The 56,884-nt window shown below is 74.1% G+C and carries 47 protein-coding genes and 1 tRNA gene; 27 read left to right on the forward strand and 21 right to left on the reverse strand.

Translation table 11 applies throughout. From position 1 onward, the window contains the following. The coding region (locus AB0E83_RS19320) for a PQQ-binding-like beta-propeller repeat protein (RefSeq protein ID WP_362112794.1) at window positions 1-1,288 on the forward strand (1,288 nt) is incomplete at its 5' end. Here the strand turns inward: AB0E83_RS19320 and AB0E83_RS19325 are convergent. Further along, window positions 1,285-1,902, reverse strand: coding sequence for a hypothetical protein (locus AB0E83_RS19325; RefSeq protein ID WP_362112797.1), 618 nt, complete (start codon window positions 1,900-1,902; stop codon window positions 1,285-1,287). The two genes, AB0E83_RS19320 and AB0E83_RS19325, sit on opposite strands and share 4 nt — an antisense overlap. Before the next feature lie 114 nt (window positions 1,903-2,016). Here AB0E83_RS19325 and AB0E83_RS19330 point away from each other — a divergent pair, with 114 nt between their 5' ends. Continuing rightward, window positions 2,017-2,607, forward strand: coding sequence for a hypothetical protein (locus AB0E83_RS19330; protein WP_362112800.1), 591 nt, complete (start codon window positions 2,017-2,019; stop codon window positions 2,605-2,607). Window positions 2,608-2,636: 29 nt separating this feature from the next. Here the strand turns inward: AB0E83_RS19330 and AB0E83_RS19335 are convergent, their stop codons facing one another. Genes AB0E83_RS19335 through AB0E83_RS19345 form a run of 3 tightly spaced genes read right to left on the reverse strand, consistent with a single transcriptional unit; the run spans window position 2,637 to window position 4,988 of the window. Beyond that, on the reverse strand, window positions 2,637-3,413 hold the full coding sequence (locus tag AB0E83_RS19335; RefSeq protein WP_362112803.1) for an enoyl-CoA hydratase/isomerase family protein: 777 nt from the start codon (window positions 3,411-3,413) through the stop codon (window positions 2,637-2,639). Beyond that, a complete protein-coding gene (locus AB0E83_RS19340) occupies window positions 3,410-3,841 on the reverse strand; it encodes an OB-fold domain-containing protein (RefSeq protein WP_362112806.1) in 432 nt (143 codons plus the stop codon). The genes AB0E83_RS19335 and AB0E83_RS19340 overlap by 4 nt, the downstream gene beginning before the upstream one ends. Window positions 3,842-3,845: 4 nt before the next feature. Beyond that, window positions 3,846-4,988, reverse strand: coding sequence for a lipid-transfer protein (locus AB0E83_RS19345; protein ID WP_362112809.1), 1,143 nt, complete (start codon window positions 4,986-4,988; stop codon window positions 3,846-3,848). 92 nt (window positions 4,989-5,080) lie between these two features. Between AB0E83_RS19345 and AB0E83_RS19350 the strand changes: the two genes are divergently transcribed. Further along, window positions 5,081-6,631, forward strand: coding sequence for a FadD3 family acyl-CoA ligase (locus tag AB0E83_RS19350; protein ID WP_362112812.1), 1,551 nt, complete (start codon window positions 5,081-5,083; stop codon window positions 6,629-6,631). 141 nt (window positions 6,632-6,772) lie between these two features. After that, entirely contained in the window at window positions 6,773-7,450 is a 678-nt protein-coding gene (locus AB0E83_RS19355; RefSeq protein ID WP_362112815.1) for a hypothetical protein, read from the forward strand. 3 nt (window positions 7,451-7,453) lie between these two features. On the opposite strand, the gene AB0E83_RS19360 is transcribed toward AB0E83_RS19355, so the two are convergent. Beyond that, window positions 7,454-8,857 carry a DUF2079 domain-containing protein gene (locus AB0E83_RS19360; RefSeq protein WP_362112818.1) on the reverse strand — a complete coding sequence of 468 codons (1,404 nt, stop codon included), beginning with the start codon at window positions 8,855-8,857 and terminating at the stop codon, window positions 7,454-7,456. 96 nt (window positions 8,858-8,953) lie between these two features. Between AB0E83_RS19360 and AB0E83_RS19365 the strand changes: the two genes are divergently transcribed. Further along, window positions 8,954-9,628 carry a response regulator transcription factor gene (locus AB0E83_RS19365; protein ID WP_362112821.1) on the forward strand — a complete coding sequence of 225 codons (675 nt, stop codon included), beginning with the start codon at window positions 8,954-8,956 and terminating at the stop codon, window positions 9,626-9,628. After that, a complete protein-coding gene (locus AB0E83_RS19370; RefSeq protein ID WP_362112824.1) occupies window positions 9,621-11,105 on the forward strand; it encodes a HAMP domain-containing sensor histidine kinase in 1,485 nt (494 codons plus the stop codon). The genes AB0E83_RS19365 and AB0E83_RS19370 overlap by 8 nt, the downstream gene beginning before the upstream one ends. Window positions 11,106-11,173: 68 nt before the next feature. Here AB0E83_RS19370 and AB0E83_RS19375 read toward each other — a convergent pair whose 3' ends face one another. The 3 genes from AB0E83_RS19375 to AB0E83_RS19385 form a co-directional block, all read right to left on the reverse strand. Beyond that, window positions 11,174-11,332 (reverse strand): hypothetical protein, encoded by a 159-nt coding sequence (locus AB0E83_RS19375; protein ID WP_362112827.1) that lies wholly within the window; start codon window positions 11,330-11,332, stop codon window positions 11,174-11,176. A gap of 314 nt (window positions 11,333-11,646) precedes the next feature. Next, the gene (locus tag AB0E83_RS19380; RefSeq protein WP_362112830.1) at window positions 11,647-11,841 is read right to left on the reverse strand and encodes a hypothetical protein; all 195 of its coding nucleotides are present in this window, start codon (window positions 11,839-11,841) and stop codon (window positions 11,647-11,649) included. A gap of 222 nt (window positions 11,842-12,063) precedes the next feature. Then, window positions 12,064-15,192 carry a BTAD domain-containing putative transcriptional regulator gene (locus tag AB0E83_RS19385; RefSeq protein ID WP_362112833.1) on the reverse strand — a complete coding sequence of 1,043 codons (3,129 nt, stop codon included), beginning with the start codon at window positions 15,190-15,192 and terminating at the stop codon, window positions 12,064-12,066. A gap of 155 nt (window positions 15,193-15,347) precedes the next feature. On the opposite strand from AB0E83_RS19385, the gene AB0E83_RS19390 reads away from it, so the two are divergent. From AB0E83_RS19390 to AB0E83_RS19425, 8 genes are all read left to right on the forward strand, one after another. Next, a complete protein-coding gene (locus AB0E83_RS19390) occupies window positions 15,348-16,574 on the forward strand; it encodes an amidohydrolase family protein (RefSeq protein ID WP_362112836.1) in 1,227 nt (408 codons plus the stop codon). A gap of 207 nt (window positions 16,575-16,781) precedes the next feature. Then, window positions 16,782-18,107: a hypothetical protein gene (locus tag AB0E83_RS19395; RefSeq protein ID WP_362112839.1), complete on the forward strand. Its 1,326-nt coding sequence runs from the start codon at window positions 16,782-16,784 to the stop codon at window positions 18,105-18,107. 214 nt (window positions 18,108-18,321) lie between these two features. Continuing rightward, a complete protein-coding gene (locus AB0E83_RS19400) occupies window positions 18,322-19,239 on the forward strand; it encodes a TIGR03619 family F420-dependent LLM class oxidoreductase (protein ID WP_362112842.1) in 918 nt (305 codons plus the stop codon). 11 nt (window positions 19,240-19,250) lie between these two features. Next, the gene (locus AB0E83_RS19405; protein WP_362112845.1) at window positions 19,251-20,024 is read left to right on the forward strand and encodes an SDR family NAD(P)-dependent oxidoreductase; all 774 of its coding nucleotides are present in this window, start codon (window positions 19,251-19,253) and stop codon (window positions 20,022-20,024) included. 90 nt (window positions 20,025-20,114) lie between these two features. Continuing rightward, a complete protein-coding gene (locus AB0E83_RS19410) occupies window positions 20,115-21,239 on the forward strand; it encodes an LLM class flavin-dependent oxidoreductase (protein WP_362112848.1) in 1,125 nt (374 codons plus the stop codon). A 138-nt stretch (window positions 21,240-21,377) separates the two neighbouring features. Continuing rightward, window positions 21,378-23,105 (forward strand): D-aminoacylase, encoded by a 1,728-nt coding sequence (locus tag AB0E83_RS19415; RefSeq protein WP_362112851.1) that lies wholly within the window; start codon window positions 21,378-21,380, stop codon window positions 23,103-23,105. Then, window positions 23,102-24,559 carry an aldehyde dehydrogenase family protein gene (locus tag AB0E83_RS19420; protein WP_362112854.1) on the forward strand — a complete coding sequence of 486 codons (1,458 nt, stop codon included), beginning with the start codon at window positions 23,102-23,104 and terminating at the stop codon, window positions 24,557-24,559. The genes AB0E83_RS19415 and AB0E83_RS19420 overlap by 4 nt, the downstream gene beginning before the upstream one ends. 293 nt (window positions 24,560-24,852) lie before the next feature. Then, window positions 24,853-26,418, forward strand: coding sequence for an APC family permease (locus tag AB0E83_RS19425; protein ID WP_362112856.1), 1,566 nt, complete (start codon window positions 24,853-24,855; stop codon window positions 26,416-26,418). Window positions 26,419-26,532: 114 nt separating this feature from the next. On the opposite strand, the gene AB0E83_RS19430 is transcribed toward AB0E83_RS19425, so the two are convergent. From AB0E83_RS19430 to AB0E83_RS19440, 3 genes are read right to left on the reverse strand one after another with little or no spacing between them, the layout of a single operon-like run. Beyond that, entirely contained in the window at window positions 26,533-26,748 is a 216-nt protein-coding gene (locus tag AB0E83_RS19430) for a hypothetical protein (protein ID WP_362112859.1), read from the reverse strand. 31 nt (window positions 26,749-26,779) lie between these two features. Next, on the reverse strand, window positions 26,780-27,574 hold the full coding sequence (locus tag AB0E83_RS19435) for a GNAT family N-acetyltransferase (RefSeq protein ID WP_362112862.1): 795 nt from the start codon (window positions 27,572-27,574) through the stop codon (window positions 26,780-26,782). A gap of 13 nt (window positions 27,575-27,587) precedes the next feature. Then, window positions 27,588-28,076 (reverse strand): nuclear transport factor 2 family protein, encoded by a 489-nt coding sequence (locus AB0E83_RS19440; RefSeq protein WP_362112865.1) that lies wholly within the window; start codon window positions 28,074-28,076, stop codon window positions 27,588-27,590. A gap of 146 nt (window positions 28,077-28,222) precedes the next feature. Between AB0E83_RS19440 and AB0E83_RS19445 the strand changes: the two genes are divergently transcribed. The 3 genes from AB0E83_RS19445 (at window position 28,223) to AB0E83_RS19455 (ending at window position 33,179) form a co-directional block, all read left to right on the forward strand. Continuing rightward, a complete protein-coding gene (locus AB0E83_RS19445; RefSeq protein WP_362112868.1) occupies window positions 28,223-29,056 on the forward strand; it encodes a TIGR03619 family F420-dependent LLM class oxidoreductase in 834 nt (277 codons plus the stop codon). Window positions 29,057-29,271: 215 nt separating this feature from the next. Further along, on the forward strand, window positions 29,272-31,902 hold the full coding sequence (locus AB0E83_RS19450) for a bifunctional FO biosynthesis protein CofGH (RefSeq protein ID WP_362112870.1): 2,631 nt from the start codon (window positions 29,272-29,274) through the stop codon (window positions 31,900-31,902). Window positions 31,903-32,084: 182 nt separating this feature from the next. Next, entirely contained in the window at window positions 32,085-33,179 is a 1,095-nt protein-coding gene (locus tag AB0E83_RS19455) for an ADP-ribosylglycohydrolase family protein (protein WP_362112873.1), read from the forward strand. Between the two features lie 427 nt (window positions 33,180-33,606). On the opposite strand, the gene AB0E83_RS19460 is transcribed toward AB0E83_RS19455, so the two are convergent. Beyond that, on the reverse strand, window positions 33,607-34,392 hold the full coding sequence (locus tag AB0E83_RS19460; RefSeq protein WP_362112876.1) for an SDR family oxidoreductase: 786 nt from the start codon (window positions 34,390-34,392) through the stop codon (window positions 33,607-33,609). A gap of 89 nt (window positions 34,393-34,481) precedes the next feature. Here AB0E83_RS19460 and AB0E83_RS19465 point away from each other — a divergent pair, with 89 nt between their 5' ends. Then, window positions 34,482-35,315 (forward strand): hypothetical protein, encoded by an 834-nt coding sequence (locus AB0E83_RS19465; RefSeq protein WP_362112879.1) that lies wholly within the window; start codon window positions 34,482-34,484, stop codon window positions 35,313-35,315. A gap of 147 nt (window positions 35,316-35,462) precedes the next feature. Here AB0E83_RS19465 and AB0E83_RS19470 read toward each other — a convergent pair whose 3' ends face one another. From AB0E83_RS19470 to AB0E83_RS19480, 3 genes are all read right to left on the reverse strand, one after another. Then, entirely contained in the window at window positions 35,463-35,663 is a 201-nt protein-coding gene (locus tag AB0E83_RS19470; protein ID WP_282693000.1) for a DUF397 domain-containing protein, read from the reverse strand. A 222-nt stretch (window positions 35,664-35,885) separates the two neighbouring features. Continuing rightward, window positions 35,886-36,746 (reverse strand): helix-turn-helix transcriptional regulator, encoded by an 861-nt coding sequence (locus tag AB0E83_RS19475; RefSeq protein ID WP_362112881.1) that lies wholly within the window; start codon window positions 36,744-36,746, stop codon window positions 35,886-35,888. Between the two features lie 316 nt (window positions 36,747-37,062). Beyond that, window positions 37,063-37,761: a GPP34 family phosphoprotein gene (locus AB0E83_RS19480; RefSeq protein ID WP_362112884.1), complete on the reverse strand. Its 699-nt coding sequence runs from the start codon at window positions 37,759-37,761 to the stop codon at window positions 37,063-37,065. A 315-nt stretch (window positions 37,762-38,076) separates the two neighbouring features. Between AB0E83_RS19480 and AB0E83_RS19485 the strand changes: the two genes are divergently transcribed. From AB0E83_RS19485 to lepB, 3 genes are all read left to right on the forward strand, one after another. Next, window positions 38,077-40,305, forward strand: a complete 2,229-nt coding sequence (locus tag AB0E83_RS19485; protein ID WP_362112887.1) for a serine hydrolase — start codon at window positions 38,077-38,079, stop codon at window positions 40,303-40,305. A gap of 484 nt (window positions 40,306-40,789) precedes the next feature. After that, window positions 40,790-42,559 carry an MFS transporter gene (locus tag AB0E83_RS19490; protein WP_362112890.1) on the forward strand — a complete coding sequence of 590 codons (1,770 nt, stop codon included), beginning with the start codon at window positions 40,790-40,792 and terminating at the stop codon, window positions 42,557-42,559. An 88-nt stretch (window positions 42,560-42,647) separates the two neighbouring features. Then, on the forward strand, window positions 42,648-43,439 hold the full coding sequence (lepB, locus tag AB0E83_RS19495; RefSeq protein WP_362112893.1) for a signal peptidase I: 792 nt from the start codon (window positions 42,648-42,650) through the stop codon (window positions 43,437-43,439). Window positions 43,440-43,597: 158 nt separating this feature from the next. Here the strand turns inward: lepB and AB0E83_RS19500 are convergent. Both AB0E83_RS19500 and AB0E83_RS19505 read right to left on the reverse strand, forming a co-directional pair. Then, window positions 43,598-43,670: transfer RNA gene (locus AB0E83_RS19500), tRNA-Arg, on the reverse strand. 269 nt (window positions 43,671-43,939) lie between these two features. Then, the gene (locus tag AB0E83_RS19505) at window positions 43,940-44,326 is read right to left on the reverse strand and encodes a helix-turn-helix domain-containing protein (protein ID WP_362112896.1); all 387 of its coding nucleotides are present in this window, start codon (window positions 44,324-44,326) and stop codon (window positions 43,940-43,942) included. Between the two features lie 288 nt (window positions 44,327-44,614). Between AB0E83_RS19505 and AB0E83_RS19510 the strand changes: the two genes are divergently transcribed. Beyond that, window positions 44,615-45,460 (forward strand): NAD(P)H-binding protein, encoded by an 846-nt coding sequence (locus AB0E83_RS19510; protein ID WP_362112899.1) that lies wholly within the window; start codon window positions 44,615-44,617, stop codon window positions 45,458-45,460. A gap of 122 nt (window positions 45,461-45,582) precedes the next feature. Beyond that, on the forward strand, window positions 45,583-47,382 hold the full coding sequence (locus tag AB0E83_RS19515) for a class I adenylate-forming enzyme family protein (protein WP_362112902.1): 1,800 nt from the start codon (window positions 45,583-45,585) through the stop codon (window positions 47,380-47,382). Here AB0E83_RS19515 and AB0E83_RS19520 read toward each other — a convergent pair. Continuing rightward, window positions 47,369-48,640: a M6 family metalloprotease domain-containing protein gene (locus tag AB0E83_RS19520; RefSeq protein ID WP_362112905.1), complete on the reverse strand. Its 1,272-nt coding sequence runs from the start codon at window positions 48,638-48,640 to the stop codon at window positions 47,369-47,371. The genes AB0E83_RS19515 and AB0E83_RS19520 overlap by 14 nt on opposite strands. A gap of 440 nt (window positions 48,641-49,080) precedes the next feature. Between AB0E83_RS19520 and AB0E83_RS19525 the strand changes: the two genes are divergently transcribed. Both AB0E83_RS19525 and AB0E83_RS19530 read left to right on the forward strand, forming a co-directional pair. Further along, complete coding sequence (locus AB0E83_RS19525) at window positions 49,081-49,725, forward strand: TetR/AcrR family transcriptional regulator (protein ID WP_362112929.1); 645 nt, start codon at window positions 49,081-49,083, stop codon at window positions 49,723-49,725. Window positions 49,726-49,921: 196 nt separating this feature from the next. Next, window positions 49,922-51,463, forward strand: a complete 1,542-nt coding sequence (locus AB0E83_RS19530; protein WP_362112908.1) for an MFS transporter — start codon at window positions 49,922-49,924, stop codon at window positions 51,461-51,463. 40 nt (window positions 51,464-51,503) lie between these two features. Here the strand turns inward: AB0E83_RS19530 and AB0E83_RS19535 are convergent, their stop codons facing one another. Beyond that, window positions 51,504-52,025 carry a MarR family transcriptional regulator gene (locus tag AB0E83_RS19535; protein ID WP_362112911.1) on the reverse strand — a complete coding sequence of 174 codons (522 nt, stop codon included), beginning with the start codon at window positions 52,023-52,025 and terminating at the stop codon, window positions 51,504-51,506. Between the two features lie 149 nt (window positions 52,026-52,174). On the opposite strand from AB0E83_RS19535, the gene AB0E83_RS19540 reads away from it, so the two are divergent. Then, entirely contained in the window at window positions 52,175-52,963 is a 789-nt protein-coding gene (locus tag AB0E83_RS19540; protein ID WP_362112914.1) for a class III extradiol ring-cleavage dioxygenase, read from the forward strand. 136 nt (window positions 52,964-53,099) lie between these two features. Here AB0E83_RS19540 and AB0E83_RS19545 read toward each other — a convergent pair whose 3' ends face one another. Further along, the gene (locus AB0E83_RS19545; RefSeq protein WP_362112917.1) at window positions 53,100-54,110 is read right to left on the reverse strand and encodes a questin oxidase family protein; all 1,011 of its coding nucleotides are present in this window, start codon (window positions 54,108-54,110) and stop codon (window positions 53,100-53,102) included. Window positions 54,111-54,502: 392 nt separating this feature from the next. Between AB0E83_RS19545 and AB0E83_RS19550 the strand changes: the two genes are divergently transcribed. After that, window positions 54,503-55,504, forward strand: a complete 1,002-nt coding sequence (locus tag AB0E83_RS19550) for a sigma-70 family RNA polymerase sigma factor (RefSeq protein WP_362112920.1) — start codon at window positions 54,503-54,505, stop codon at window positions 55,502-55,504. 384 nt (window positions 55,505-55,888) lie between these two features. On the opposite strand, the gene AB0E83_RS19555 is transcribed toward AB0E83_RS19550, so the two are convergent. Continuing rightward, complete coding sequence (locus AB0E83_RS19555) at window positions 55,889-56,845, reverse strand: YafY family protein (protein WP_362112923.1); 957 nt, start codon at window positions 56,843-56,845, stop codon at window positions 55,889-55,891. Window positions 56,846-56,884 lie beyond the last annotated feature (39 nt).

Here is a 56,884-nt window from a genome sequence, read left to right on the forward strand (position 1 = left end):
GCGGGTCGCCGACACCCGGGCGGCCCTCGCCCTCGGGCAGGCCGCCGACCCGCACGCCACCGGCTGGCTCCGGCCGCCGGGCGGCGAGGCGGCCCCGGCCCCCGCCCCCGTACCGCAGCAGCAGTCCCCGCAGCCCGATCCGGCCCCGGGCCCGTGGCGGCCGTGGCGCTTCCGCATGTCCAACGACGTGTGGGGGACGCCGGTCGTCGACGGCGACCTGCTGTACGTGACCTCCTTCGAGGTGCACGCGCTGGACACCGGCTCGGGCCGGCGCCAGTTCAAGACCCGGGACGTGGCCTGGTCGATGGCGGTGGCCGGCGGCCGCATCCACGCCTCCGACGGGCCGACCCTCTACGCGCTGGACGCCACCGACGGCGGGGAGCGCTGGCGGCTGCGCACGGACGCCTGGGTGTACTCCCTCCAGGTGGACCGGGGCACCGTCGTCACCGGCACCCGGGGCGGCGGCGTGCAGGGCTGGGAGGCGTCCAACGGCGCCAAGCTGTGGGAGATCACCGGCTGCCAGACCGACTTCGAGACCCCGGAGGCGGGCCCGGCCGTGCACGGCGACACCGTGTACGTCTGGCGGGACGCCCGGCTGGTGGCCCTCGACGCCCGGACGGGCACCGAGCGCTGGTCGTACCCGATCGGCGACGCCGCCTCCTGCGGGCACGTGCCGGTGCGGGTCGCCCCGGCCGAGGACGGCTGCGTGTACGTCTCCGCCGGCACCCGCGTCCTGTCGATCGACATCGCCGCCGGGCACGTCCGCTGGCACTTCGAGGCGCCCGCCGTCTTCCTCTCGCCGCCCGCCTTCGCGCCCGGCCCGGCCGTCACCGGCGGCGGCGTGTACCTCGCCGACCACCTCGGCACGGTGTACGCGCTCGACGCCACCACCGGCCAGGACCGCTGGCGGATCGCGACCGAGCCGCGCCAGTCGTCCGAGCCGGTGCTCGTCGCGGACGGCAACGTGCACGTCGGCAGCGGCAGCGCGCTCTACACCCTGGACGCGGTCACCGGCACCCCCAGGTGGCGGTTCGCGGCCGGCGGCGAGCTGGTCGGCACCCCCGTCGTCGCCGACGGGCGGGTCCACTTCGGCTCCGCCGACCACGTCCTGTACACCCTGGACGCGACCGGCGGGCAGCTCCGCTGGAAGCTCGCCACCGGCGGCGAGATCACCGGCTCGCCGGTGGCGAAGGGCGGGGTCGTGTACGCGTGCAGCAAGGACCGCTGCGTCTACGCGCTCGACGCGGCGAAGGGCACCGCGACCGGCCGGGGCGCCGCGGCCCGCTAACCCCTCGGGGGCTCGTCCCGGTCCCGGTCGCGGTCGCGCGGTGGCTCGGCCGGGACGTCGAAGCGGCCGGGGGCGGCGTACGGCATGGACCGGGTCTCGGTGTCGTACGGCGACCGTCCGGGCGGCGGGGCCTCCCCGGGCGGCGGTTCGTCGGGCGCCGGGTGCGCGGGCGGCGGCGCGGCCGGCTCCAGGCGGTGGCGGCGGGGCCGGCCGGACATGACGAGGGCGCCGAGCAGGAGCAGCACCCCGCCGCCGAAGGCGAGGCCGACGCCGACGCCGAGGCCGCGTCCGTCGCCGGAGACCACCAGGCCCTCCTCGGCCTGCCCGACCCGCACCGCCCACAGGACGGTGAAGCCGAGGACGACCAGCCCGGCGAGGGCGACGAGCGGCCGGGAGCGCAGCACCACCCCGAGCAGGGCGAGGAGGGCGGCGAAGGCGAAGGGCAGCAGGATCGAGCCGATGACCTCGGCCTTGGCGTCGGTGACGCCGGTGAAGAGGTCGTCGATCGGATAGTCGCGCCCGGGACGGCCGTCGTACCAGGCACGGAAGGGGCTCCAGACGGCGGCCGTCGCTCCGGCGAGGGCCAGGACCGAGCCGACGGCGTTGCGGATCATCGATCGGCCTCCTTGCGCGCGGCGTCGCGGTCGGGCTCTCTCGCTCCCGACGCTACGCCGGGTGGCGGGGGCCCGCCATGCGGGGCGCGGCCCCCGCTAGGGTGTGGCGCGCACATGACGACGACGGACGGGGAGACGGCGATGACACGGACCCGGCTGAAGATGGCGGCCACCCTGACGGTGGTGGTGCTGGCGCTGACCGGCTTCCAGACGAGCAGCAGCGGCGGCGGCAAGGGCGGCAGCGGCAAGAGCAAGTCCAGGAGCGGCGACGGGGGCGGCTGCTCCAGCGACAAGAAGGACAACGACGACTACGCGGGCTCCGGTGGCGGCGACTCCAGCGGTGGCAGCGGCAGCGGCAGCGGCGGCAGCGAGTACACCGCCGAGCCCGCGCCCAGCACCACCACCGCCACCGCGAAGGTGGTCGTCGTCGACTGCGTGAAGCCCGCGCAGAAGAAGCGCAAGGGCAGGCCGGCCCGCAAGGCGGACACCACGGCGACCCTGCGGATCACCTCGGACGCCCTGACCGAGACCACCTTCCAGGTGACGCTGGAGTTCAAGGGCACCGCGGGTTCGGCGGTGGACTCGGCGGTCGTGGACGTGACCGTCAAGCCGTACGAGACGAAGACCTTCGACGTGCGGATGAAGAACCCGAAGGCCGTCGACCGCGTGCGGAACTGCTGGGTGTACGACGTCCGCGAGGCGTAGCCGCGCCCGACGGGCGCGCGGGGCGGCGGCTACCGCGTCCGGTACCCCGTCCGCCGTCCGGTGAACAGCTCCGCCTGCCGGTCCGCCGGCAGGTTGCCGAGGGCGATGAGGTGCGGGGCCTGGGCGAGGGCCTGGGACCTGACGGCCTCCTTGGCCGTCCACAGGGCCCGTACGGTGCCCTGCACGGCCTCCGTCGGGTACCCGGCGATGACGGCCGCCGCCTCCCGCGCGGCGGCGAGCGCCCCGCCGGGCCCGGTCACCTCGCTGACCAGGCCGATCTCGTACGCCCGCCGGGCGGAGATCCGTTCGGCGGAGCCCATCAGGGCCATCCGGGCGACCTCCCCGAACGGCATCCGCTGCGCCATGTGGACGGTCTCGAAGGCGCTGACCATGCCGTAGGTGGTGTGCGGGTCGAAGAAGGTCGCCGTCTCGCCGGCGATGAGGAACTCCGCCTCGCCGAGCAGGTAGAAGGCGCCGCCGCAGGCCATCCCCTCCACCGCGGCGATCACCGGTTTCCACAGGTCGTTGGCCTTGGGGCCGATCGCGATCAGCGGGTCGTCGAGGGTGTACGGGGACGAGGGCTGCGGCACCCGGCCGGCGTCGTCGCGGTCGACGCCGGTGCAGAAGGCCCGGCCGCCGGCGCCGGTGAGGACGATCGCCCGGATGTCGTCCTCGTACCGGAACCCCCGCCAGACGGCGGCGAGTTCGTCCGCCATGGCGAGGGTGAGGGCGTTGAGCCGCTCGGGCCGGTCGAGGGTGACGACGGCGACGCCGGTCGTCCCGTCCCGCTCCAGGGAGATCGTCATCCGCGCTCCAGGAGCCAGCGGGGGACGGCGATGCCGTCGATCTCGGTGAAGGCGACGCGGACGGGGGCGCCGATCCGCAGGCGGGCGGGGTCGAGGGAGTTCAGGGGGGCGTCGGGGGCGGTGACGACGTTGCCGGCGAGGCGGACGCGGGGGGCGTCGGCGAGTTCGACGAGGACCGCGTTGTAGGGGGCCTGGTCGGCGTAGTCGGGGAGCAGCGGCGGGTGGGGGAGCACGTACGACCAGATCCGGCCGCGGCCGGACATGAGCCGCCACTCGGTGGCGAAGGACCGGCAGTGCGGGCAGCAGGGGCGGGGCGGGAAGCGGAGTTCGCCGCAGCCCTCTTCGGCGCACGCCTGGATCCGGAGTTCGCCGCGGGCGGTGAACTCCCAGAAGAGGGCGCCGTCTTCGTCGATGACGGGGTTCAGCATCGGGTCAGCTCCTGAGGAGTAGGGCCGAGGTGGGCACGCCCTCGCCGGCGGTGACGAGGCAGGTGGCGGCGCCGGGCACCTGGGCGGTGGAGGTGCCGCGGAGCTGCTTCACGCCCTCGTTGATGAGGTTGAAGCCGTGCACGTACGCCTCGGAGAGGCCGCCGCCGCCGGTGTTGAGGGGAAGCCGGCCGCCGAGTTCGAGGGCGCCGCCCTCGGTGAAGGCGCCGCCCTCGCCGCGCCCGCAGAAGCCGTACCCCTCCAGGGAGAGCGGGATCAGCGGGGTGAAGGCGTCGTAGATCTGGGCGACGTCGACGTCCTGGGGGCCGAAGTCGGCGGTCTTCCACAGGTGGCGGGCGGCGGTCCAGGCGGGGCCGGTGAGCGGGTCGTCGTTCCAGTAGTTGACCATGCCGTGGTGCTGGGCGGGCAGGCCCTGGGCGGCGGAGTGGACGTAGACGGGCCGCTGCCGGCAGTCGCGGGCCCGTTCGGCGGAGACGACGACGCAGGCGAGGGCGCCGTCGGTCTCCAGGCAGTTGTCGAAGAGGCAGAGGGGTTCGCTGATCCAGCGGGAGGTCATGTACATCTCGCGGGTCAGCGGGCGCTCGTACATGATCGCGGCCGGGTTCTGGTTGGCGCGGTTGCGGCAGGCGAGGGCGACGTTGAAGAGGTGGTCGCGGGTGGCGCCGTACTCGTGCATGTAGCGGCGGGCGAGCATGCCGATCTCGTCGGCGGGGCGGAGCAGCCCGAAGGGGCGGGTCCACTGACCGGGGGTGGGCAGCTGGACGGCGGTGTTCTTCCAGGGGCGGGGGCCGGAGCCGCGCTTGCGGGAGCGCCAGGCGACGCCGACGCTCGCCTGGCCCGCGGCGATGGCGGCGGCGAGGTGGCCGACGGTGGCGCAGGAACCGCCGCCGCCGTAGCCGACCTTGGAGAAGAAGGTGACGTCGCCGGCGCCGATGGCCTTGGCGACCTCGACCTCGTCGGTCTCCTCCATCGTGTAGGAGGCGAAGGCGTCGACCTCCCCGGGGGCGATGCCGGCGTCGTCGAGGGCGGCCAGGATCGCCCGGCAGGCGAGGGCCTTCTCGGTCTCGGGGAGCTGTTTCGCGAAGGGCGTCTGACCGATCCCGACGATGGCTGTGGCGTCCTTGAGCACCGGACCTCCTCATGGGGCAGCACTGCTGACAGCGCGTCAGGCTACAACTAATCTGACGGATAGTCAGCTACAGCGAGGCTGGGGGTACGGACATGCGTGGCGAACTGGAGTGGGGCACGATCCCGGGACTCGTACGGGCGGCGGGGGAGCGGTACGGCGGACGGGAGGCGGTCGCCGAGGGCCGCGTCCGCGTCTCCTACGCCGAACTCGCCGCCCGCGTCGAGCGGTCCGCCGCCGCCTGCCTGGCGGCCGGCGTACGGGCCGGGGACCGGGTCGCGGTCTGGGCGCCCAACAGCCTCGACTGGATCACCGCCGCCCTCGGCGCCGTCACCGCGGGCGCCGTCCTCGTCCCGCTCAACACCCGCTTCAAGGGCGCCGAGGCCGCCGACGTCCTGGCCCGCTCCCGCGCCCGGCTCCTCTTCGTCACCGGCACCTTCCTCGGCACCTCGTACGTCGCCTCCCTGCGCCGCGCCGGGGTGCCCCTGCCGCACCTGGAGCGGGTCGTCGTGCTCGGCGACACCGCGCCCGACGAGGCCGGGTGGACCACCTGGAAGGCGTTCCTCGCCGAGGGCGACCGGGTGCCGGCCGCGCGCGTCCGGGCCCGCGCCGACGCGATCGACCCCGACGCCCCCTCCGACATCGTCTACACCTCCGGCACCACCGGCCGCCCCAAGGGCGCCGTCATCAGCCACGCCCAGACCCTGCGCTGCTACGCGGAGTGGGCCTCCCTCGCCGGTCTCGCCGAGGGCGACCGCTACCTCGTCGTGAACCCGTTCTTCCACACCTTCGGCTACAAGGCGGGCGTCCTGGCCTGCCTGATGCGCGGGGCGGTGATCGTGCCGCAGCCGGTCTTCACCGTCGACACCGTCCTCGCCAACATCGCCGCCGAGCGGATCAGCGTGCTGCCCGGCCCGCCCACCCTCCACCAGTCGCTCCTCGACCACCCGGCCCGCGCCGCCCACGACCTGTCCACCCTCCGCCTGGTCGTCACCGGCGCCGCCGTCGTCCCGCTGCTCCTCGTCGAGCGCCTCCGCGCCGAGCTGGGCGTCGGCACCGTCCTCACCGCGTACGGCCTCTCCGAGGCGAGCGGCCTGGTCACCATGTGCCGCCGCGACGACCCCGACGAGATCGTCGCCACCACCTCCGGCCGGCCCGTCCCCGGCACCGAGGTCCGGCTCTCCGACTCGGGCGAGGTGCTGGTGCGGGGCCACAACGTGATGCGCGGCTACTTCGAGGACCCGGAGGCGACCGCCGCCGCGATCGACCCGGACGGCTGGCTGCGCACCGGCGACGTCGGCGTCCTCGACGGGGCGGGCAACCTGCGGATCACCGACCGGCTCAAGGACATGTTCATCGTCGGCGGCTTCAACGCCTACCCCGCCGAGATCGAGCAACTCCTGGGCCTGCACCCGGACGTCGCCGACGTCGCCGTCGTCGGCGTCCCCGACGCCCGGCTCGGCGAGGTCGGCAAGGCGTTCGCGGTGCGGCGCCCCGGCTCCCTCCTGACCGCCGACGACCTGATCGCCTGGGCGCGCCGGGAGATGGCCAACTACAAGGTGCCCCGGCAGGTCGAGTTCGTCCCGGAGCTGCCGAGGAACGCGAGCGGGAAGGTGGTCAAGGGGGAGCTGCGGAAACGGGGTTGAGGCGGCGGGCGTCCGGCGCGCGGCTTCCGGAAGATTGGAATCCCTTTATGGAAGAAGGAGCGGCGAGGCAACCGACCGCTCGCGTGTACACGTCATAGAGGCACGCGACCTCCCGTCCCCCTCCGATCCGAGGAGCACCAGGTGTCCACGCAGGAGATCCCCCTCACCCTCACCCCGCAGCAGGCCGCCACCGGCGTCGTCATCCCCGTGACCCTGCCGACCGGCGCCACCCGGCTCCACGTCCCGCCCTGCCGCCACGGCGACCTCGTCCCGGTCCAGCTCGCCGGCGGCACCGTCCTCCTCCGCATCACCGTCGCCGGCGGCCAGACCCCGCAGCGGCGGAAGTCCGGCGTCGCCGGCTGCCTCGTCCCGCTCCTCGTCATCGGCGCGATCATCGGAGGCTCGTACCTCCTGGGCGCCAACGACGACGACGCGCCCGAGGCCCGCCCCACCGTCCCCACCTTCTCGATCTCGCCCTTCCCCAGCCTCGACCTCCCCACCCCGGACACCGACCCCACCGCGGAGCCCACCCCCACCGAGGAGGAGCCCGACCCGTACGACAAGGGCACCTGCCTCAACGGCACCCTGCCGGACTCGGAGACCGCGCAGTCCGTCAGCGGCGTCGAGGAGGTCCCCTGCTCGGCCTCGGACGCCCACTACAAGGTCATCCAGACCTTCCCCTTCACCTCCGACATGAACCGGTGCAACGCCAACCCCAAGACGCAGTACGCCTTCTCGCACCGCTACACGATGAACGGCACCACCATCAGCGAGTACGTCTACTGCCTGGTCGGACTCGGCTCCTACGCGCGCAACTAGGCCCTACTCCCGCCGCAGCAGGACGATCCCGGCCTCCTCCCGCACCACCCGCCAGGACGGGTCCCCGGACACCGCGCGCAGGACGCCGTCCGTCGCCCCGGCCGGGAAGCCGTCCGCCCGGTCCAGGACCAGCCACTCCACCGCCGGCGCCCGGTCCGGCAGCCCCGGCACGGCGAGCCGCACCACCGTCCGGTCCGTGAGGTGCGGGGCGAGCGAGTTGCTCGCCGCCACCCGCACCCCGTCCGGCACCAGCCCGACCGCCGCCCGCGCCGCCGCCTCCCGCGGACCCTCCCGCCAGAAACCGGGCGCGGCGAGCTGGGCGGTCGGCTGGAGGGGCAGGAGGAGGAGCACCGCCCCGAGGGGGACCGCGAGCGGCAGCCGCGCCCCGCGCCGCAGCGCGTCGACGAGCGCCGCGAAGGCGACGGGCACGAGCACCGCCGAGTAGTGCAGCCCCGGCTCCCAGTGCGACGGCACCGACGAGGCGAACCGCCAGCCCAGCGTCGGCAGCAGCAGCCACGCCAGCGGACTGCGCACCACCAGCCCGCCGGTGACGGCGAGCAGCGCGAGGACCGTCAGCACCTTCACGGACCAGCCGTCCAGGAGCCCGTACGCGCCCCCGACCCGCTCCGCGTACAGGTACCGCCCGTCCGGCGCGAACCCCGGGATCACCACCTTGAGCACCAACAGCGCGGCGAGCGCCGACCCGCCGGCGAGGAGGAGGCCGGTGCGCCGCTCCCGCCGGTCCCGCGCCCGGTGGGCGATCAGCAGCCCGAGGACGGCCGCCGTCGCCCCCAGGTCCTCCTTCACCAGCAGCAGCCCCGCCGCCCACCGGGCCGCCGCCCCCGCCCGCCCGTCCAGGTACGCCCGGCAGGCCAGCGCCAGCGGCGGCAGCGCGAACGCCACCTCGTGGAAGTCGAAGCCGACCAGCGCCTGCACGCCCCACGCCAGCCCGCAGGCCGCACCGACCACGACCCCGGCCCACGGCCGCCCCGGCAGGTGCCGCTGCGCCGTCCGCCCCGTCACGTACACCGCCGCGGCGACCAGCGCCGTCTGCGCCACGAGCAGCACCTCCACGCGCGGCACCAGCCGGTACACCGGCCCGAGGAGCGCGAGCACCGGATGGAAGTGGTCCCCGAGCAGCGGCAGCGCCTCGCCCGCGAAACCGGCCGGGGCGGTCGCCGTCCGGATCTCCGACGCGGGCAGCCGCCCCTCCGCCCACGACCGCACCGCCTGCCCGAAGATCCCCAGGTCGTAGCCGGTCGTCCGGAACCGGGCGTGGTTCCGCAGCGCGAAGGCGGTGTGCAGGACGAAGAGGACGGCGGCGACGAGCGCGGGCCCGGTCCGGGACGCGGCGGCGAGGCGGGGCGCGACGGCCGCGGGCTTCTCCGGGGCGGTGATCATGAGCATGGGCCGCAGCCTGGGCGGGACCGCCTGAAGGGCCCCTGAAGCTCCCTGAGGATTTCCTCAGGGACCGCCGGCCCCCGGCGGGCGATACTCGGGGCCATGCGCATCCTGGTGATCGAGGACGAGGAACGGATAGCCGCCTCGCTGCGCCGCGGCCTCACCGCCGTCGGCTACACCGTCGACGTCGCCCACGACGGCGTCACCGGACTCCACCTCGCCCGCGAACACCGGTACGCGGCCGTCCTGTTGGACCTGATGCTGCCCGGCCTCAGCGGGTACCAGGTCTGCGCCCGGCTGCGCGCCGAGGGCAACGAGGTGCCGGTGCTGATGCTGACCGCGAAGAACGGCGAGTACGACGAGGCCGAGGGCCTGGACACCGGCGCCGACGACTACCTCGCCAAGCCCTTCTCGTACGTCGTCCTGGAGGCCCGGCTGCGGGCCCTCGTCCGCCGCGGCGGCGCCCGCGTCCCCGCCCTCCTGGAGGCCGGCGACCTGTGGCTCGACCCGGCCCGCCGCACCTGCGGGCGGGGGAGCGAGCGGATCGAGCTCACCCCGAAGGAGTTCGCCGTCCTGCACTGCCTGCTGGGCAGGCTCGACGAGGTGGTGCCCGTCGTCGACGTCCTCGACGAGGTGTGGTCGGCGGACTTCACCGGCGACCCGAACATCGTGCACGTCTACATCAGCGCCGTCCGCAGGAAGATCGACGCCCCCTTCGGCCGGGAGACGATCGAGACGGTGAGGGGCGCCGGCTACCGGGTGAGCGGCCGTGCGTGACGCCGCGCGCCCCGTGTGGGCGAGCCGGCCCGTCTGGGCGTCCGGCCTCGCCGCCGCGCTCGTCGTCGGCTGCGCCGTCGCCTGGCTCCAGTACGCCGACCGGGCCGCCGGCCCGCGCTCCACCTGGCCCGCCGTCTTCGTCAACGACGACCGGGTCGGCCCGCAGATCGCGTGGATCACCACGTGGGGCACCTGGCTGGGCGCCCTGTACGTGGCCGCCGTCTGCCTCCTGGCGGGGAAGGGCGGCCCGTGGTGGGTACGGCTCCGGGGCGCGGCCGTCGCCGCCGCGGTCACCGCCGCCCTGTACGCCACGTACGGCACCTGGCTCGTCAAGGAGAACGAGTTCGGCAAGGTCGACGTCGCCGAGAAGGCGTTCCGCTGGGCCATCGCCTGCGTCGGCCCCTCCGCCGGCCTCGTCACGGCGGCGGCGGTCGCGGCGGCGATCGGCCGGGGCGGCGCCCGGATCTCCTTCCGGGGCCGGGTGGCGCTGACGGCCGGGGGAGCGGCGGGAGCGCTCTTCCTCGCGGCCGTCCACACCTTCCAGACCCTGGAGGAGGCCCAGGAGTCGCTGGACGCGGTCTACTGGATCGCCCTCACCACCGGCGTCCCGCTGACGGCCCTGCTGACCGGCCGCCTCGTGCACGTCATGGTCGCGCGGGCGCTGCGCCCGGTGGAGGCGATCCGCCGCGAACTCGCCGACATCACGGGCCAGTCGCTCGACCGCCGCGTCCCCGTCCCGCCGACGGAGGACGTCCTCGCGGACCTGGCCCGCACGACGAACGCGACCCTGGACCGGGTCGAGGCGGCCTCCACCCGCCAGCGCGAGTTCACCGCCGACGCGGCCCACGAACTCCGCAGCCCCCTGGCCGCGTTGCGCGCCCAGCTCGAATCGGCCCTCCGCCACCCGGAGTCGGTCGACGACTGGCAGGAGGTCGTGCGGGAGGCGACGGTGGACGTCGTCCGCCTCCAGCACCTGGCCGACGACCTCCTGCTGCTGGCCGGCCACGGCTCGGTGCCCCCGGTCCGCGAACCGGTCGACCTCGCGGCCCTCGCGGAGGACCTGGTCCGCGAACACCGGCACCTCCCGGAGTCGGCCGCCCTGCGCCTCCACTGCGAGGCCCCGTCCCCCGCGGTCCTCCCGGGCAACCCGGTCCACCTGGACCGCCTCCTCCGCAACCTCCTGACGAACGCCTGCCGCCACGCCCGCGCGAAGGTCACGGTGACGGTGACCCGTACCGGCCCGGACCTGCTCCTGACGGTCCACGACGACGGCCCCGGCATCCCGCCCGCCGACCGCGCCCGCGTCTTCGACCGCTTCACCCGCCTCGACACCGCCCGCACCCGCACCACGGGCGGCGCCGGCCTCGGCCTCCCCATCGCGAGAGACCTGACCCACGCCCACGGCGGCACCCTCACGATCGAGGACACGGAAGGAGAGGGCGCGTTGCTGGTGGCCCGCTTCCCGACGACCACGTGACCCGCCGACCGACCCGAAGGGGCCCGAACCGACAAGCGGTTCGGGCCCCTTGAGCGGCGCTGCGGCGATCAGGTGGCGTGCAGGTCGTTCGTGGTGTCACCGGTGATGTGCAGGTTGTTCGTGCTGTCACCGGTGATGTGCAGATTTGCCATGGCCGGAGTAGCCGTCCCGACAGCCACGGCTGCGGCGATGGCGACGACGGCGAGGAGACGCTTGGTGCGGATCACGCTCAACTCCCTCTTGAGATGATGACCTTGTCGGTCCGACCCTCGCTCGCGACCGGACGACAGGGCCAAACGGTCGGGCTGACTCCGTCAGCTTCGGCCTGTGCATACGTCAGGAGGGGCCGGGCGGGTGCCCGGCCCCTCCTTGCGTGGTGACCTGATCGCGTTGCGCGCGGTCCCTGCCTGACGGAATCCCCCCGATTCCGTCGGGCGTCCCCCGAGACCGCGTGCTCCCCCGTCGACCGGGCCCCCTGTGGATGGCACCGGCAGCTCCCCCGAAGTCGCCGCCGGTGCCGTCATCCCCGTGGGGGAGTGGTCTACTTGACCGGCTCCGTGGTGACGTGGAGGTTGTCGGTCGAGGCGCTGCCCTCACCGAGGACCTTGTCCGCGATGGCGTCGGCCGGCTCCGAGGTGACGTGCAGGTTCTTGGTGCCGATCTGCTCCGTCTCGCCGCCGGTGACGTGCAGGTTCTCCGGCTTGACGGTCGGGTCGGTCGCGTCGATCTCGGCCATGGTGTTCCCCTCCTGGTGGATGGCGTGCGTGTCGTGCGGTGGGGAGCCCGTCCGGCTGTTCCCCCGTGGACGGTCGGACGGGCTCCCATGGGCCGCTCACCCTAATGCGTAGGAGTGACAGCCTCTGCGGCGACCCGTCTGCCCCCCGACACGGCGGATCGTTGAGAACCACTCTGGCCCGAGGCGATAAACGAATGATGAACGCCCCTGCGGGGGCGGTGTTCAGGCAGCCGCCTGTGGAGCGAGCAGCGATCTGACCTCGGCGGCTTCCGTTGCCCCCAACTCCTCGTAGATGTCGAGGGCTTCCTGCCAGCAGACCTGGGCCCGCCCCGTCTGCCCGAGGGCGTCGAGGGCCCGGCCGAGGACGGTCAGGACATTGCCGCGCCGCCAGTCGCCCCCGATGCCCCGCAGCACCGTCAGGGCCATCTCGGATCCGGCCGCCGCTGCTCCGTACCGGCGCCTCGCGATGTCGACTTCGGCGAGACGGAAGAGGGTCATGCCCTCCCACAGCCGCTGCCGGCTTTCGACGAAGACCGTGAGTGCCTCACGGAGCCGCTCGGTCGCGGCATCGAGCTGCCCGCTCGCGGTGAGGGCGAGCCCGAGCGCGTAACGGCCGTTCGCCCCCTTCAGTGAGTGCCCCATCTCGTCATACATCGCCGCTCCCTGCTGGGCCATGCGCACGGCGTCGTCCCGCTGTCCTGCCGCCAGACGGAGCCGGGACAGGTTGCACAGAGCGGAGGCTTCGCCGGCCCGGTCCCCGATGCTGCGGAACTCGTCTATGGCCAAGGTGAAGTGGCGGTCCCCGTCGTTGTGTCGCCCTTGGTAGAGCGCTACGGCGCCCATCACGTTCAGCGCCCAGCACATGGGCAGACGGTCGTCCACGGATCCGGCGAGCCCTGCCACCTCTTCGGCTTCGTGGGCGGCCTGGTCGAAGCGCCCCTGGTAGTGGTGCACGTACGCCAGCGTGTTGGCCGCCCGTCCCTCCGCCCGTACGTCGCCCGCCTTCGCCGCCGCGTCCCGGAGGACCGTCGCGACCGCCTCGTACTCCTTGGAGTTGGCGCCGGACTCGGCCAGGTCGAGGGAGGCCCAGAGGAGGTCGACCGCGCGGCGGAGGGTCGTCGCGGAGGAGGCGGACTGGCGGACGCAGGCGAGGAGGCAGTGGGACTCGGCGTAGAGCCAGTCCTGGGCCTCGTGGCGGTCGGTGAAGGCCAGGCCCTCGTACTCGGTGGGTTCGAGGTGGTCGACCAGGCGGTCGCCGGGGCGCTCGATGGCGTAGACCCGCGCCGCCGTCGAGAGGTAGAAGTCGAGGAGGCGGGAGAGCGCGGCCTCCTTCTCCGTCGGGGGGTGCTCGTCGCGGTCGGCGCACGCACGCGCGTAGAGCCGGACCAGATCGTGGTAGCGGTAGCGGCCGGGGGCCGCCGACTCGACCAGGGACGTGTCGACGAGGGCCTCCAGGAGGTCCTCCGTGTCCCAGAGGGGGAGGTCCAGGACGGCCGCGGCCGCCGCGAGGGAGATGTCGGGGCCGTCGGCCAGGCCCAGGAGGCGGAAGGCGCGGGCCTGGGCCGGCTCCAGCTGGCCGTAGCCCAGCTCGAAGGTGGCCTTGACCGCGAGGTCGCCGGCCTGGAGTTCGTCGAGGCGGCGGCGCTCGTCCGCCAGCTTGGCGGCGAGGACCGAGACCGTCCAGGTGCGGCGGGCCGCCAGGCGCGAGGCGGCGATGCGGATCGCCAGGGGGAGGAAACCGCAGGCCGCGACCACGTCGAGGGCCGCCTCCCGCTCCGCCCGCACCCGCTCCTCGCCGACGATCCTCGTGAAGAGCTGGAGCGCCTCCTCCGGGGACATCACGTCGAGGTCCACCAGGTGCGCGCCCGCCAGGTCCACCATCCGGATGCGGCTCGTGACCAGTGCCGCGCAGCCCGCCGTGCCGGGCAGGAGGGGCCGGATCTGGGCGGCGTCGCGGGCGTTGTCCAGGAGGACCAGGACGCGGCGGCCGTCCAGCGTCGAGCGGTAGAGCGCGGCCCGGTCCTCCAGCGAGTCGGGAATGGCCGAATCAGGTGTGCCGAGGGCGCGGAGGAAGGAGCCGAGGACCGTCTCCGGGGCGGCGGCGCGGGCGCCCGCGCCCTGGAGGTCGACGTACAGCTGCCCGTCGGGGAAGTGCGGGCGCGCCTCGTGCGCCACGTGCACGGCGAGCGTGGTCTTGCCGACGCCGCCGATGCCGGCGAGCGCCGAGACCGCCATCACCGAGCCCTCCGCGGTGGCGAGCCGCGCGCCCAGCTCCCGTACGAAGGCGGCCCGGCCGGTGAAGTCGGGGACGGTCGCCGGGAGTTGCGCCGGGCGGGCCACCGGTGCGGCGGCCGGGGCCTGCTCCTCGACGGGGCGGGCCAGTTCGGCGTCGCCCTGGAGGATGCGCTGCTGGAGGCGGGAGAGTTCGGGGGTCGGGTCGACGCCGAGCTCGTCGGCGAGGAGCCGGCGGGTGTCCGCGTACACCGCGAGCGCCTCGGCCTGCCGGCCGCCCCGGTAGAGCGCCAGCATCAGCAGTTCGCGCAGGCGCTCGCGCAGCGGGTGCGCGGCGGTGAGCGCGGTCAGTTCGGAGACGGCCTCGGCGTGCGCACCGATCTCCAGGTCGACGTCGAGGCGGGTCTCCAGGAGGGTGAGCCGCCACTCCTCCAGGCGGGTCCGCTGGGCCTCGGCGTACGGCCCCGGGACGGAGGCCAGGACCTCGCCGTCCCACAGGTCCAGGGCCCCGGCGAGCCGGGCCCGGGCGGCCACCCGGTCGCCCGCGGCCCGCAGCTTCTCGGCCTCGGCGGCCAGCTCCCGGGCCCGGGTGAGGTCGAGCGCGGTGGTCCGCAGCGCGTAGCCGCCGGACTCGCTGACCAGCACCTCGGCGCCGAGGACCTTGCGCAGCCGGGAGGCGTACGTACGGAGCGCGGCGAGCGCCTGCGAGGGGGGTTCCTCGCCCCAGAGCGCGTCGATGAGCTCGGAGGCGGTGGCCGTCCGGCCGCCCCGCAGGAGCAGCGCGGCGAGCAGGGCGCGCTGCTGCGGCGACCCGGTGGCCAGCGGCTCCCCGTCCCGCCAGGCCCGCACGGGCCCGAGCACGCCGAAGCGCAGGCCGGTGCCGGTGCCGGTGCCGGTGCCGGTGCCGACGCCCGGCTCACCCGGCTTGTCCGGCTTGTCCGGAACCGTCGCGACCGGAGCGTCGACTGCCGTCGCCGGGCCGACCGCCGCTGCCGGGTCGACCGCCGCCTGGCCGGCCGCGTCCGTCCTCGCCCGCTGCCGGGGCACGCCGACGTCCGCCCCGGCCCCGTTCCCGCCGGGGCCCTGCGCCGGGACGCGCGGCCCGTTCTCCTGCCCCATGGCTCCCCCTGCCCTGCCGGTGGTATCGCCCCGGACAGTCTGCCTTGTCCGGAGGGAGCGCGTCAGCATCGGGGCGGCCGTCGTGAAGGAGCTGTGACGGGTACCGGCCGTCACGATAGCTGACGGTTCGTCAGATCGGCGCTACCGTGAACGGCATGGAGACCCAGGAGACCTTCCCCAGGATCATCTCGGTGGACGACCACACCGTGGAGCCCCCGCACGTCTGGCGGGACCGGCTCCCGTCCCGGTACCACGGCACCGGCCCGCGGGTCGTCCGGGCGCCACTGAAGGAGATGACCTTCCTCGGCGGCAAGTTCGCGCCCGTCATGGGTGCGAAGGGCGACGACGGGCCGATCGGCGACTGGTGGGTCTACGAGGACCTGCACAGGCCCCTCACCCGCCTCGACACGGCCGTCGGCTGCGACCGCGACGAGATACGCCTCGAAGTCATCACCTACGAGCAGATGCGGCCGGGGTCCTTCTCCGTGCCCGACCGGCTCGCCGACATGGACGTCAACCACGTCCAGTCCGCGCTCTGCTTCCCGACCTTCCCCCGCTTCTGCGGCCAGACCTTCACCGAGGCCGCCGACCGCGAGCTCGGCCTGCTCTGCGTGCGGGCGTACAACGACTGGATGGTGGAGGAGTGGTGCGGCCCCGAGGCGCGCGGCCGGCTGATCCCGCTCACCCTCATCCCCTTGTGGGACCCGGAGCTGGCCGCCGCCGAGGTGCGGCGGAACGCCGCCCGGGGGGTCCGCGCCGTCGCCTTCTCCGAGATCCCCCCGCACCTGGGGCTGCCCTCGGTCCACACCGACCACTGGGACCCCTTCCTCCGGGCCTGCGACGAGACCGGCACGGTCATCGCGATGCACATCGGCTCGTCCAGCCGGATGCCGTCCACCTCGGCGGACGCCCCGCCGGCGGTCGGCTCCACGATCACCTTCGCCAACTGCTGCTTCTCGATGGTCGACTGGCTGATGAGCGGCAAGTTCGAGCGCTTCCCGAACCTGCGGATCATGTACGCGGAGGGCCAGATCGGCTGGATCCCGTACATCCTGGAGCGGGCGGACGTGGTCTGGGAGGAGAACCGCGCCTGGGGCGGCGTCGCCGACAAGGTCACCCGGCCGCCGTCGGAACTCTTCGCCGGGCACGTGTACGGCTGCTTCTTCGACGACGCCTTCGGGCTGAGGAACCTGGACGCGATCGGCGTCGGGAACGTCCTCTACGAGACGGACTACCCGCACTCCGACTCCACCTGGCCCCGGTCGAAGGAGGTCGGCGAGGCGCAGATGGGCCACCTGGCCCCGGACGTGGTCGAGCGGATCGTGCGCGGCAACGCGATCGACCTGCTGGGCCTGACGCCGGAGGGCCTCTGGCGGCCCTAGGAGCGGCCCACCGGGGCGGGAGCGGGGCGCCCCCGCCCCGCACGTCACGGCCGGTTCTCGCTCACCTCAATGGTCTAACGAGGCTCCTCCCTGATAGCTGAGGGTCAGGAAGTGCGCACTAATGGTAGTCACGTGTGCGATTCATGCACACGCGAGACAGCCATGGTGGGCACCCTCCGGGGTGTTCACGAACGGAGCCTGTGAAACATGACCACCGACCATCCGCACGTCCCGCCCGCGGACGACGACATAGAACCGACCCGAGGAACCGCCCAGGGACCGGCCCACCGGCCCGCTGTCTCCCCAGCTTCGTCCCGGCCGCCCGGCGCGTCCCCCTTCCCCGACCGGCAGGCCCTGCCGCCGGTCCCGCCGGCCGACCGGGCCGTGACGGTGCTTCCGGCCGCCCCCGCGCACGTCCCCGGCGAGTGGAAGGAACCCCCGACCGCCCGCGAGACCGGGACGGCGACCGCCCGGGAGGTCGAGGCCGATCGGGAGCCGGTGACCGTCCGGGAGGCGACGACCGCCCGCGAGTCGGTGACCGCCCGCGAGCCAGTGACCGCCCAGGAGCCGGAGACCGCCCGGGAGTCGGAGACCGCCCGGGAGGCGCGGGACTCCTCCGTACCCTCCTCCGGGCCGTCGGCCGCTTCCGGGCCGCCGGCCCTCCCGGACCAGGACGGTTCCGGGGACGAGGCGATCCACACGCTTCTGCGGACGGCGGCGACCGAGCGTCCGGTGGAGGAGGTCGCCGCGCTGGTGGCCCGGCTCCAGGAGACCGGCGAACTCTCCAGCCCCGCGGACGTGGCGCTGCGCGCCGCCGCCGTCAGCCGCCCCGTGGGCGAGGTGCGCCAGCTGCTCGTGCTGCTCAACGCCTCGGGGTACGACCTCCACCAGGCCGAGACCACGCTGCGCGCCGCGGCGGTGGGCCGGCCGATCGAGGACGTGGTCCAGCTCGTCGGCATCCTCGGGACCGACAGCGACGCGTGGCGGCCCGCCCCGGGCGTCGCCGCCGCGCCGGCCGCGACCGACCCGAAACGCGCCGACCGCACGGCCGACCGCGCCACCGGACGCGCCGCCGAGCGCCGTGAGTCCGCCCTGAACGGCGCGCTCGCCACCGGGCCCGGCAGCCACGACGCCTCGCCGGCGCTGCGGTCGGCGCTGCGCTGGCCCGCGGCGGTCGCGCTGTTCGTCTGCGGCCTCGTCCACCTGCCGACCGACCTCGCCGGCCTGCGGTCGGGCGGCGACGCGCAGACGCTGTCCGTGGTCGTCAGCGTGCTCTCCCTGGTGTGCGCCGTCTGGCTCGCCTCCCGGGACACCCTGATCGCCTGGGCCGCCTCCGCGGGGCTCGCGGTGGTCGTCATCGTGCTCCACGGAGTCGCGAGCGCCCGCGCCGTCGACCTGCTGGCGCCCAGCCTCGGCACCACCTTCGCCTGGGCCAGGGCACTGGCGCTGCTGAGCGCCATGGCCGTCGTCTTCCTCGCCGGCTCGGCCCTGGTGCGCCACGCGAAGGCGGCGACCGCGACGGACGGCGCCTGACGGCCGGCGCCCGCCGGTCGCCCCGCCGGTCGCCCCGGCGGTGACCGGCACGGCACGAGAGCGGTTCCCCGCCCGGGCAGCCCCCGCTGCCCGGGCGGGCGCGTGCGCGGCGAACGGCGCTCCCCCACCCCTTGCCTGATGGGCCGTCAGGTACGAGCATGGGCCCCGCCCGTGCATGTGACGGCTCGTCAGAAACAGGGTCCAGGGGGTCCCCATGGTGGTCTACGGGATGCAGCTGCCCGTCCAGTCCCAGTCCGTGATCTACGCCGAGCCCTGGGAGTCCGCCGCCGGGCCCGCCGACCTGCTGGCCGTCGCCCGGGCCGCCGACGCCCACGGCTTCGACTACCTCGCCTGCTGCGACCACGTGGCGATCCCGCGCCGGCTCGCCGCCGCCATGAGCACCGTCTGGTACGACCCGGTCGCCACGCTCGCCTTCCTCGCCGCCGCCACCGAGCGGGTCCGGCTGCTCTCGCACGTCGCCGTCGTGGGGCTGCGGCACCCGCTGGTCACCGCCAAGGCGTACGCGACCGTCGACCACCTCTCCGGCGGCCGGCTGGTCCTCGGGGTGGGCGCCGGGCACGTGCCGGAGGAGTTCGAGGCGGTCGGGGCGGACTTCGAGGGGCGCGGCGGGGTGCTCGACGAGACCCTCGACGCGCTGCGGGCGGCGCTCGGCCCGGAGGAGTTCCCCGAGCACGCGGGGGAGCGGTTCGCCTTCAAGGACCTGGGGCAGCGGCCCCGGCCCGCGCAGGAGCGGGTGCCGGTCTGGGTGGGCGGCTCCTCGCCGGCGGCGGTGCGGCGGGCCGCGCTCAAGGGCGACGGCTGGCTGCCGCAGGGCGACCCGCGGGACGTCCTGGCGGGGCGGATCGCGCGGATCCGGCGGCTGCGCGAGGAGGCCGGGCTCGCGGGGCCCTTCGTCTTCGGCGCGATCGCCGAGCCGCTGTACGTCGGCACCCCCGGCTGGGAGGTCGGGCGGCGCACGCTCAGCGGCCCGCCCGGGGAGCTGGCGGCCTCGCTCCGGGAGTACGGGGCGATGGGCGTCGGCCAGATCCAGGTGCGGTTCCGCAGCCGGAGCCGTACCGAACTCATCGAGCAGATGGCGGCCTTCGCCGAGGAGGTCGCCCCCCATCTGTAGGGAGTGGGCACATGGGCAAGCTGGACGGCCGGGTCGTGATCGTCACGGGGGCGGCGCGCGGACAGGGCGAGCAGGAGGCGCGGCTCTTCGCCGCCGAGGGGGCGAGGGTGGTCCTCGCGGACGTGCTGGACGGCCCGGGGGAGGCCCTGGCCGAGGAGCTGACCGAGGAACTGGGCGAGGAGCGGGCCGTCTTCGTCCACCTGGACGTGACCCGCGAGGAGGAGTGGGCGGCGGCCGTGGCGGCGGCCAAGGCGCGGTTCGGGCGGATCGACGGCCTCGTGAACAACGCCGGCGTCCTCCGCTTCAACGCACTGCTCGCCACGCCCCTGGAGGAGTTCCGGGCGATCGTGTCCGTCAACCAGACCGGCTGCTTCCTCGGGATCAAGGCGGTGGCCCCGGAGATCGCGGCGGCCGGCGGCGGCACGATCGTCAACACCGCCTCGTACACGGGGGTGACCGGCATGGCCGGGGTCGGCGCCTACGCGGCCTCCAAGCACGCGGTGCTGGGGCTGACCCGGGTGGCGGCGCTCGAACTGGCCCCGAAGGGGATCCGGGTGAACGCGGTCTGTCCGGGCGCGATCGACACCCCCATGAGCAACCCGGAGGGGGTGGACCCGGCCGCCACCGGGGAGCTGTACCGCAGGCTCGTGCCGCTCGGCCGGATCGGCCGCCCGGAGGAGGTGGCGGCCCTCGCCCTCTTCCTGACCTCGGACGACTCCTCGTACGTGACGGGCCAGCCGTTCGTCGTCGACGGCGGCTGGCTGGCCGGCGTCTCGCTCTTCTAGCCCTTTCTGACGATCCATCAGCTATTGACAGGGCGCGGTGCGTCCAACAATCTGACGACACGTCAGAAACTCACGAGGACGGTGACTTCCGTGGAATTCGGGATCTTCGTACAGGGATACGTCGGCAAGCGCGCCGAGACCGATCCCGAAGCCGAGCACAAGGCCCTCATGGAGGAGACCGAGTACGTCATCCAGGCCGACAAGTCGAACTTCAAGTACGCCTGGGCCTCCGAGCACCACTTCCTGGAGGAGTACTCGCACCTCTCGGCCAACGACGTCTACCTGGGCTACCTCGCCCACGCCACCGAGCGCATCCACCTCGGCTCCGGCATCTTCAACCCGCTCGCCCCGGTCAACCACCCGGTGAAGGTCGCGGAGAAGGTCGCCATGCTCGACCACCTCTCCGCCGGCCGCTTCGAGTTCGGCTCCGGCCGCGGCGCCGGCTCCCACGAGATCCTCGGCTTCTTCCCGGGCATCACCGACATGAACCACACCAAGGAACTCTGGGAGGAGACCATCGCCGAGTTCCCCAAGATGTGGCTCCAGGACGAGTACCAGGGCTTCCAGGGAAAGCACTGGTCCCTCCCGCCCCGCAAGGTCCTCCCCAAGCCGTACGGCGCCTCCCACCCCGCCATGTGGTACGCCGCCGGCTCCCCGTCCTCCTACGCCATGGCCGGGAGGATGGGCCTCGGCGTCCTCGGCTTCAGCGTCCAGAAGGTCTCCGACATGGAGTGGGTCGTCGAGTCCTACAAGAACGCGATCAAGGAGGCCAGGGCGGTCGGCGACTTCGTCAACGACAACGTCATGGTCACCTCCACCGCGATCTGCGCGGAGACCCACGAGAAGGCCGTCGAGATCGCCGTCGGCGGCGGCCTCAACTACCTCCAGTCGCTGCTCTTCCGCTACCACGACACCTTCCCCCGCCCCGAGGGCGTCCCCGAGTGGCCCGAGCTGCTCCCCGAGTACTCGGCCGAGATCATCGAACTCCTCATCGCCGAGGAGCTGATGATCTGCGGCGACCCGTCCGAGGTCCTCGCCCAGTGCCGCCGCTGGGAGCGGGCCGGCGCCGACCAGCTCTCCTTCGGCCTCCCGATCGGGATCTCCTACGAGGACACGATGAACACGATCAAGCTGATCGGCGAGCACGTGATCCCCGAGATCGACACGGACCCCGTCCACCGCACCACCCGCTTCCGCCAGGCCGCGGGCGCGTAGCGCCGCTGCCCGCAACGGGCACAGAAGCGCGAGGCGCCGGCTTCCCGGGCCGGTGTCTCGTCATCCGCCCCGGCCGGCGGCCGTTCCGCGGCGGCTCCGGCCGGGGCACACGCGTGGCCCTGGACAGAAAGGGACGTCATGCTCGACCACCTCATCAAGGGCGCCACCGTCGTGGACGGCACCGGCGCCCCCGCCCGCGTCGCCGACGTCGGCATCCGCGACGGCCGCATCGTGTTCCCGCCCCCCGGCGCGGACGCCCGCACCACCGAGGACGCCACCGGCCTCGTCCTCGCCCCCGGCTTCGTCGACCCGCACACCCACTACGACGCCCAGCTCTTCTGGGACCCGTACGCCACCCCCTCCATGAACCACGGCGTCACCACCGTCGCCGGCGGCAACTGCGGCTTCACCCTCGCCCCGCTCCACCCGGACCGGCCCGAGGACGCCGACTACACCCGCCGCATGATGTCCAAGGTCGAGGGCATGGCCCTCAAGGCCCTGGAGGAGGGCGTCGACTGGAGCTGGTCCTCCTTCGGCGAGTACCTGGACGCCCTGGAGGGGCGGATCGCCGTCAACGCCGGCTTCATGGTCGGCCACTGCGCCCTGCGCCGGTACGTGATGGGCGCCGACGCCGTCGGCGGGCAGCCCACCCCCGAGCAGCTGGAGCGGATGACCGCCCTCCTCAAGGAGGCCATGGAGGCCGGCGCCTGGGGGCTGTCCACCACGCAGTCCGCCACCCACTCCGACGGCGACGGCGCCCCCGTCGCCTCCCGGCACGCGACCCCCGGGGAACTGATCGCCCTGTGCAGGGCCGTCGGCGAGCACGAGGGCACCCAGATCGAGGCGATCCTCGCCGGCTGCCTCGACCAGTTCTCCGACGCCGAGATCGACCTCTTCGTCGAGATGTCGGCGGCGGCCGGACGGCCGCTGAACTGGAACGTCCTCACCATCGACGCCGCCGTCCCCGAGCGCGTCCCCCGCCAGCTCACCGCCTCCGAGCGGGCCCGGAAGTCCGGCGGCCGGATCGTCGCCCTCACCATGCCGATCCTCACCCCCATGAACATGTCGCTCGGCACCTTCTGCGCCCTCAACCTCATCCCCGGCTGGGGCGAGGTCCTGGGCCTCCCCGTCCCCGAGCGGATCGCGAAGCTCCGCGACCCGGACGTACGGGCCGGGATGCTGCGCCGCGCCGACTCCAAGGAGGCCGGCGTCTTCCGCCGCCTCGCGGACTTCGGCCGGTACGTCATCGGCGACACCTACAGCCGCGAGAACGAGGGCCTCACCGGCCGGGTCGTGCGGGACATCGCCGCCGAACGCGGCCAGGACCCCTTCCAGTGCCTCGTCGAGATCTGCGCCAACGACGACCTGCGGACCGTCCTGTGGCCGATGCCCACCGACAACGACCCGGCCTCCTGGGCGCTGCGCGCCGAGACCTGGCAGCACGAGGACGTCCTGCTCGGCGGCTCCGACGCCGGCGCCCACCTGGACCGCATGTGCGGGGCCCCGTACACCACCCGCTTCCTCGGCGACTGCCTGCGCGGCCGGAAGCTGGTGCCGCTGGAACGGGCGGTGCGGATGCTCAGCGACGACCCGGCCCGGCTCTTCGGCCTGCGCGAGCGCGGCCGGATCGCCGAGGGGTACCACGCCGACCTGGTCCTCTTCGACCCGGAGCGGATCGACGCGGGACCGGCGACCCTCGTCCACGACCTGCCCGGCGACAGCCCGCGCCTGGACTCCCGGGCGGTCGGGATCGTCTCCGTCCGCGTCAACGGCGTGGAGACGGTCCGGGACGACGGGGTGACCGGGGCGGTCCCCGGGCGCGTCCTGCGCTCGGGCCGCGACACGAGGACGGTGAGCACCCGGTGACGATCAGCGAGCGGCTGTACATCGGCGGGGAGTGGACCGAGCCCGACGGCGGCCACTACGAGGTGATCGACCCGGCCACCGAGGAGGTCGTGGGGTTCGCCCCCGAGGCGTCCCGGGCCCAGGCGCACGAGGCGGCCGCCGCCGCCCGCGACGCCTTCGGCGCCTGGTCCCGCACGAAGCCCGAGGAGCGGGCCGCGATCCTCGACCGGGCCGCGACGATCATGGCCAGGGGCGCCGAGGCGCACACCGCCCTCGCCCGCGCCGAGACCGGCGCCACCACCGCCACCGCCCGCTCCCTGCAGGTCGCCGTCGGCGCCTCCCGCTTCCGGCGGTACGCCCGCGGCGCCCTGGAGCCGGTCGAGGAGGCCCTGCCGCCGCAGATCAACGAGGCCGGGCCGATGGGGCGGGCCGGGGTCTTCGGGGCGGTCGCGGTGCGCCGCCCGGTCGGCGTCGTCACCTGCGTCACCTCGTACAACAACCCCTGGGCCAACCCGGCCGGCAAGATCGCCCCGGCGCTCGCCATGGGCAACACGGTCGTGGTGAAGCCCGCCCCGCAGGACCCGCTGTCGGTCTTCGCGATGGTCCGCGCCCTGGAGGAGGCGGGCGTCCCCGCCGGGGTGGTCAACCTGGTCACCGGCTCCGCGCCCGCCGTCGGCGAGGCGGCCGTCGACTCCCCGGACGTCGACATGGTCTCCTTCACCGGCTCCACCGCCGTCGGCCAGGCCATCGGCGAGGTCTGCGGCCGGTCGATGAAGCGGCAGCTGATGGAGCTCGGCGGGAAGGGGGCGGCGCTCGTCCTCGACGACGCCGACCTGGACTCCGCCGTCCTGGGCATCGGGACGACCTTCTCCTTCTACAGCGGGCAGATCTGCACCGCCCCGACGCGGGTCCTCGCCCAGCGGGGCGTGTACGGGCGGCTGGTGGAGAAGCTGGCCGCGTACGCCGGCCGGCTGAAGGTGGGCGACCCGGCCGCGCGGGACACGGTCGTCGGCCCGGTGATCTCGGCGGCCCACCGCGACCGGGTGGAGGCGTACGTCGAGCTCGGCCGGAAGGAGGGGGCGCGGGTCGTCGCGGGCGGCGAGCGCCCGGACCTCGCGAAGGGCTTCTACGTGGCGCCCACGCTGCTCGCCGACTGCACGAACGGGATGCGGGTGGTGCGGGAGGAGATCTTCGGCCCGGTCGTCGTGGTCGTCCCCTTCGACGACGAGGAGGAGGGGATCGCGCTGGCCAACGACAGCGACTACGGCCTGATCGACTACGTGTGGTCCGGGGACGTGGCCCGCGCCTTCCGGATCGCGGCCCGGCTGCGGGCCGGCGGGGTCGGGATCAACACCGTCGGCCGGAACATGGAGGCGCCCTTCGGCGGCTTCAAGAAGAGCGGGGTGGGACGGGACGTGGGTTCCTACGCCCTCCATGCCTACAGCGAGACGCAGGCGGTGGTCTGGCCCGGCTGACCGGCTGGTACAAAAGGCCGGAACCCAGTCCTCCCAAGGGTTCCGGCCCCCTCGGGGACGGCCGGGAAAATTCCCGGGGAAAATTTAGAAACGGACATTTCGGGCTTAGCTGCGGTTCCCGCATATCGGACGCCCGGCGGCCGACCTGCCAGTTGGTCGGTCGTGCCGGGTCGTCGATCTTTCAATCATTGGCGAGTGTCCCGGTCTGGCCTCTCAATGCAAGGCGATGATCGATCGTATGAGCGGAGCCCGATCCTCCGGATAAGGAAACCGCAGCACTTAACGTCCTGTTCATGACTCAGGTGGAAGCACGGCCCCAGGCCGGAGACACGGTAAGGGGCGTCACCGCCCCGGGCGACACGCAGGACATGCGCAAGAAGGGCCTCGGCGGCAACTCCGTCGGCCTCCTCGGCAACGCCGTCATCGGCATCTCCACCGTCGCCCCGGTGTACTGCCTGACCTCGACCCTCGGCTCCACCGCCGGCGAGGTCGGCCTCCAGATGCCCGCCGTCTTCCTCGCGGGCTTCCTCCCGATGCTCCTCGTCGCCTTCGCGTACCGGGAGCTCAACAAGGCCATGCCGGACTGCGGCACCTCCTTCACCTGGACCGTGAAGGCCTTCGGCCCCAAGATCGGCTGGATGTGCGGCTGGGGCCTGGTGATCGCCACGATCATCGTCCTCTCCAACCTGGCCGGCGTCGCCACCTCGTACTTCTGGCTCCTCGCGGGCGAGATCACCGGCAGCGAGTCGATCGCCGCCCTGGACGGCAACAAGGCCGTCCACATCGTCACCTGCCTCGCCCTCATCGCGATCGCCACCGCGATCAGCTACCGCGGCATGACGGCCACCAAGGGCGTCCAGTACGCCCTCGTCGGCCTCCAGCTCGTCGTCCTCGCCGTCTTCGTCGCCCTGGCCCTCTCCAAGGCCGGCTCCTTCGAGACCTCGGTCGACTTCTCCTGGTCCTGGATGAACCCCTTCGCGGTCGAGTCCTTCGCCGCCTTCACCGCCGGCATCTCCCTCTCGATCTTCATGTACTGGGGCTGGGACGCCTGCATGGCGACCAACGAGGAGACCACCGGCAGCGAGAAGACCCCCGGCCGCGCCGCGCTCATCGCGATGGTCGTCCTGGTCGGCTCCTACCTCGCCACCGGCATCGCCGCGCAGATGGCCGTCGGCTCCGGCGACCAGGGCCTCGGCCTCGCCAACCCGGAGACCTCCGACAACGTCTTCGCCGCCCTCGCCGGCCCGGTCATGGGCCCGGTCCTCGGCGTCCTCCTCTTCGTCGCCGTCCTGGCCTCCGCCGCCGCGAGCCTCCAGACCACCTTCATCCCGGTCGCCCGCACCGTCCTCGCCATGTCGACGTACGAGGCCCTGCCGAAGTCCTTCACCAAGGTCCACCCGGTCTTCAAGACCCCCGGCAAGGCCACCGTCGTCGCGGGCGTCGCCACCGGCGCCTTCTACACCGTGATGACCCTGGTCAGCGAGCACGTCCTGGTCGACACCATCTACGCGCTCGGCCTCATGATCTGCTTCTACTACGGCATCACGGCCTTCGCCTGCGTCTGGTACTTCCGCGCCGAGCTCTTCCGCTCCTTCCGCGACTTCGCCTTCAAGGCCCTCATGCCCGCCCTCGGCGGCCTGATGCTCACGGCGGTCTTCGGCAAGACGCTCTACGACATGTGGGACCCGGCCTACGGCTCCGGCTCCGCCGTCTTCGGCGTCGGCTCCGTCTTCGTCATCGCCGTCGGCCTCCTCGTCCTCGGCGGGGTCATCATGCTGGTCATGCAGCGCCGCAGCCCCGCCTTCTTCCGCGGCGAGGTCCTCACGAAGGAGACCCCCTCCCTGGTGGTCGCCGACTGACCCGTCCGATCCGGACACACACCTGAGTCATCCAGAAACGCGAAGACGGCGGTCCCGTGGGGGGTACCGCCGTCTTCGTCCGTTCTCCGGGCCGGTGCCGCCCGGGCAGCGGCGTCAGTGCCGTCCGGGCAGCAGCTTCTCCACCGCCGCGTTGGCGGCCGGCATGTCGGCGGCCTGAGCGGGCTTCGCCTTCGGCGTCAGGACGCCGCTCAGGGGGACGACCGACGGCAGGTTCAGGCCGCCCGTGTCGGCGGCGGCGGTGCCGGCGGAGGCGAGGCCGCCGGCGGCGGCGAAGGCGGTCAGGGCGGCTGCGGTGAGGATCCTCTTCATGCCCGCTCCAACGCGCCCCGCGCGCGGTCGGTTACGAAGCAGCCGGAGCCTCCGGAGCCTCCGGAGCCTCCGGCGCCTCCGCGATGAGGGCGGTGGCGACCGTGCGGAAGCCGAGGCGGGCGTAGAGGCGCTCCACGTCCGCGTCCGAGGCCGTCAGGAAGACCACCTCCGTCCCGGCCGCGCGGGCCTCCGCGACCAGCGCGGCCGTCACCGCGAGGCCCAGGCCCCGGCGGCGGGCCTCCGGGCGGGTGCCGACCCCGACGACCTCCGCGACGCCGCCGACGGGCTGGACCTGGCCGCCCGCCAGCGCCTCCCCGTCCGCCGCGTCGAAGGCGGCGGCGAGGACGGTCAGGCCGGCGGCGATCCGGGCGGCGATCCGGGGCGCCTCACCGGGGCCGGGCGCGGCGCCGAAGGCCGCGTACGGGGCGGCGACGGCCGCCGGCAGCTCCGGGTCGTCCGCGCCGACCGTCCGTACGACGGCCCCCGCCGGCTCCGGTACGGCGAGCGGCTCGCCGTCCAGCACCATCAGCGGGTGCTCGTGCACCACGAGCCCGCTCGCCTCCACGGCGGCCCGCAGCCCCGGCGCCGTCTCCGCCACCCACTCGAACGCCTCCGGCAGCCCCAGCTCCCGCTGCCGCGCCCGCACCTTCTCCACGTCCTCCACCGACACCGGCCCGGGGTGCCCGAGCGCGGGCCGCGCGTAGAAGGGCCACCCGTCGGCGCCCTCCCGCACGAAGAAGGTCAGCGGACCGAAGTCCTCGGCGCGGGCGGAGGAGCGGGGCACGGCGTCGTAGTACGCCTCGATTCGATTCAGCACGCGGGCCATCCAAGCAGTCCGGCTACGGGAGCACCGGCGGATTTCCCCGCGTCCAGGCGACGCGCGGGTCGGCCCGGGAGAGCCGCCGGCCCCCGGCGGTGCGGACGAACTCGTTCTCCGCCCGCCCGCCGGAGACGAACAGGCCGCCGTCGCCCGCGAGGACGTGGACGGAGAGCTGGTCGCCGCGCAGGGTGGCGCGGTCGCCGTCCACGTCGACCAGGTAGTCCGAGCCGACGTGGACGGTCCGGTCGAAGAGCCCCATCGCCCCGCGCACGTTCGCGGCGACGGCCTCCCGGCCGCGCACGTCCCCGGCGGGGGTGGAGGCGGTCGCGTCCTCGGTGAAGAAGGCGGCCGCCCAGGTCCCGTCGAAGGCGCCGCGGTCGTCGAGGGAGCGGAGGCAGCCGTCGAAGAGCCGGACGACGGCGGCGGTGGCGGCGGCGATGCGGGCGGCGGCGGTGTCCATGGTCGCGTCCGTGGCGGTGTCCGTGGTGGTGCCCGTGGTCGTGGTCATGGAGGAAGCCTCCGACCTCGACCGAGGTCGAGGTCGGAGGGGTGCGGAGAGACGGCTCCGGCCCCGCGGACCGGCCCCGCCGACGCGCGGCCGCCGGCCGTGCCGCACCCCTCGGAATCCGGCGCCGCAGCCCCTACCGTGCCGTCATGCGGATCTCGACCACGATCTTCCTGACCGACGAGACCATCTCCCCCGTGCGGCTCGCCCGCGAGCTGGAGGCGCGCGGCTTCGCCGGCCTGTACCTGCCCGAGCACACCCACCTCCCCGTCTCCCGGGAGACCGAGCACCCGGCGGGCGGCGAGGCCGCCCGGGAGTACGGGCGGACCCTGGACCCCTACGTGGCCCTCGCCCAGGCCGCGGCCGTCACCGAACGCCTCGCGCTCGGCACCGGCATCACGCTCCTCGCCCAGCACGACCCGATCGCGCTCGCCAAGCGGATCGCCACCCTCGACCACCTCTCCGGCGGCCGCTTCACCCTCGGCCTCGGCTACGGCTGGAACCGCGAGGAGGCCGCCGACCACAACGTCGCCTGGGCCGCCCGCCGGGACCTCGTGCACGACCGGCTCGCCCTGATGAGGGCCCTGTGGGCGCCGGAACCCACCGCGTACGAGGGCGCCCACGGCTTCTCCGTCCGCGCCTCCGAGGCGTGGCCCAAGCCGGCCGGCGGGGCGCCCCGGATCCTGCTCGGCGGCGCGGCGGGCCCGAAGCTCTTCGCGGCCGTCGCCGCGCACGCCGACGGCTGGCTGCCGATCGGCGGCCGCGGCCTCACCGAGAACCTGCCCGTGCTGCGGCGCGCCTGGGAGGAGGCGGGCCGCGACCCGGAGGCCCTCCGGGTCGTCCCGTACGCCGTCCTCCCCACCCCCGGCAAACTCGCCCACTACGCCGACCTCGGCTGCCAGGAGACCGTCCTCCAGCTCCCCCCGTCCGACGAGACCGAGGTCCTGCGCACCCTGGACGCGTACGCGCGTCACCTGCCCTGACGGCCGCGCGGCACGCCTTCGCCGCGGGGCGGCCCCGATCGGACCCGGCGGGAGCGCGGGGGCGCCCCCGGCGGGCGGGTCCGCCGCCCCGTCGACGGGGAGCGCCGGACGGTGTCCTCCGCGGCCGCCTCCCCCCGGCACCCGGAGCACACCGGGCGACGGCCGACCTGACACGTGCGGGGCCCGCCGCCGGGAGCCGCTCGTATGCTCGGTGCATGACGGACCACCAGGCTGACCACCAGGCTGACCAGCGGACCGGGCGGGAGAGCGGCCCGCAGGCCGCGCCCCCGACGAGGAACGCGATGCGACGGGCGCTGAGGCGGGCGCGGGACGGGGTCGCGCTCGACGTCGGCGAGGCCGCCGTGCTGCTGCGGGCGCGGGGCGAGGACCTGACGGAACTGGTGGCCGTCGCGGGCCGGGTGCGGGACGCCGGGCTCGAAGCCGCCGGACGGCCGGGGGTGATCACGTACTCGAAGAGCGTGTTCATACCGCTGACCCGGCTCTGCCGGGACAAGTGCCACTACTGCACCTTCGTCACCGTGCCGGGCAAGCTCCGGCGCGACGGCCACGGCATGTTCCTGTCGCCGGACGAGGTCCTCGACATCGCCCGGCGGGGCGCCGAACTCGGCTGCAAGGAAGCGCTGATCACGCTCGGCGACAAGCCGGAGGAGCGGTGGCCCGAGGCGCGGGAGTGGCTGGACGCGCACGGGTACGACGACACCCTCGCCTACGTGCGGGCGATGTCGGTGCGGATCCTGGAGGAGACCGGGCTCCTGCCGCACCTGAACCCGGGCGTGCTGTCCTGGACGGACTTCCAGCGGCTCAAGCCGGTCGCGCCGTCGATGGGCATGATGCTGGAGACGACCGCGACCCGCCTGTGGTCCGAGCCCGGCGGCCCGCACCACGGCTCGCCGGACAAGGAACCGGCCGTGCGGCTGCGGGTGCTGGAGGACGCGGGGCGGTCGTCGGTGCCGTTCACCTCCGGGCTGCTCCTCGGCATCGGGGAGACGTACGAGGAGCGGGCCGAGTCGCTGTTCGCGCTGCGCCGCGTGGCGCGGGCGTACCACGGCATCCAGGAACTGATCATCCAGAACTTCCGGGCCAAGCCGGACACGGCGATGCGCTCGATGCCCGACGCCGAACTGGACGACCTGGTCGCGGCCGTGGCCGTCGCCCGGCTCATCATGGGACCGTCCGCCTGCCTCCAGGCCCCGCCGAACCTGGTGGACGCCGAGTACGAGCGGCTGATCGCCGCCGGCATCGACGACTGGGGCGGGGTCTCCCCGCTCACCATCGACCACGTGAACCCGGAACGGCCCTGGCCCCGCATCGACGAACTCGCCCAGCGCTCCGCAGCCGCCGGCTTCGAGCTGCGCGAACGGCTCTGCGTCTACCCGGAGTTCGTCCAGCGCGGCGAGCCCTGGCTGGACCCGCGGATCGTCCCGCACGTGCGGGCGCTCGCCGACCCGGAGACGGGCCTGGCGAACCCGGACGCCGTGGTGCGCGGCCTGCCCTGGCAGGAGCCCGACGAGGCGTTCACCGCCGCCGGCCGCACCGACCTGCACACCGCCATCGACACCGAGGGCCGCACGGGCGACCGGCGGGCCGACTTCGACGAGGTGTACGGCGACTGGGAGGCGCTGCGGGAGGCCGCCGCCCCCGGCATGGCGCCCGAGCGGATCGACGCCGACGTGCGGGAGGCGCTGGCCGTCGCCGCCGACGACCCGACGAGGCTCACCGACCCGCAGGCCCTGGCGCTCCTGCACGCCGAGGGCCCGGCGCTCGACGCCCTGTGCGCGGTCGCCGACGACGTGCGGAAGTCGGTGGTCGGCGACGAGGTGACGTACATCGTCACCCGGAACATCAACTTCACCAACGTCTGCTACACCGGCTGCCGCTTCTGCGCCTTCGCCCAGCGGCGCACCGACGCCGACGCGTACACCCTCTCCCTCGACCAGGTCGCCGACCGCGCCCAGCAGGCGTGGGACGTCGGCGCGGTCGAGGTGTGCATGCAGGGCGGCATCCACCCCGACCTGCCCGGCACCGCCTACTTCGACATCGCCCGAGCCGTGAAGGAACGCGTCCCCGGCCTGCACGTCCACGCCTTCTCGCCGATGGAGGTGGTCAACGGCGCCACCCGCACCGGCCTGTCGATCCGCGAGTGGCTGACGGCGGCGAAGGAGGCCGGGCTCGACTCGATCCCCGGCACGGCCGCCGAGATCCTCGACGACGAGGTCCGCTGGGTGCTGACGAAGGGCAAGCTGCCCACCGCCACCTGGATCGAGGTGATCACCACCGCGCACGAGCTGGGCATCCGCTCGTCCTCGACCATGATGTACGGACACGTCGACCAGCCCCGGCACTGGCTCGGCCACCTCCGCACCCTCGCCGGGATCCAGCAGCGGACCGGCGGTTTCACGGAGTTCGTGACCCTTCCCTTCATCCACACCAACGCGCCCGTCTACCTCGCCGGCATCGCCCGCCCCGGACCGACGGTCCGCGACAACCGCGCGGTGACCGCGATGGCGCGCCTCCTCCTCCACCCCCACATCCCGAACATCCAGACCAGTTGGGTGAAGCTGGGCACGGAGGGCGCGGCGGAGATGCTGCGCTCGGGCGCGAACGACCTCGGCGGGACGCTGATGGAGGAGACCATCTCCCGGATGGCCGGGTCGAGTTACGGCTCGTACCGCTCCATCCGCGACCTGGAGGCCATCGCGGAGGCGGCCGGCCGCCCCTCCCGCCCCCGCACCACCCTCTACGGCGAGGTCCCGGAGGAGCGCCGGGCGGCGGCCCGGGCGTCGGACGGGCACCTGCCGGAGCTGCTGCCGGTGATCGAGGGCTGAGCGGAGGAGGCGTGCGGCGGGCCGCTCCGGCCCGCCGCCGGGCTTGGGCGAACTGCGGTCAAAAGCGGCCTGAAGGGCGTCCGATCACATAAGGCAACGGCCCCCGATCGAACGCACCCGGTCGATTACAGTGCTGCGGAGACCGGTGAGAGAACGGGACCTCGGACGGGGGAGGGCACGTCGTGACCACCACTGCCGCGGCCGTGTGGGGCCGCACCGAACAGCAGGACTTCCGTTCCCGCGTCCGCGGCTGTCTGCTCGGCGCCGCCGTCGGCGACGCCTTCGGCGCGGGCGCGCACGAGCGGACCCTGGAGGAGCTCCGCGCGGCGCACGGCGAGGCGGGCCTGACGGAGCCCCCGGACGGCACCCTGCCCGTCACCGCCGCCACCCAGATGAGCCTTTTCACCGTCGACGGCCTCATCCGCGCCCACGTCCGCCGCGACGCGGGCGTCTGGCACCCGCCCACCGACGTCCACCGCGCCTATCTGCGCTGGGCGGCCACCCAGCGCGACTGGGGCCCCGACGAGCGGCGCCGCGACAACGGCTGGCTCGGCCGCCAGGAGTGGCTGTACGCCCGCCGCCGGCCGGCCCGCGCCTGCCTCACCGGCCTCGGCGACGAGCGACTCGGCACCCTGGAACGGCCCAAGAACCCCGACGCCGGCGACGCGGGCGCGCTCGTCCGCTCCGCCGCCCTCGGCCTGCTCGTCGGCTGGGAGCCGCAGCTCGTCTGCCAGCTGGCCGTCGAGTGCGCCGCCCAGACGCACGGCGCCCCCGCAGCCACCCTCGCCGCCGGCGCGCTCGCCGTCACCGTCCACGGCGTCGCCCGCGGCGCCTCCGTCGAGGCGGCGGCCGGTACGGCCCTGGGCCTGCTGGCCGCCCGCCCCGGCCACGAGCCGGTCGCGGAGGCGCTGACCCGCGCCCTCGGAGCCGTCCGCGAGGGCGTCCCCGACGCGGCCCGGGTGACGGCGCTCGGGGCGGCCGAGGACCGCGCGGAGAGCCAGCTGGCGGCCGCCGTCTACTGCGCCCTCGTCGGCGAGGACGTCCGCCACGGGCTCCGCCTCGCCGTCAACCACGACGGCCCCTCGGCGGTCACCGCCGCCGTGACCGGCGCGCTCCTCGGCGCCCAGCACGGCGAGACGGCCCTTCCGCCGGCGTGGCTGGCGGCGGTGGAGGGGCGCGCGACGCTCCTGGAGCTGGCCGACGACTTCGCCATGGAGCTCACCCAGTCCGCCGCCCTCCACACCCCCACCTGGCACACCCGCTACCCCACCCCCTGACCCCACCGCTCCGTTGTGGCCCGCGCCCGGCGGGGCTGGTTGCGGTGCCGCCGCGCCGTTTCGTTGTGGGCAGGCGTTCCGCAAGGGGCGGAACGGGTGGGCACAACGGAACGGCACCCTCTGCGGGTGCCTCCGCACCAGGGCCTGAACCCGCACCCGTACGGCGCCGTACAAGGGGTGCGGGCCCAGGCCCGGAAAGCCTTGGCCCGGCAGGGGGCGCCGTCCCTGTGCCCACCCGTCCCGCCCTGCGGGACGATTGCCCACAGGGACGGGGGCGCAGCCCAGCCAGGGACGCCGGGCGCAGCCCACAGGGGCGCCGGGCGCAGCCCACACGGGGGACGCCAGGCGCAGCCCGCACCGGGGGACGGCGGGCGCAGCCCACACGGGGACGGGGGCGCGGCCCGCGCCGGGGCGCCGCCCCGCAGGGTCAGCGCATGAGTTCGCCCGCATTGACCAGGAGGGACTGGCCGGTGATCGCGCGGGCACGCGCAGAGGCGAGAAAGACGACCGCGTCGGCGACATCCGCGTCCGACGCCAGCTCCGGCAGCGCCATCCGCGAGGCGAGCCGCCCGAGGACCTCCTCCTCCGCCACCCCCTCCGCCCGCGCCGTGAGGCGGACGAACGCCTCGACCGGCGGCCCCCACATCCACCCCGGCAGCACCGTGTTGACCCGGATCCGGTCGGGCCCCAGCTCCCGCGCCAGCGAGTACATCGCGGAGGTCAGCGCCCCTTTGGACGCGGCGTACGCGGCCTGCCGCACCTGCGTCGGCGCGGCGACCGCCGACTGCGTGCCGATGAAGACGACCGACCCGCCGCCCGCCGCCCGCAGCGCCGGCAGGCACGCTCGCGTCATCCGCAGCGTGCCGAGCAGGTTGACGTCGAGGACCCCCTGCCAGGTCGCGAAGTCCGCGTCCGCGAGCCCGCCGAAGTACGCGTCCCACGCGGCGACGTGCACGACCGCGTCGATCGCGCCGAACCGTTCGACGGCGAGCGCGGCCAGCGCCGCGCACTGCGCCTCGTCGGTGACGTCGGTGGCGAGGTGGGCGGTGCGGCCGCCCGCCGGGTCGATCGCGGCGGCCGACGCGACGAGGTTGGCCCCGGTGCGGGCGCCGAGGACCGCGTTGCCGCCGTCCCGCACCACCGCCTCCGCGACCCGGTGACCGAGCCCGGTCCCGACGCCCGACACGACGACCGTCTTCCCCTGGAGCAGCATCCGGGTGCCTCCCGCCTCTGGCCAGTCATCTGACGGTCCGTCAGAGTAGGTGCCCCGAGCCGCGCAGGGAAGAGAGAGGGGAGACGGCGATGAGCGACGCCGAGGGGGCCGACCGGTACGGGGAACTGGCCGCGACCGGGCCGTACGGGGTCCGCCCCGGCCACGCCCTGATCACCATGGTCGAGCCGCACCCGGGCCACGAGTACGCGTACAACCGCTGGTACGAGGACGACCACTACTACGCCGGCGCGATGGCGATGCCCTGGATGTACGCGGGCCGCCGCTGGGTCGCCACCCGCGACCTCCAGGAGCTCCGGACCCCCGAGAAGTCCGCCGTCGCGCAGCCGGTCACCGCCGGCTGCTACCTCTCCACGTACTGGATCACCGACGGCCGCTACGACGAGCACATGAAGTGGACCGTCGCCATCAACAAGCGCCTCAACCGGGACGCCCGGGTCTACCACGACCGCACCCACGTCTTCACGTCCTTCCAGGACCACGAGACGACCGTGTACCGGGACGGGGCGGCCGGTCCGCGCGACTTCCACGCCCTCGACCACCCCTACGCGGGCCTGGTCCTCCAGGTCGTGGACTGCGCGGGCCCCGAGGAGCGCGCGGCCCTCCTCGAACGGCTCGCCTCCCGCGACCTCCCGCGCCGGCTCGCCGGTTCGCCGGCGGCGATGGTGACCGTCTTCCGTCCGACGCCGCTGCCCGGCGACCGCATGACGTACGTGAAGCAGGTGGAGGGCGTCGACACCCGGCTCACCCTGCTCTGGTTCCTGGAGCGGGACCCCCGCGACTGCTGGCCGGAGCACTTCGCGGACCTCGACGGCCTCGCGGACGGGGCGGGACGGGTGGAACTGGTGGCCCCGTTCATCCCCACCGTCCCGGGCACGGACCGGTACGTGGACCGGCTGAGGTGACGGACTTCCGGGCCCGGCCCGGGAGCGGGGACCTGCCCCGCCCCGGACCCGGGCCCGGACGCGAGCGGGCCCTCTCGGCCAGGACGGCGGACCGGACGAGAGGGCGCTCCAGCGGTGGTGCGGGTGGTGCGTGCGGTTCTGCCGGCCTCAGAGGGCCCCGTTGCTCACCTGGCCGACGAAGGCGTTCCACGAACCCGGTCCGAAAGAGAGGGACGGACCCTCGGGGGCCTTGGAGTCGCGGACGGCGATGGAGGCGACGACCGGGGACTTCACCTCGACGCAGGCGCCGTTGCCGCCGGAGTAGGAGGACTTGGTCCAGTTGTCGGTCGCACCCTGGATGATGGCCATGTTGTGCTCAACTCCGGTTCTGCCCAAAGGGCGTTAGGGTCGATGCCGGCGTTACCTCCACCGGCCTGATCGACGCTACTCGCCGGTCCCGGGCGACGGGACCGGCGTTCACACGACCGGGTGGCATATTCCAACTGGGCTTCCGTCGAGCCGAGTCGGCGGTGTACCGTACCTGACCCCTGTGGTTCAGACCTGTCCGAACCGCCCCGTCCGCCGGAACCGTCAGTCCTGCGCGTACTTCTTCGCGATGTCGGACACGAACTCCCGCGTCTGCTCCACGCCCAGCGCCTGCGCCCGCAGGTGCTCGTACATGTAGCTGTACTTCGACACGTCCGGCCCCTTCTCCAGGTACGGGTCGCTCGTCACGCCCTCGATGTAGACGACGCTGGAGTCGGAGGTGTCCGGGAACTCCAGGATCGAGTACTGGCCGCTGATGCCCGGGTGCGCACCCGTGTCGAAGGGCAGCACCTGCACGGTCACGTGCGGCAGGTGCGACTGCTCGACCAGGTGCTCCAACTGCTCGGCCATCACCTGCCGGTTGCCGACGACCCGGCGCAGCGCGGCCTCGTCGATGACCGCCCACAGGCGCAGCGGACGCTCCTCGTCGCGGATCCGGTCCTGGCGGCGGGTGCGGACGGTGGCCCGCTTCTCGATGTCGGCCGGCGTCGACTCGGGGAGCGCGCCGGAGATGACGGCGGTGGCGTACGCGCGGGTCTGGAGCAGACCGGGGATGATCTGCGGTTCGTAGACGCGCAGGCTCTGCGCGTCGGTCTCCAGACCGATGTAGACGCTGTACGGGATGTCGCCGAAGGCGTGCCACCAGCCCTGCTGCCGCGAGTCCTTGGCCATCTGCATGAGGGAGTTGACCATCGCCTCGTCCTCGACCTCGTACACCCCGCACAGGTCGCGCACGTCGCGCTGGCTGATGGAGCGGCGGCCGTTCTCGAGGCGGCTGATCTTGGACTGGGAGACGAGGAGGCGCTCGGCGACCTGCTCGGCCGTCATGCCCTTGCCCTCGCGGAGCTTGCGCAGCTCCTGCCCCAATCGGCGTCGCCTGACGGTGGGGTTGACACTGGACGCCACGGAAACTGCACCTCCGGCTGCTGTCTGCGATGCGTAGCTGTGAGTATCTACTGCTTGGCAGACTGCCACCAAGGGCGTGGCGTGCGCTGGGAAACCGCGACAACGCGAACGGGCGCGGTGCGCGGGACGCGAACGGGACACGGGTGTGCGGGGCGCCCGGGGACGCCCCGCACACCTGGTGCGGCTCCCGAAGGGGTACGTGGTGCGGGTGGTGCGGGTGACGCGTCGGTGCGGGTCGTGCGGGTCGTTCGGGTCGTGCTGTGCGCGTCGTACGCGACGGGTGTGGTGCGCGTACGGGCCGTGCGCGGCGCGCGCCTCAGTGGGCGGCGGCGCGGGCCATGCCGCCGCGCGGCTGGGCGGGTACGCCCGTGCCGCTCCGGCGCGGCTGTGCGCCCGCGCCGTTCTGGACGTCCATGACGGCGTGCGCCACGAGACCGCCCATGGGGTCGTGCCGGATCAGGTCGCGCAGCCGGGACCGCGACGACCGTCCTTCGTTGCCGGGGTACAGGTGCTTGCCGAGACCGACCGCGTGGGCCAGCGCGGCGAGCGCCGCGGTCCGCGGGTCCGGCGGTACGCCGGTGCGGATCGCACTGTCCAGCCGGGCCCTGATCTCCCGGCTGATCGCCGTGTCCGTCGCCTGGTAGCGAGTCGTCGGCAGCACCCCGCACATCTGGCCCTCCACGGCATGCACCATGCCGCATCGCTCCAGATGCGAGAGATACGTCTGGCGGAGCCCCAGTCGGGGCCCGCCGATCCAGTGGACGGCCCGGACCGGACTGCCGCGCCTGCGCAGCAGTTCCAGTGCGGAGTCCAGAGTCGGATCTCCGGTCGGCCGTGGCATCACCACGGCGATACGATCCCCGTCAGGGGCTATCCGTCCCGCCAGAGCCAGCTCCACTAGCTGTGCTCCGGCGAGGCCCAGGTCGAGCGACTGCGGCTGCGCTGTGGTACCCGTGGCCGGGTCCAGAGCGAGCAGCAGAAGCTCCTCCGGAAGTGTTCTGCGGCTCCTGCCCATCCATGCCTCCCCGCGTGGATGAATGACAGGGTGACCCCTCTCACATTCATCTGTCGAGAGTGCCTGGGTGGTTCGTCCGGGAACCAGTAGGTATGTCGTTCTCGTCTAGCACGGGAGCCAAGGGGTTCACACAGGACACTGGTAGACGGTTCGGACGTACGCATGACGCATGGAGGAGGCACGGTGGCGGGCGAGTCCCCCGACAGAGCGGAGCAGCAGGGGTCGTCGGAAGGAACGACGACGGCGTCGTCGTCGACGGTTGCGCCCTCGGGGTCCCCGGTCTCCGCGCCGGCGCAGACGGACCAGCCGACGGCGGTGTTCAAGACCCTGGCGCCGCGCACCCCGGAGGACGACGCCGAGAAGCCGGCCGGGGAGCCGGCGGAGAAGCCGGCCCGGGAGTCGGCCGAGAAGCCCGCGGAGCGGTCGGCCGGCGAGGCTTCGGACGGGGCGCCGGGCGCGCCGGAGGGCGACCGGCTGAAGCAGGCCGTGGCGGCGTGGGTCGCGACGGCGGCGGCGGACGGGGCCGACGGCGGCGAGGACGGGGCCCGGGACGAGCCCGAGGACGGCGAGGACGGCGAGAGCGGCGACGGCGAGGAGCCGGAGGCCGTGGAGGCGTCCGGGGCGCCGGAGGGGCCCTCGACGGCCGACGAGCCCGTCCGGGACCCCGAGGCGCCCGTCGAGGCGCCCGAGGCGCCGGAGCCGTCCTGGTTCGCCGCGAAGAAGACCGGCGGCGAGAAGACCGGCGGCGAGAAGGCCGACGGCGAGCCCGGCGAGAAGGCTGACGCCGCGTCGGACGAGAAGGCCGAGCCGAAGCCGAAGCCGGAACCGGCGGCCGGCCCCGCGCGGAAGACCGCGTCCGCGCCGGAGGCCGGGACCGAGGCAGAGGCCGAGGCCGAGGCCGACGAGTCCCCGGTCGACCAGCCCACCACCATGTTCCGGGCCGTCCGGCCGCCGGCCGCGCCCGCCGTGGACCAGCCGACGACCGCGCTCAAGCTGCCCCGCGACCTCGACCTCGACTCCGACAGCGAGCGGACGAGCACCTTCGTACCGCTGCGCCCGGACATCCCGGCCGACCGGAAGGCGCCCGGCGCCTCCACCGCCGCCGGCCCGAAGCCGAAGCCGGCCGCCACCGACAAGCCGGCCGCGGCCGGTCCCGCCGCCGCGCCCGCCGCGCCGGCCAAGGCCGCCGTCCCCGCGCCGTCCGCGCCCGCCGCCGCGCTCGGGGAGCCCGAGCGGACCCGGCAGCAGCCGCTCCCGCCGCTGCCCCCGCTCGACCTGCTCGCCGAGCTGACGAACACCCCGCCCCCGCCGCCGAACGTCTGGCGCACCACCCTGCGCCGGATCCGTATCTGGACCCCGCTGGTCCTGCTCCTGTTGATCGTCTTTGCGATCGTGCAGATGGTCCGGCCGCTGCCGGCGCCCGCGCTGAAGCTCTCCGCCGCGCCCACGTACACCTTCGAGGGCGGCGCGCTCCAGATGCCGTGGCCCACCGACGGGCAGGGCGCGGTCGAGGTCGAGGGCGTCGGCTCGATGGGCACGTACGGGGCGCAGAAGCCGGCCCCGATCGCGTCCGTGACGAAGACGATGACCGCGTACGTGATCCTCCGCGACCACCCCCTCAAGGGGAAGCAGCAGGGCCCCGAGATCACCATCGACAAGAAGGCCGCCGAGCAGGCGAACTCGGCGCACGAGTCGACGGCGGCGGTCAAGGAGGGCCAGAAGTACACGGAGAAGGAGCTCCTCCAGCTCCTCATGATCCCGTCGGCGAACAACGTGGCCCGGCTGCTCGCGCGCTGGGACGCCGGTTCGGAGCAGGCGTTCGTCGACAAGATGAACGCGGCGGCCAAGGAGCTGGGCATGACCCAGTCCCGGTACACCGACCCGTCCGGCCTGCTGGACTCGACCGTCTCGACCCCGCGGGACCAGCTGAAGCTGGCCAAGGCGGTCATGCAGTACGACGTCTTCCGCGAGATCGTGAACATGCCGAACATGACCGTGGACGGCATCGAGGGCCGCATCGAGAACAACAACAACATCCTGCTGGAGCCGGGCGTCAGCGGCATCAAGACCGGTTCGTCCACGCCCGCCGGCGGCAACCTGCTCTGGTCGGCGAACACCGTCGTCGACGGGAAGAACCGCCGCATCCTCGGCATCGTCATGGGCGCCCAGGACGCGAACCTGCTGCACGAGAAGCTCCAGCGCGCCATCGACAACAGCCTCACGATCATCCAGAAGGCGCAGAACGACGTGACCTCCGCGGCCGTCGTCGAGAAGGACCAGGTCGTCGGCTACGTCGACGACGGCCTGGGCGGCCGGACGCCGGTCGTGGCGACGAAGGAGCTCAAGGCGGTCGGCTGGCCGGGCCTCAAGGTCGAGCTCGACCTGACCGACGGCGGCAAGGCCCTCCCGCACTCCGGCAAGGCCGGCGACGTCGTCGGCACGATCTCGATCGGCGAGGGCGCGGGCAAGGTCAGCGCCCCCGTGGCGCTCCGGACCGACCTGGTCGAACCCGGCTTCGACAAGAAGCTGACGCGGATCGGCTGACCGCCGCCGCCCCGTCCGGCCGAACGCCCGGCCGGGTGCCCCACCAGGCACTCGGCCGGGCGTTCGCCCGGACACCGGACAAGGCCCGGGCCGGACGCCGGCCGCCGGACCCCGATCGGACGCCGGCCGGCCCCGGGCCGGATCCCGCCAGATCCCGCGAGATCTCGCCGGATCCCGCCGGATCTCGCCGGACCCCGGCCCGGATGTTCGAACACCCGCCGGGCCCCGCCCGCCCCCGGGTCGGATGCCCGAACGGGTGGGCGCCCCGGACGCGCGGGGCGCCCTGCTGTTAGCGTCTTCGGGGGACGAGACGCGACACGCGAAGCCGAGCGGGACGCGAGACGGGCAGCAGGGAAGCGCACGGGAAAGGGCCGCAGTGACCACCGCCGAGCCGACACGCGCGGGCCGCAGCACGGCCGCCGCGCCCTCTCCCGAGCAGTCCGGAACCCCTACTCCCCCCACCCCCGGTTCACCTTCGCGCATCGTGCTCCCGAACCAGCGCTCCGCCGCCGAGCGGACCACGCCCCCGCCGCCGCCGCGCCGGCGCAAACGCCGCTACCCCGTGATGGTGGCGACGGGCGTCGCCGCGCTCCTCCACGTGCTGTGGTTCTTCTACTTCGCGAACAGCGGCGGCGACCTCGCGGCGCAGGACGCCTGGGCCGAGTTCGTCGGACGGCACCCCGACTCGGCGTACAACCTGGCCTGGTACGGCGGCATGCACCCGGTCTCGTACAGCGTGGTCTCGCCGTACGTGATGTCCGTCCTCGGCGTGCGCTCCACGATGATGATCGCGGGGACGCTCTCCGCCGCCCTGACCGCGCTGATCCTGGTGCGGGTCCCGGCGGTGCGGAACCCGATGGCGTGCTCCCTCGCCGGCGTCTTCGCCTTCCTCTGCAACGCGCTGTCCGGCCGGGTCACCTTCGGGCTCGGCATGATGTTCGCGCTCGGCGCGGTCGCCGCCGTCTTCTGCTGGCCGCACCGCTGGCGCCGCAAGCGGTGGGCGAAGGCGGTGGTCGCGGTCCCGCTGTCCGGCCTCGCGACGGCGTGCAGCCCGGTCGCCGGCCTCTTCCTCGGCGTGGTGGCGGCGGCGCTCTTCCTCAACAAGCGGCGCCCGGGGGCGTACGCGATCGGCCTCGCCCCGGTGGCGGTCGTCGCGGTCTCCTCCTGGCTGTTCCCCTTCTCCGGCACCCAGCCGATGGCCTTCGGCTCGGCGGCGCTGCCGCTGGCGTTCGGGATCCTCGTCCTCGTCCTCGTCCCGGGGGACTGGCGGACGGTCCGCACGGCCGCCGCCTGCTACACCGTCGGCACCTTCCTGACCTGGCTGATCGACTCCCAGATCGGCTCGAACATCTCCCGGCTCCCGATGCTCTTCGCGGGCGTGGTGCTGCTGGCGGCGCTGCCGTACGCGCGCCCGCGCTCGCGCCGCTGGTACGCGCTGGTCGTTGCCTTCCTCGGCCTGAACTTCTGGATCGGCTTCAAGGGCGTCGACGACGTGATCCGCACCCGCCCGGACGCCTCCTGGGCCTTCGAGGTGGCGCCGCTGATCAACCAGCTCCAGGTGCGGGAGGCGCGGAAGGCGCGCGTGGAGGTCGTGCCGGCCTCCAGCCACCGCGAGTCCTCGGCGCTGAGCCCGTACATCAACCTGGCGCGCGGCTGGAACCGCCAGGCGGACATGGAGCGCAACCCGCTCTTCTACGACGACACCCTCAACGCGGTGAACTACCGCGAGTGGCTGCACCGCTGGGCCGTCCGGTACGTCGTCCTCCCCACCGGCGCCCCCGACTCGGGCGCGGCGCGGGAGGCCGAGCTGGTCGCCGAGGGCCTGCCGTACCTGAACCAGATCTGGTCCGACGCGAACTGGCGGCTGTACGAGGTCGCCGGCGCCACCCCGCTCGCCGAGGCCCCCGCCCAGGTCGAGCGCGCCGCCGAGAACGAGGTAGTCCTCCGCCTCGACCGCCCGGCCCGGGTGAAGATCCGCGTCCCGTACTCGCCGTGGCTGGCCCTGATGGACGAGAACGGCGGCAAGCTGGAGCCCCCGCAGGAGACGGAGGCGTCGAAGCTGGCCCGGGAGGAGTCCGAGACGGAGCTCCCCAAGGTCTTCGCCAACGAGCACGGCTGCCTGCTGAAGGCCGAGCCGGACGAGGAGGGCGACGAGTGGACGGAGCTGATCGCCCCCAAGGCCGGTACGTACCGCCTGGCGGCCCCCTACAAGCTCTTCCCGCGCGGCACGGCCTGCCCGGAGGAGCTCCGCTGAGGACCCCGGGGCCCCGCCGGTCACCCATAAGGAGGGTGAACGGCCGAGAGGGCTGCCCGATCGCGGGTCCGGGGCCTAGGGTCGACGCATGCGGCAGGAACCAATTGAATCGGGGACGGCGGACGTGACGGACGCGGGAGACGTGGCGGACGCGGGTGACGTGGCGACGGAGACGAGGCCCGGCCCCGAGGCGCGGGAGGAGTCCGGCCCGCCCAGGCGCCGCCGCCGTCTCTCCCCGTGGGTGGAGTACCCCCTCCTGGCCGCGGTCGCGCTGGTCCTGGCCTTCCTGATCAAGACCTTCCTGGTGCAGGCGTTCCTGATCCCCTCGGGCTCCATGCAGAACACCCTCCAGGAGGACGACCGGGTCCTGGTCGACAAGCTCACCCCCTGGTTCGGCTCGGAGCCCGACCGCGGCGAGGTCGTCGTCTTCCGCGACCCCGCCGACTGGCTCGCCGGCCACGAGGTGAAGCCCCCCTCGAACGTCCAGAAGGCCCTCGGCTTCGTCGGCCTGATGCCCGCGGCCGGCGAACAGCACCTGATCAAGCGGGTCATCGGCGTCGCCGGCGACACGGTGGAGTGCCGGGGCACGGGCCCCCTCGAACTCAACGGCACCCCGCTCACCGAGCCGTACGTCTACGCCGGCAACACCCCGTGCAGCGACGACGAGGGCGGCCGCTTCAAGGTCACCGTCCCCGCCGGCCACCTCTGGGTCATGGGCGACCACCGCCAGGCCTCCCAGGACTCCCGCTACCACCAGGACGACGGCCGGGGCGGCATGGTCCCCCTCACCGACGTCGTCGGCCGGGCCATCGTCGTGGCCTGGCCCGTCCCCCACTGGTCCACCCTCCCGGTCCCGGACGCCTTCGACGACCGCAACTGAACCGCCCCCCCAGCAACCGAAGAACCGAAGCAAGGGCACCCGCCGTCCGACGGGTGCCCTTCCCACGTCCGCCTGAACCCGCCGAACCCGCCACCGCCGATGCCGCCCGCAGACGCAGAAGAGGCAGCCGCCGAATTCAGCAGCTGCCTCTTCCCCGGTGCCCCCGGCAGGATTCGAACCTGCGACACCCGCTTTAGGAGAGCGGTGCTCTATCCCCTGAGCTACGGAGGCCGGGGCTTGGCGGAAGTCCTGGAGAAGACCCGGTGAGTGGATCTTCGGCAAGGAGGCCAAGCCCGCTGGTCGGGCGCGGTGTGGGCGTTGCTGGGCAACATCGCTGCCCGACAAGAGCCACGCCAACGGCCGACCAGGGAACAGGGTAGCGGATGGGCGTCCGCGTGGGGTCCTGGATAACGGGTGGCGGGGGGTGGGGCCGGGTGGGTGGGGGCTGACCTGCGGGTTCTTCAGGGGGCTTCCCCTGGGGGCGGGGCGGGGGAGAGGGGTCAGGCCGCGGCGGGGGAGGGTTCCGTGCCGTCGAAGGCCTGGCGTGCTCGTTCCACGGCGGGGAGGTGGTCGGAGGACCACTCGGCGAGGGCGGCGAAGAGGGGGGCGAGGCTCCGGCCCAGGTCGCTGATCTCGTACTCCACGCGCGGCGGCACCTCCGGGTGGTAGGTCCGCAGGATCAGGCCGTCCCGTTCCAGCTGGCGCAGTCGCTGGGTCAGCACCTTGGGCGTGATGGTGCCGATGTTCCGCTGCAGCTCGACGAAGCGCTGGACGCCGTAGGCGTTGAGCGTCCACAGGATCGGGGTGGTCCAGCGGCTGAAGACGATGTCCAGGACCGGGGCGATCGGGCACGCCTGCTCCGCTGTGGGCCTGTCGGCGGGGTTCATCGGCAAGACGGTCGCCTTTCGGGAAGTCGCTTTCCTCCGGGTGCTCACTGTATCGACGGCGGTCTCCGTCGACGGCGGTCTTTCCCGAGGCCCCGAAACCGTGCGGGCGAACGGGACTTCGCCTTCCGCGGCCGAGGGCCGACGGGTGAGTCGCTTTCCTCTAGGTACCTACTACCCCGGGGCTGTTAGCGTCCGGAACGTGACGGCCTGGAGCGCTGTCCGAGCCGTTCGGCGCGGTCCGCCGGCAGTGGCGAACCCACCCAACCACCTTGATGCAGGGAGCTGTTCATGATTGTCGTCACCGGTGCCACCGGCAACATCGGCCGCCCGCTGGTCGCGGCCCTGGCCGAGGCGGGCGAGGAGGTCGTGGCGGTGTCGCGCAGCGCGCGGCCCGAGGGGCTGCCGGCCGGCGTCCGCGCCGCCCGGGCCGAGCTCGGGGACTTCGCGAGCATGAAGCCGGTCCTCGAAGGGGCCGACGCCTTCTTCATCCTGCTGGCCGGCGAGCTCAACGGCCCCGGCGAGCCGGCCGTGAACCTGCTGGACATCGCGAAGGAGGGCGGGGTGAAGCGCGTCGTCCTCGTCTCCTCCCAGCTCGCCGGCACGCGGACGGACACCCCCTCGCACGACCGCCTGCGCGAGTTCGAGGCCGCCGTGCGCGGGTCGGGCCTGGAGTACACGATCCTGCGCCCGGGCGGCTTCGCCTCCAACGCCTTCGCCTGGGCCGAGTCGGTGCGCACCGGCCGGACCGTCTTCGCCCCCTTCGGCGACGTCGCACTGCCCGTCGTCGACCCGGCGGACATCGCCGACGTCGCGGCGGTCGCGCTCCGCGAGGACGGCCACTCCGGCCGCACCTACGTGCTGACCGGCCCCGAGGCCGTCGGCCCGCGGCAGCAGGTCGCCCAGCTCTCCGAGGTCCTCGGCGAGGAGGTGACCTACGTGGAGCTGACCCGTGAGCAGGCCGCCGAGGCGATGTCCTCGTTCATGCCGGAGGCGGTCGTCGAGGGCACGCTCGACGTCCTCGGCGCGCCGCTCGCGGTCGAGCAGGAGGTCAGCCCCGACGTGGAGAAGGTGCTCGGCCGGCCCGCCCGCCCCTTCGGCGCCTGGGTCGCGCGCTCCCTTCCGGCCTTCGCGTAGGAGGTTCCGGACGGGGCCAGGGCGGGGGCGGAGGCGGGGCCGGGCGGGGGCGGCGGTTGATCCGCCGGTCCGCGGGCGCGTAGCGTCGCCACGTCCCTGGAACCCCGGAACGAGGAGGCGGCATGGCGGGGAACAGCGGGCCCGTGGAGCGGCTCACCGCCGCCGGAGCGCCGTTCGAGGTGCGGGACGGGACGTACGTGTCGGCGCCCCGGACGCTGCGGGAGTTCGTCGAGGCCGTCTGGGCGTTCGGGGACCGGACCTTCCTCGTGTCCGAGAGCGGGAGCCTCACCTACCGGGAGTTCTTCGACACCGCGTGCGGGCTGGCCCGGCGGCTGACGGGGGAGTACGGGCTCCGGCCCGGCGACCGGGTCGTCGTCGCCATGCGGAACCTGCCGGAGTGGCAGGTGGCCTTCTGGGGGGTGCAGCTGGCGGGGCTGGTCGCGGTGCCGCTGAACGCCTGGTGGACCGAGGCGGAGTTCGCGTACGCGCTGGAGGACTGCGCTCCCCGGCTGCTGCTCGTCGACGGGGAGCGGGTTCCCCGGGTGCGGGGGTGGGCGCGGGCGGCCGGGGTGCCGGGGATCGTGTTCCACGGGGAGCCGGAGCGGGGGTCGGAGCGAGGGGCGGAGCCGGGGTCGGGAGCGGAGCCGGGGTTCGTGGCGTACGAGGCCGACGGCGACCCGCTGCTCGGGCCGCCCGACGTCGAGGTGCTGCCCGAGCACGACGCGACGATCTTCTACACGTCGGGGACCACCGGGCGGCCCAAGGGGGCCGTCGCCACGCAGCTCGCGCAGGCCGGGGCCGCCGTGCACCCGCGGTACTTCGCCGCCGCGGCGGCGCTCGCGCGCGGGGAGCGGCCGGGGGGCGGGGGGACGGTCGTGTCGCTGACGACGTTCCCCTTCTTCCACGTCGCCGCCTTCACCTCCCTCTACGCGGTGATGGCGGGCGGCGGCACGCTGGTCATGATGCGGAAGTGGGACCCGGTCCGGGCCCTGGAGCTGATCCGCGAGCACCGGGTGACCCATTACGCGGGGGTGCCCACCACCGCGCTCCAACTGCTCGCGGCCGCCCGGGAGGCCGGCGACCCGCTGGAGAGCCTCACCCTGCTCAGCACCGGCGGGGCCGCCGCGCCGCCCGGGATCGTCGCCGGGCTCGCCGAGGCGTACGGCGAGCGGATCGCCCCGCGCAACGGCTACGGCCTCACCGAGACCTGCGGGGGCGTGCTCGCCAACGTGGGGGCCGAGTACCGGGCCCGGCCGGGGAGCGTCGGGCGGCCCTCGCCCGCCACCGAGGTGCGGATCGAGGCGCCAGGCCCGGACGGGGTGGGGGAGCTGTGGCTGCGGGGGCAGTCGCTGTTCCGGGGGTACTGGGGGGACCCGGACGCCACCCGGGCCGCCTTCGCGCCCGGCGGCTGGTTCCGCACCGGCGACCTCGCGCGGGTCGACGACGAGGGGCGGGTCACCATCGTCGACCGGCTCACCGACCTGGTGATCCGGGGCGGCGAGAACGTGTACTGCGTCGAGGTCGAGGGGGCGCTCCAGGCGCACCCGGACGTGCTCGACGCGGCCGTGGTCGGCGTGCCGCACCCCCTCCTGGGCGAGGAGGTCGGCGCCGTCGTACGGCTCCGGGCCGGTGCGACGGCCGGCGCCGGGGAGCTGCGGGCGCACGTCGCCGCGCGCCTCGCCGCCTTCAAGGTGCCCGTCCACGTCCTCGTACGGGACGGGGAGCTGCCGCGGAACCGGGCCGGGAAGCTCCTGAAGGGGCCCCTGCGGGAGCTGCTCCTGGAGTCCGCCCGCGAGCCGGAGGGCCGGACCGCGGGCGAGTCCGCCGGTGAGTCCGCCCGCGAGCCCGCCGGTGAGCCCGCCCGGGAGTCCGCCGGTGAGTCCGCCCGCGAGTCCGCCGGCGGGGCCGTCAGTCGCGGCTGACGCGGACGCGGAAGGCGCCCGTCGGGTCCTCCTCGACGACCCCGATCCGTATGCCGTGGGTGCGGTCGGTGAAGGTCTCGCCGGGGCCGTAGGGCGCGTCGGAGAGCTCCGCGTGGACGTTGGGGCGGCGGGTGCAGCCGCCGCTGGCGCGGTCGCTGTCGGAGACCGTCACCGGGCCGTGGCCGGTGTCCACGTCGGACTCGACGCGGTAGACGAGGACGCCCGGCTCGCAGACGGCCTCGTCGTTGCCCTCGCGGGTGCGGACCTCGACGGCGTACCCGGAGGTGTCGGTGAGGGGGACGAAGACCAGCTTGGGGCCGCCGGCGAGGGCCAGCGGGGTGAGCAGGTGCTCGCTGGTGCCGGGGGTGGAGGCGCACCGGACCTGGTCGTTGTCGAGCCAGCCGAGCTTCCACTTGTGCCAGCCGAGCAGGTCGTTGTTGGCCCCCCAGTCCTCGGACATGATGTCCCAGTGGCCGACCGTGCCGCCGCCCTCGGCGGTGTAGAGGTCGGGCAGGCCGAAGACGTGGCCGTTCTCGTGCGGCAGGACGCGGTAGCCGGTCTCGGGGAAGCTGCCGGAGCCGTCGTCCTGGCGGCTGTAGACGAAGGACGTGTTGGCGAGCGGGACGCCGTCGGCGTAGGGCGCGTCGTCGTTGCCGGAGAAGGTCACGGACAGGACGGTGTCCAGGGCGGAGGGGCCGGCGTTCGGCGTGACCAGGACGTTGACCAGGTCGTAGGCGCTGAAGTCGACCTTCCGGTCGGCCGCCGTGACGATGTCCTCGACGAAGGAGCGGTAGCCCGGCTCGTACGGGGCGCCGCGCTCGATCCCGTACGAGGAGAACGGCCGCGGCATCCGCAGCCAGTCGGGTATCGGCGCCTCGGCCTGGTACTGGAGCCGGCCGTAGGAGCTGACGCGGAACCAGTCGGAGGTCTGCGGGAAGAACTCCCGGAAGCGGCTCATCGCCGTGCCCTCGCCGCGCGCGTCGGGGAAGTCGACCATGAGGGTCAGGGCGCGGATCCGGCCCGTGGAGCGGGCGTACCCGGGGGCGGTCGGCAGCCCCTCCGACATCTGCACGCCCATCGAGCCGGCGATGCGGCACGGTCCGAGCCGGGTGGTGTCCGGCGCGGCGGCCACCGGGCCGGCCGAGGCCGGGGCGGGTCCGGGGAGCGTGGTGCTCGCGGAGGCGAGCACGGTGAGCAGGAGGGCCGTGGTCGCCGCGAGGGCGACCGGTCTGCGTATCCGCCGGCGGGGGTGCTGCATGCGGTCGCCTCTCCGGTCGGGGCCAGGTCAGCGGCGTGGTGCCGTGCGAACAGCCTGTGCGGAGCGGGGCGGGCGCGCGCGCCGGGTGGACCGATCGTGCGTATCCGGCGACGGAGGGTGTGGTGTGAGTCAGGTCACATGGAGGCGTGAAATAACCGGGGATTCTTTCCCCGTTCAAGAAGGAGTTCGACGAAGTGGGGACTGTTTCCCCGGATGGCTCCGAAACGGCTCCGGACGGCTCCGGATCGGTTCGGACGGCTCCGGGCGGCCCCGGAGGGTCCGAGGGGCCGACAGGCCCGGAGCGGGCGGAGCGAGGAGGTCGTGGCGTGATCCGTACGGACGGGCAGGGCGCGACGGATACGGAAGGCGTGACGGGCGTGACGGGCGTGACGGACGTGGAAGGCGTGGAAGGCGTGACGGACGCGGGAGGTGCGACGGGCGTGGAAGGCGCGGCGCCCGTGCGGCGCGTGCCCCGGCCGCGCGCCGACGCCCTGCGCAACCGCGAGCGGCTGGTCACGGCGGCCCGCGAGATGTTCGTGGAGTTCGGCTGCGCCGTGCCGTACGACGAGATCGCCCGCCGGGCCGGCGTCGGCAACGCCACCCTCTACCGGAACTTCCCCGAGCGGCCCGGCCTCGTCCACGAGGTCGTCCTCTCGATCCTCGCCCGGCTCACCGAACGGGCCGAGCGGGCGGCGGCCGAGGAGGCCGACACCTTCGCCGCCCTCAGCCGCTTCGCGCACGCCGCCGCCGACGAGGGCGTCGGCGCCCTCTGCCCGATGCTCGACGGCACCTTCGACAAGGACCACCCCGACCTCGTCGTCGAGCGCGAGCGCCTGGGGGAGGCCGTCGAGGGCCTCGTCCGGCGGGCGCGGGACGCCGGCCGGCTCCGCGCCGACATCGGCGTCGGCGACCTGATGGTCGGCGTCTCCCAGCTCACCCGGCCGCTGCCGGGCACCGGCTGCGACGACTTCGCCCCCTTCGTCCACCGGCACCTCCAGATCTTCCTCGACGGCCTGGAGGCGCCCGCCCGCTCCGCGCTGCCGGGGGCGACGGCGACCCTGGAGGACCTGAGACGCGACGCCTGACGCACGAGGTCCGCGACGCGGCGCCTGATCGACGGGGCCCACGACGCGACGCCTGACGCACGAGGTCCACGGCGCGGCACCCGAGACGCAACGCCCGAGGCGCGAGGGGACGGCTCCCCTCCGCCGCCCCACCCCTCCCTGTTGAGTCCTTTTTCTTCCTTTTTCTTCCTTTTCGAGTCAAGAGGTGGCTACCCCCATGCCCGAAACCGCCGGCGCCGTCCGGACGACGGCCGCCCTCCAGCCCGACCCCGGTCGCTGGAAGGCCCTCGTCTTCATCGCCCTCGCCCAGCTGATGGTCGTGCTCGACGCGACCATCGTGAACATCGCCCTCCCCTCCGCCCAGCAGGACCTCGGCATCTCGGACGGCAACCGGCAGTGGGTCATCACGGCCTACGCCCTCGCCTTCGGCGGTCTGCTGCTCTTCGGCGGCCGCATCGCCGACCTGTGGGGCCGCAAGCGCACCTTCGTCGTCGGCCTGATCGGCTTCGCCGCCGCCTCCGCCCTCGGCGGGGCCGCGACCGGCGAGGCGATGATGCTCGGGGCCCGCGCGCTCCAGGGCGCCTTCGGCGCGCTGCTCGCGCCCGCCGCGCTCTCGCTGCTCGCGGTCACCTTCACCGACGCCAAGGAGCGCGCCAAGGCCTTCGGCATCTACGGCGCGATCGCCGGCGGCGGCGGCGCCGTCGGCCTGATCCTCGGCGGCTTCCTCACCGAGTACCTGAACTGGCGCTGGACCTTCTACGTCAACATCCCGTTCGCGATCGTCGCCGCCGTCGGCGCGTACCTGGTGATCCGCGAGCCGGCCGGCGGCCGCAACCGCTCCGCGCTCGACGTCCCCGGCGTCGTCCTCTCCACCCTGGGCCTGGTCGCGCTCGTCTACGGCTTCACCCGCGCCGAGTCCGAGGGCTGGAGCGACACCGTCACGATCGGCATGTTCGTGAGCTCGGTGGTGCTGCTCGCCGCCTTCGTCCTCGTCGAGGCGAAGGTCAAGAGCCCGCTGCTCCCGCTGCGCGTCCTCACCGACCGCAACCGCGGCGGCGTCTACCTCTCCCTCGGCCTCGCCGTCATCGCGATGTTCGGCCTCTTCCTCTTCCTGACGTACTACCTCCAGGTCGTGAAGGGCTACTCGCCGGTGATGACGGGCTTCGCGTTCCTGCCCATGATCGCGGGCATGATCGTCGGCTCGACCCAGATCGGCACCCGGCTGATGACCCGGGTCCCGCCGCGTCTGCTCATGGCCCCCGGCTTCCTGACCGCCGCGATCGGCATGCTGCTCCTGACCCAGCTGGAGATCGGCACCTCGTACGCGGGGCTGATCCTGCCCGCGCAGCTGCTGCTCGGCCTCGGCATGGGCACCGCCTTCATGCCGGCCATGTCGCTCGCCACGCACGGCGTGGAGGCGAAGGACGCCGGTGTGGCCTCCGCGATGGTCAACACCTCGCAGCAGGTCGGCGGCGCCATCGGTACGGCCCTGCTGAACACGATCGCCGCCTCGGCGACGACCGCATACCTCACCGACCACGCGGCCGGCGCCACCACCCCGGCCGCCCAGAAGCTGCTCCAGCTCCAGGGCATGGTCGAGGGCTACACCGCCGCGATCTGGTGGGCGGTCGGCATCCTGGTCGTCTCCGCGGCCATCGCGGCCGTCCTGATCACCACCGGGAAGCCGGAGACGGGCGTGGTCGCCGGTTCCGGCACGGGCGCCGAGGACGAGGTGAAGGTGCCGGTCATCGCGCACTGAGCCGCCCGTCGTACGCCCCCGCCCCCTGCCCTGGTTCCGCTCAGCGGAGCCAGGGCAGGTCCGTGTCCGGGCCCGTGGGCTCCAGGCCCTCCGCCATCACCCGCATGATCGCGCCGAGCTGTTCGACCTGCTCGGGGGTGAGGCGGTCGAACAGCGCCTGGCGCACGGCCGCCACGTGGCCGGGCGCGGTGCGCCGCAGCACCTCCACGCCCTCGTCGGTGAGCCGGGCGAACTGGCCGCGCTTGTCGGAGGGGCACTCCTCGCGCCGGACCCAGCCGTTCTTCTCCAGGCGGGCGACGGCGTGCGAGAGCCGGGAGCGGGTGATCTTGGCGCTCTTCGCGAGCTCGGTCATGCGGAGCCGGCGGCGCGGGGCCTGGGAGAGCTGGACGAGGAGGCCGTAGTAGACGTGCGGCATGCCCGCGTCGCGCTGCAGCTGGCGGTCGAGGTGGTCCTCCAGGAGGGTGGTGGCGTGGAGGTACGAGCGCCAGACGCGCTGTTCGCCGTCGCTGAGCCAGCGCGGCTCGGGTGCGGTGCTGTCTCCCATGGCGTCCTTGTCTCCCATGCCGTCCATCGTACGACTCGTTCTTGAAAGTTGAACTATGTGGCTTTACGCTGCATGCATAAAGCTTGAAGTTTCAAGCTCATCGGTGGGTCCCGGGCCCCCGAGGGGCTTCGAGCCCACTGACGGACCGACGAACGGAGGCCACCGCCATGGACACCGCCCTCGACGCGCGGATGCCCGCGCTCTACCTGTCCCACGGCGCCCCGCCGCTCGCCGACGACCCCGTCTGGCCCGGGGAGCTCGCCGCCTGGTCGGCCGGGCTGCCCCGCCCCCGGGCGATCCTCATGGTCTCCGCCCACTGGGAGGAGGCCCCGCTCGCCCTCGGCGCCACGGAGACGATCCCCCTCGTCCACGACTTCTGGGGCTTCCCCGAGCACTACTACGCGGTGGAGTACGCGGCCCCCGGCGCCCCCGGACTCGCCGAGGCCGTCCGCAAGCTGCTCCGCGCCCCCGGCACCCCCGTGCAGGACGTCCCCGACCGGGGCCTCGACCACGGCGCCTACGTCCCCCTCGTCGAGATGTACCCCGGCGCCGACGTCCCCGTCCTCCAGATCTCCCTGCCCACCCTCGACCCGCGCCGCCTGATGGACATCGGCCGCAGGCTCGCCCCGCTGCGCGACGAGGGCGTGCTGATCGTCGGCAGCGGCTTCTTCACCCACAACCTCGCCGCCCTCCGCCACGGCGGCGGGGTGCCGGGCTGGTCCGCCGAGTTCGACGCCTGGGGGAACGAGGCCCTCGCCGCCCGCGACGTGGACGCCCTCCTCGACTTCGAACACAAGTCCCCGGCCGGCCGCCTCGCCCACCCCCGCACGGAGCACTTCGCCCCGCTCTTCGTCACCCTGGGCGCGGCCGACGCGGCCGGCGACCTCGACGGCGGGCGCTCGGTCATCGACGGCTTCTGGATGGGACTGGCCAAGCGGTCCGTCCAGTTCGGCTGAACCCCTCGGCCCGGCCGAACCCCTCGGCCGAATGCCTCGGCTCGGCCGAACCCCTCGGCCGAACACCGGCGGGTGGCCCTCTCGGTCGAAGGCCGGCGGGCGGGCCCCTCGGTCGAACACCGGCGGGTGGGCCCCTTCAGTCGAACACCGGCGGGTTCAGCTCCACCGAACGGACGGCGGCGGCCAGCGCGAGCGGACCGCCGACGTCCAGCGCGGTGTCGGTGAACTTGATCGTGTGGTCGTCGCCGTGCGCCGCCGCCCGGGCGAAGACCTCCTCCGGGGCGAGGCCGACCGCCTCGTACGGAGCGGCCTCCCGCGGCGCGTACGCGGCCGTCACCGCCGCCGCGGCCGACCAGGCCGCCGCCAGGCTCGGCGCCCAGAGGGCGCGGGGCAGCGCGGGCAGGGCCCGCAGGACGGCGTTGGGCGCGGTCGCCGCGTGCACCAGCATGACCGGCTCGCCGTGGCCGTGCGTCGCGTACCGGTGCACGGCCGCCGTCACCAGCTCGGCGAGCCGCTCCCGCGCCGCGTCGGGGTCCGGCGCCCCGCCCCAGACCGGGAACGCCGTCAGCTGCGCGAGCCGCGCCCGGATCCCGCCCTCCTGCTCCGGGACCGGCGGTACGGCGGCGAGCGCGGCGGCCGCGTCCGGCGCGGCGGCCAGCGGGGCGAGCGGCGGCAGCGGCTGGTGCCGGGCCGCCCAGTAGCCGAGCGCGTGCGCCAGCTCGGCCCGCCGGGGCGCCGTCTCCCCGCCGGGCGCGAGCAGCGTCCGTACGGCGTGCCCGGTGCGGATCACCGGATGCGTCGCCCCGCCCGCGATCCCGGGCAGCAGCCGCGGCCACCACTCGGCCAGCACCTCCCGCCACGGCCGGTCGTCCAGCTCGCGGGCGAAGAAGCGGGTCCAGTCGGTGATCCGGGCCGGGTCGCCCAGCGCCTCCCGCCAGTTCCCGGCGGTGACCGGGGCGTACGGTGCGGGCGCCTCCTCCAGCTTCGGCGCGTACGCGTCGAGCCAGCGGTGCACGGCGGCGGCGTGGCCGTGCCGGGCCAGCGCCTCCACGGCCATGGGGGCGTGGTTGGTGAGCCAGCCGTTCCGCTCGGGACCGGTGGCGTGGAGCCGTTCGAGGGCCTCGTCGAGGATGCCTGTGGTGTCCATGGCGGGAACGTAGGCCGGGCGGAGCCCGCCCCGTAACGGGCTGGGGACCTACGCCGCGCGGCGGAGGCAACCCTCGGCCGTCGGTCCGGCGTCATGACGGATGCGGGACGGGGAAGGCGGGAGTGAGGACGGGCGGACGGACGGACCCGGACGTGTGACACCCGTCTCACCGACAGTGCGGTCGGAGAAGGCCCGGAACGGCGTTCCCTCCGGTCTGACCTGCGGATCCGTCTCCGCGGCGGACCGCAGGGCGGGGCGGGGGCCGCGCAGGATACTGCATGATCGCGAAAATCCTGAGTCTCCTGGGAATTCTGTCCCGATTCCGGTCGTTGTTTCCGTCGGATGCAGGGCACCCGCAAAGGTGTCGCGACCTACTCAGCAAGGGAGCACGCATGGCAACCCGTGCCGTCGCCCGTCGTCAGTCCGCCGCCAAGGGCGGGGACAGCCGGGCAAGCAGCGTTCGCGCCGTGGGCGGGGAGATCGCCGACCGCGACCTGGTCGGCATGTACCTCGACGAGATCGCGCGCACGCCCCTGCTCGACGCCGCCAAGGAGGTCGAGCTCTCCCAGACGATCGAGGCGGGCGTCTACGCCCGGCAGATCCTCGACGGCGAGGTGGAGAGCGGGGCGGCGGGCGCGACCCGCGAGGAGCTCGAGGCGCTGGTCGCCGAGGGCGAGCGTGCCAAGGACCTCTTCATCAAGTCCAACCTGCGGCTCGTCGTGGCCGTCGCCCGGCGCTACCCGCGCAGCGGGCTGCCGCTCCTCGACCTGATCCAGGAGGGGAACGCGGGCCTGGTGCGCGCGGTCGAGAAGTTCGACTACGCGAAGGGCTTCAAGTTCTCCACGTACGCCACGTGGTGGATCCGCCAGGCCATCACCCGGTCCATCGCCGACCAGTCCCGCACCATCCGCCTCCCCGTCCACCTCGTGGAGGAACTGGGCCGGATCCGCCGCGTCCAGCGCGAGTTCAACCGCGAACACGGCCGCGAGCCGGAGCCCGCGGAGATCGCGGAGGAGCTGGGCTCCACGGCGGAGCGGATCACCGACGTCCTGGACTGGGCGCGCGACCCCGTCTCGCTGAACATGTCGGTCGACGACGAGGGCGAGACGCAGTTCGGCGACCTCCTGGAGGACACGTCGGCGATCTCGCCGGAGCAGTCCGTCCTCACGCTGCTGCGGAGCGAGGAGCTCGACGACCTCATCGACAAGCTCGACCACCGCACCGCCTCCATCATCCGGATGCGGTACGGGATCGAGGACGGGCGCGAGCGGACGCTGACGGAGGTCGGCAAGGAGCACGGGCTGACGCGGGAGCGGATCCGCCAGATCGAGAAGCACGCGCTCCTGGAGCTGAAGAAGATGGCCCGCGACACCGGCTTCGACGCAGTCGCCTGACCCCCCGCGCCCGCCGCCCCTGCGGGCCGCGCCCGCCGTCCCCGTGCGGGCCGCGCCCGGCACCCCCCGGCTGGGCTGCGCCCGGCGTCCCTGTGGGCAATCGTCCCGCTGGGGGTCCCCCCTGGACGAAGTCCTTGGGGGAGGGACGGGTGGGCACAGGGACGGCGCCCCCTGCCGGGCCAAGGCTTTCCGGGCCTGGGCCCGCACCCGGTGTACGACGCCGTACGGGTGCGGGTCCAGGCCCTGGTGCGGAGGCACCCGCAAGGGTGCCGTTCCGTTGTGCCCACCCTCCCCCAAGGACTTCGTCCAGGGGGGACCCCCAGCCCCAGCGGAACGCCTGCCCACAACGAAACGGCGGCGCGGCCCGCGACGGGGTGGGGCGGGTCAGGTGAGGGAGGTGGTGAGGCGGGTGGCCAGGGTCCGGATGTGGGCACGGAGCGCCTCGGGCGCGTGGACGGTGAAGGGAACGTCCAGCAGCATCAACCGCACGGCGAGCCACTCCACCGACTCCGCGACCCGCCCCCGCACCCGGCACGCGCCGTCCCCGTCCGCGACCGGCACCAGATGCGCCGGCAGCCGGCCCGCGACGGCCTCCACCCCCGCGCCGAACGACACGTCCAGGTCCACCTCCCCCAGCGCCCGCGACATCGACCGCGCCAGGTACGCCGCCTCGTCCCCCTCCGGCAGCTCCCGCGGCGCGAACCGCGCGCCGGTCGCGAACGGCTCGGTGACCCGGTCGACGCGGAAGGTCCGCCAGTCCTCCCGCCCGAGGTCGTACGCGACGAGGTACCACCGCCGGCCCGTCGACACCAGCCGGTACGGCTCGACCAGCCGCTTCGTGTCCGCCCCGTCGCCCGCCCGGTAGCTGAACCGCACCTTCTCCCGCGCGGTCACCGCGCCCGCGAGGGCCGTCAGGGTGGAGGGCGCGACCGTGGCGCCGTCGCCGCGGGTCAGCGGGAGCGTCGCGTTCTGCAGCGTGGAGACCCGGTGCCGCAGCCGCGCCGGCAGCACCTGCTCCAGCTTGGCCAGGGCCCGTACCGACGCCTCGTCCACGCCCTCGATGGCGTGCCCGGCACCGGCCCGCAGGCCCACCGCGATGGCGACGGCCTCCTCGTCGTCGAGGAGCAGCGGAGGCATCGCCGTACCAGCGACCAGCCGGTAGCCGCCCACCGCGCCCCTGGTCGCCTCGACCGGGTAGCCGAGTTCCCGGAGCCGGTCGACGTCGCGGCGGATCGTGCGCGAGGAGACCGAGAGCCGTTCGGCGAGCTCGCTTCCGGGCCACTCGCGCGGCGTCTGGAGGAGCGAGAGCAGATGGAGGAGTCGTGCCGGGGTGTCCGTCATGCCGTCCATGATGCTGCGCCATTAGGACGCGTTCTGTCC

Origin of the sequence: Streptomyces sp. NPDC035033 (genome assembly GCF_040636735.1) — a bacterium.
Classification (GTDB): domain Bacteria; phylum Actinomycetota; class Actinomycetes; order Streptomycetales; family Streptomycetaceae; genus Streptomyces.

Bases quoted from the DNA above. Each gene is read 5' to 3' on its own strand.
- AB0E83_RS19325 (WP_362112797.1), bottom strand. From the start codon at position 1,902: ATGATCCGCAACGCCGTCGGCTCGGTCCTGGCCCTCGCCGGAGCGACG.
- AB0E83_RS19330 (WP_362112800.1), top strand. From the start codon at position 2,017: ATGACGACGACGGACGGGGAGACGGCGATGACACGGACCCGGCTGAAG.
- AB0E83_RS19335 (WP_362112803.1), bottom strand. From the start codon at position 3,413: ATGACGATCTCCCTGGAGCGGGACGGGACGACCGGCGTCGCCGTCGTC.
- AB0E83_RS19340 (WP_362112806.1), bottom strand. From the start codon at position 3,841: ATGCTGAACCCCGTCATCGACGAAGACGGCGCCCTCTTCTGGGAGTTC.
- AB0E83_RS19350 (WP_362112812.1), top strand. From the start codon at position 5,081: ATGCGTGGCGAACTGGAGTGGGGCACGATCCCGGGACTCGTACGGGCG.
- AB0E83_RS19360 (WP_362112818.1), bottom strand. From the start codon at position 8,857: ATGCTCATGATCACCGCCCCGGAGAAGCCCGCGGCCGTCGCGCCCCGC.
- AB0E83_RS19365 (WP_362112821.1), top strand. From the start codon at position 8,954: ATGCGCATCCTGGTGATCGAGGACGAGGAACGGATAGCCGCCTCGCTG.
- AB0E83_RS19380 (WP_362112830.1), bottom strand. From the start codon at position 11,841: ATGGCCGAGATCGACGCGACCGACCCGACCGTCAAGCCGGAGAACCTG.
- AB0E83_RS19385 (WP_362112833.1), bottom strand. From the start codon at position 15,192: ATGGGGCAGGAGAACGGGCCGCGCGTCCCGGCGCAGGGCCCCGGCGGG.
- AB0E83_RS19390 (WP_362112836.1), top strand. From the start codon at position 15,348: ATGGAGACCCAGGAGACCTTCCCCAGGATCATCTCGGTGGACGACCAC.
- AB0E83_RS19395 (WP_362112839.1), top strand. From the start codon at position 16,782: ATGACCACCGACCATCCGCACGTCCCGCCCGCGGACGACGACATAGAA.
- AB0E83_RS19400 (WP_362112842.1), top strand. From the start codon at position 18,322: ATGGTGGTCTACGGGATGCAGCTGCCCGTCCAGTCCCAGTCCGTGATC.
- AB0E83_RS19405 (WP_362112845.1), top strand. From the start codon at position 19,251: ATGGGCAAGCTGGACGGCCGGGTCGTGATCGTCACGGGGGCGGCGCGC.
- AB0E83_RS19415 (WP_362112851.1), top strand. From the start codon at position 21,378: ATGCTCGACCACCTCATCAAGGGCGCCACCGTCGTGGACGGCACCGGC.
- AB0E83_RS19425 (WP_362112856.1), top strand. From the start codon at position 24,853: ATGACTCAGGTGGAAGCACGGCCCCAGGCCGGAGACACGGTAAGGGGC.
- AB0E83_RS19430 (WP_362112859.1), bottom strand. From the start codon at position 26,748: ATGAAGAGGATCCTCACCGCAGCCGCCCTGACCGCCTTCGCCGCCGCC.
- AB0E83_RS19435 (WP_362112862.1), bottom strand. From the start codon at position 27,574: ATGGCCCGCGTGCTGAATCGAATCGAGGCGTACTACGACGCCGTGCCC.
- AB0E83_RS19440 (WP_362112865.1), bottom strand. From the start codon at position 28,076: ATGACCACGACCACGGGCACCACCACGGACACCGCCACGGACGCGACC.
- AB0E83_RS19445 (WP_362112868.1), top strand. From the start codon at position 28,223: ATGCGGATCTCGACCACGATCTTCCTGACCGACGAGACCATCTCCCCC.
- AB0E83_RS19450 (WP_362112870.1), top strand. From the start codon at position 29,272: ATGACGGACCACCAGGCTGACCACCAGGCTGACCAGCGGACCGGGCGG.
- AB0E83_RS19460 (WP_362112876.1), bottom strand. From the start codon at position 34,392: ATGCTGCTCCAGGGGAAGACGGTCGTCGTGTCGGGCGTCGGGACCGGG.
- AB0E83_RS19465 (WP_362112879.1), top strand. From the start codon at position 34,482: ATGAGCGACGCCGAGGGGGCCGACCGGTACGGGGAACTGGCCGCGACC.
- AB0E83_RS19470 (WP_282693000.1), bottom strand. From the start codon at position 35,663: ATGGCCATCATCCAGGGTGCGACCGACAACTGGACCAAGTCCTCCTAC.
- AB0E83_RS19480 (WP_362112884.1), bottom strand. From the start codon at position 37,761: ATGGGCAGGAGCCGCAGAACACTTCCGGAGGAGCTTCTGCTGCTCGCT.
- lepB (WP_362112893.1), top strand. From the start codon at position 42,648: ATGCGGCAGGAACCAATTGAATCGGGGACGGCGGACGTGACGGACGCG.
- AB0E83_RS19505 (WP_362112896.1), bottom strand. From the start codon at position 44,326: ATGAACCCCGCCGACAGGCCCACAGCGGAGCAGGCGTGCCCGATCGCC.
- AB0E83_RS19510 (WP_362112899.1), top strand. From the start codon at position 44,615: ATGATTGTCGTCACCGGTGCCACCGGCAACATCGGCCGCCCGCTGGTC.
- AB0E83_RS19515 (WP_362112902.1), top strand. From the start codon at position 45,583: ATGGCGGGGAACAGCGGGCCCGTGGAGCGGCTCACCGCCGCCGGAGCG.
- AB0E83_RS19520 (WP_362112905.1), bottom strand. From the start codon at position 48,640: ATGCAGCACCCCCGCCGGCGGATACGCAGACCGGTCGCCCTCGCGGCG.
- AB0E83_RS19530 (WP_362112908.1), top strand. From the start codon at position 49,922: ATGCCCGAAACCGCCGGCGCCGTCCGGACGACGGCCGCCCTCCAGCCC.
- AB0E83_RS19535 (WP_362112911.1), bottom strand. From the start codon at position 52,025: ATGGGAGACAAGGACGCCATGGGAGACAGCACCGCACCCGAGCCGCGC.
- AB0E83_RS19540 (WP_362112914.1), top strand. From the start codon at position 52,175: ATGGACACCGCCCTCGACGCGCGGATGCCCGCGCTCTACCTGTCCCAC.
- AB0E83_RS19545 (WP_362112917.1), bottom strand. From the start codon at position 54,110: ATGGACACCACAGGCATCCTCGACGAGGCCCTCGAACGGCTCCACGCC.
- AB0E83_RS19550 (WP_362112920.1), top strand. From the start codon at position 54,503: ATGGCAACCCGTGCCGTCGCCCGTCGTCAGTCCGCCGCCAAGGGCGGG.
- AB0E83_RS19555 (WP_362112923.1), bottom strand. From the start codon at position 56,845: ATGACGGACACCCCGGCACGACTCCTCCATCTGCTCTCGCTCCTCCAG.